Annotated in this window: 53 protein-coding genes and 1 tRNA gene; 35 read left to right on the top strand and 19 right to left on the bottom strand. The window is 39.7% G+C overall.

What is annotated here, in order from left to right; genetic code table 11:
• Positions 1 to 26: 26 nt before the first annotated feature.
• The 3 genes from FJR77_RS08825 to tacF are packed head-to-tail and all read right to left on the bottom strand — an operon-like array spanning position 27 to position 3,138.
• Positions 27 to 836: a LicD family protein gene (locus FJR77_RS08825; RefSeq protein WP_140834471.1), complete on the bottom strand. Its 810-nt coding sequence runs from the start codon at positions 834 to 836 to the stop codon at positions 27 to 29.
• A gap of 1 nt (position 837) precedes the next feature.
• A complete protein-coding gene (locus tag FJR77_RS08820) occupies positions 838 to 1,641 on the bottom strand; it encodes a LicD family protein (RefSeq protein WP_140834469.1) in 804 nt (267 codons plus the stop codon).
• A gap of 9 nt (positions 1,642 to 1,650) precedes the next feature.
• Positions 1,651 to 3,138, bottom strand: coding sequence for a type IV teichoic acid flippase TacF (gene tacF, locus FJR77_RS08815; protein WP_140834467.1), 1,488 nt, complete (start codon positions 3,136 to 3,138; stop codon positions 1,651 to 1,653).
• A 334-nt stretch (positions 3,139 to 3,472) separates the two neighbouring features.
• Between tacF and FJR77_RS08810 the strand changes: the two genes are divergently transcribed.
• The 24 genes from FJR77_RS08810 (at position 3,473) to FJR77_RS08695 (ending at position 30,418) form a co-directional block, all read left to right on the top strand.
• The gene (locus tag FJR77_RS08810) at positions 3,473 to 4,180 is read left to right on the top strand and encodes an IspD/TarI family cytidylyltransferase (RefSeq protein WP_000638487.1); all 708 of its coding nucleotides are present in this window, start codon (positions 3,473 to 3,475) and stop codon (positions 4,178 to 4,180) included.
• A 4-nt stretch (positions 4,181 to 4,184) separates the two neighbouring features.
• Complete coding sequence (locus tag FJR77_RS08805) at positions 4,185 to 5,207, top strand: ribitol-5-phosphate dehydrogenase (RefSeq protein ID WP_000609881.1); 1,023 nt, start codon at positions 4,185 to 4,187, stop codon at positions 5,205 to 5,207.
• A gap of 16 nt (positions 5,208 to 5,223) precedes the next feature.
• Positions 5,224 to 6,093, top strand: a complete 870-nt coding sequence (locus tag FJR77_RS08800; protein ID WP_140834465.1) for a phosphotransferase family protein — start codon at positions 5,224 to 5,226, stop codon at positions 6,091 to 6,093.
• A complete protein-coding gene (locus FJR77_RS08795; protein ID WP_140834463.1) occupies positions 6,083 to 6,961 on the top strand; it encodes a DMT family transporter in 879 nt (292 codons plus the stop codon). The genes FJR77_RS08800 and FJR77_RS08795 overlap by 11 nt, the downstream gene beginning before the upstream one ends.
• 11 nt (positions 6,962 to 6,972) lie before the next feature.
• Positions 6,973 to 7,662: a sugar phosphate nucleotidyltransferase gene (locus tag FJR77_RS08790; protein WP_000643974.1), complete on the top strand. Its 690-nt coding sequence runs from the start codon at positions 6,973 to 6,975 to the stop codon at positions 7,660 to 7,662.
• Positions 7,663 to 7,749: 87 nt separating this feature from the next.
• A complete protein-coding gene (gene dprA, locus FJR77_RS08785) occupies positions 7,750 to 8,598 on the top strand; it encodes a DNA-processing protein DprA (protein WP_140834460.1) in 849 nt (282 codons plus the stop codon).
• A gap of 232 nt (positions 8,599 to 8,830) precedes the next feature.
• A complete protein-coding gene (gene topA, locus FJR77_RS08780) occupies positions 8,831 to 10,918 on the top strand; it encodes a type I DNA topoisomerase (RefSeq protein ID WP_140860118.1) in 2,088 nt (695 codons plus the stop codon).
• Positions 10,919 to 11,174: 256 nt separating this feature from the next.
• Positions 11,175 to 11,534 carry a YbaN family protein gene (locus FJR77_RS08775; protein ID WP_001237214.1) on the top strand — a complete coding sequence of 120 codons (360 nt, stop codon included), beginning with the start codon at positions 11,175 to 11,177 and terminating at the stop codon, positions 11,532 to 11,534.
• 90 nt (positions 11,535 to 11,624) lie between these two features.
• Positions 11,625 to 12,257 carry a copper homeostasis protein CutC gene (locus tag FJR77_RS08770; RefSeq protein ID WP_140834456.1) on the top strand — a complete coding sequence of 211 codons (633 nt, stop codon included), beginning with the start codon at positions 11,625 to 11,627 and terminating at the stop codon, positions 12,255 to 12,257.
• A gap of 43 nt (positions 12,258 to 12,300) precedes the next feature.
• Positions 12,301 to 12,957: an MmcQ/YjbR family DNA-binding protein gene (locus FJR77_RS08765; protein WP_140834454.1), complete on the top strand. Its 657-nt coding sequence runs from the start codon at positions 12,301 to 12,303 to the stop codon at positions 12,955 to 12,957.
• Positions 12,958 to 13,261: 304 nt separating this feature from the next.
• On the top strand, positions 13,262 to 14,824 hold the full coding sequence (locus FJR77_RS08760; protein WP_140834452.1) for a 2-isopropylmalate synthase: 1,563 nt from the start codon (positions 13,262 to 13,264) through the stop codon (positions 14,822 to 14,824).
• An 11-nt stretch (positions 14,825 to 14,835) separates the two neighbouring features.
• On the top strand, positions 14,836 to 15,873 hold the full coding sequence (leuB, locus tag FJR77_RS08755; protein ID WP_140834450.1) for a 3-isopropylmalate dehydrogenase: 1,038 nt from the start codon (positions 14,836 to 14,838) through the stop codon (positions 15,871 to 15,873).
• Positions 15,870 to 16,139 (top strand): DUF1294 domain-containing protein, encoded by a 270-nt coding sequence (locus tag FJR77_RS08750; protein WP_140834448.1) that lies wholly within the window; start codon positions 15,870 to 15,872, stop codon positions 16,137 to 16,139. The genes leuB and FJR77_RS08750 overlap by 4 nt, the downstream gene beginning before the upstream one ends.
• A 3-nt stretch (positions 16,140 to 16,142) precedes the next feature.
• A complete protein-coding gene (leuC, locus tag FJR77_RS08745; RefSeq protein ID WP_140834445.1) occupies positions 16,143 to 17,525 on the top strand; it encodes a 3-isopropylmalate dehydratase large subunit in 1,383 nt (460 codons plus the stop codon).
• Positions 17,526 to 17,534: 9 nt separating this feature from the next.
• Entirely contained in the window at positions 17,535 to 18,128 is a 594-nt protein-coding gene (gene leuD / locus FJR77_RS08740) for a 3-isopropylmalate dehydratase small subunit (RefSeq protein ID WP_049539790.1), read from the top strand.
• A gap of 27 nt (positions 18,129 to 18,155) precedes the next feature.
• Entirely contained in the window at positions 18,156 to 18,935 is a 780-nt protein-coding gene (locus tag FJR77_RS08735; protein WP_049539789.1) for an L-threonylcarbamoyladenylate synthase, read from the top strand.
• A gap of 199 nt (positions 18,936 to 19,134) precedes the next feature.
• On the top strand, positions 19,135 to 20,121 hold the full coding sequence (locus FJR77_RS08730; protein ID WP_140834443.1) for a GMP reductase: 987 nt from the start codon (positions 19,135 to 19,137) through the stop codon (positions 20,119 to 20,121).
• A 65-nt stretch (positions 20,122 to 20,186) separates the two neighbouring features.
• A tRNA-Arg gene (locus FJR77_RS08725) sits at positions 20,187 to 20,258 on the top strand.
• Positions 20,259 to 20,440: 182 nt separating this feature from the next.
• Positions 20,441 to 21,139 carry a ribonuclease III gene (gene rnc / locus FJR77_RS08720; protein WP_000661487.1) on the top strand — a complete coding sequence of 233 codons (699 nt, stop codon included), beginning with the start codon at positions 20,441 to 20,443 and terminating at the stop codon, positions 21,137 to 21,139.
• The gene (gene smc / locus FJR77_RS08715; RefSeq protein ID WP_140834441.1) at positions 21,130 to 24,669 is read left to right on the top strand and encodes a chromosome segregation protein SMC; all 3,540 of its coding nucleotides are present in this window, start codon (positions 21,130 to 21,132) and stop codon (positions 24,667 to 24,669) included. The genes rnc and smc overlap by 10 nt, the downstream gene beginning before the upstream one ends.
• Positions 24,666 to 25,460, top strand: coding sequence for a Cof-type HAD-IIB family hydrolase (locus FJR77_RS08710; protein WP_140834438.1), 795 nt, complete (start codon positions 24,666 to 24,668; stop codon positions 25,458 to 25,460). The genes smc and FJR77_RS08710 overlap by 4 nt, the downstream gene beginning before the upstream one ends.
• Positions 25,460 to 26,278 carry a Cof-type HAD-IIB family hydrolase gene (locus tag FJR77_RS08705; RefSeq protein ID WP_140834437.1) on the top strand — a complete coding sequence of 273 codons (819 nt, stop codon included), beginning with the start codon at positions 25,460 to 25,462 and terminating at the stop codon, positions 26,276 to 26,278. Before FJR77_RS08710 ends, FJR77_RS08705 begins: the two co-directional genes overlap by 1 nt.
• 3 nt (positions 26,279 to 26,281) lie before the next feature.
• Positions 26,282 to 27,565, top strand: coding sequence for a signal recognition particle-docking protein FtsY (gene ftsY, locus FJR77_RS08700; RefSeq protein WP_125451330.1), 1,284 nt, complete (start codon positions 26,282 to 26,284; stop codon positions 27,563 to 27,565).
• A 33-nt stretch (positions 27,566 to 27,598) separates the two neighbouring features.
• Positions 27,599 to 30,418: a hypothetical protein gene (locus FJR77_RS08695; protein ID WP_140834436.1), complete on the top strand. Its 2,820-nt coding sequence runs from the start codon at positions 27,599 to 27,601 to the stop codon at positions 30,416 to 30,418.
• Between the two features lie 70 nt (positions 30,419 to 30,488).
• Here FJR77_RS08695 and zwf read toward each other — a convergent pair whose 3' ends face one another.
• The 3 genes from zwf to FJR77_RS08680 all read right to left on the bottom strand — a co-directional run bounded on the left by zwf (position 30,489) and on the right by FJR77_RS08680 (position 35,032).
• Positions 30,489 to 31,976 carry a glucose-6-phosphate dehydrogenase gene (gene zwf / locus FJR77_RS08690; protein WP_140834434.1) on the bottom strand — a complete coding sequence of 496 codons (1,488 nt, stop codon included), beginning with the start codon at positions 31,974 to 31,976 and terminating at the stop codon, positions 30,489 to 30,491.
• Between the two features lie 150 nt (positions 31,977 to 32,126).
• Positions 32,127 to 32,867 carry an amino acid ABC transporter ATP-binding protein gene (locus FJR77_RS08685; protein ID WP_001096322.1) on the bottom strand — a complete coding sequence of 247 codons (741 nt, stop codon included), beginning with the start codon at positions 32,865 to 32,867 and terminating at the stop codon, positions 32,127 to 32,129.
• A complete protein-coding gene (locus tag FJR77_RS08680; RefSeq protein WP_033680371.1) occupies positions 32,867 to 35,032 on the bottom strand; it encodes an ABC transporter substrate-binding protein/permease in 2,166 nt (721 codons plus the stop codon). Before FJR77_RS08680 ends, FJR77_RS08685 begins: the two co-directional genes overlap by 1 nt.
• A gap of 163 nt (positions 35,033 to 35,195) precedes the next feature.
• Between FJR77_RS08680 and FJR77_RS08675 the strand changes: the two genes are divergently transcribed.
• From FJR77_RS08675 to FJR77_RS08660, 4 genes are all read left to right on the top strand, one after another.
• Positions 35,196 to 36,149 carry a CPBP family intramembrane glutamic endopeptidase gene (locus tag FJR77_RS08675; RefSeq protein WP_140834433.1) on the top strand — a complete coding sequence of 318 codons (954 nt, stop codon included), beginning with the start codon at positions 35,196 to 35,198 and terminating at the stop codon, positions 36,147 to 36,149.
• 76 nt (positions 36,150 to 36,225) lie between these two features.
• Positions 36,226 to 38,214 carry an excinuclease ABC subunit UvrB gene (gene uvrB, locus FJR77_RS08670; RefSeq protein ID WP_140834431.1) on the top strand — a complete coding sequence of 663 codons (1,989 nt, stop codon included), beginning with the start codon at positions 36,226 to 36,228 and terminating at the stop codon, positions 38,212 to 38,214.
• Between the two features lie 18 nt (positions 38,215 to 38,232).
• On the top strand, positions 38,233 to 40,206 hold the full coding sequence (locus FJR77_RS08665; protein ID WP_235888728.1) for a DUF2971 domain-containing protein: 1,974 nt from the start codon (positions 38,233 to 38,235) through the stop codon (positions 40,204 to 40,206).
• A gap of 212 nt (positions 40,207 to 40,418) precedes the next feature.
• The gene (locus tag FJR77_RS08660) at positions 40,419 to 40,886 is read left to right on the top strand and encodes an 8-oxo-dGTP diphosphatase (protein ID WP_140834429.1); all 468 of its coding nucleotides are present in this window, start codon (positions 40,419 to 40,421) and stop codon (positions 40,884 to 40,886) included.
• Here FJR77_RS08660 and FJR77_RS08655 read toward each other — a convergent pair.
• The 5 genes from FJR77_RS08655 to coaB all read right to left on the bottom strand — a co-directional run bounded on the left by FJR77_RS08655 (position 40,883) and on the right by coaB (position 44,019).
• The gene (locus FJR77_RS08655) at positions 40,883 to 41,398 is read right to left on the bottom strand and encodes a transcription repressor NadR (protein ID WP_000159189.1); all 516 of its coding nucleotides are present in this window, start codon (positions 41,396 to 41,398) and stop codon (positions 40,883 to 40,885) included. The genes FJR77_RS08660 and FJR77_RS08655 overlap by 4 nt on opposite strands.
• A gap of 11 nt (positions 41,399 to 41,409) precedes the next feature.
• Complete coding sequence (locus FJR77_RS08650) at positions 41,410 to 41,937, bottom strand: ECF transporter S component (RefSeq protein ID WP_140834427.1); 528 nt, start codon at positions 41,935 to 41,937, stop codon at positions 41,410 to 41,412.
• A gap of 282 nt (positions 41,938 to 42,219) precedes the next feature.
• The gene (locus FJR77_RS08645; RefSeq protein ID WP_050103755.1) at positions 42,220 to 42,783 is read right to left on the bottom strand and encodes an ECF transporter S component; all 564 of its coding nucleotides are present in this window, start codon (positions 42,781 to 42,783) and stop codon (positions 42,220 to 42,222) included.
• Positions 42,767 to 43,318, bottom strand: coding sequence for a phosphopantothenoylcysteine decarboxylase (coaC, locus tag FJR77_RS08640; protein ID WP_140834425.1), 552 nt, complete (start codon positions 43,316 to 43,318; stop codon positions 42,767 to 42,769). The genes FJR77_RS08645 and coaC overlap by 17 nt, the downstream gene beginning before the upstream one ends.
• An 11-nt stretch (positions 43,319 to 43,329) precedes the next feature.
• Positions 43,330 to 44,019, bottom strand: coding sequence for a phosphopantothenate--cysteine ligase (coaB, locus tag FJR77_RS08635; protein WP_140834423.1), 690 nt, complete (start codon positions 44,017 to 44,019; stop codon positions 43,330 to 43,332).
• Positions 44,020 to 44,248: 229 nt separating this feature from the next.
• On the opposite strand from coaB, the gene FJR77_RS08630 reads away from it, so the two are divergent.
• The 3 genes from FJR77_RS08630 (at position 44,249) to radC (ending at position 49,202) form a co-directional block, all read left to right on the top strand.
• Positions 44,249 to 45,919, top strand: coding sequence for a formate--tetrahydrofolate ligase (locus tag FJR77_RS08630; RefSeq protein ID WP_140834421.1), 1,671 nt, complete (start codon positions 44,249 to 44,251; stop codon positions 45,917 to 45,919).
• 268 nt (positions 45,920 to 46,187) lie between these two features.
• Positions 46,188 to 48,479, top strand: a complete 2,292-nt coding sequence (gene pcrA, locus FJR77_RS08620; RefSeq protein WP_140834419.1) for a DNA helicase PcrA — start codon at positions 46,188 to 46,190, stop codon at positions 48,477 to 48,479.
• Between the two features lie 42 nt (positions 48,480 to 48,521).
• The gene (gene radC, locus FJR77_RS08615; protein ID WP_000286933.1) at positions 48,522 to 49,202 is read left to right on the top strand and encodes a RadC family protein; all 681 of its coding nucleotides are present in this window, start codon (positions 48,522 to 48,524) and stop codon (positions 49,200 to 49,202) included.
• On the opposite strand, the gene FJR77_RS08610 is transcribed toward radC, so the two are convergent.
• From FJR77_RS08610 to FJR77_RS08580, 7 genes are all read right to left on the bottom strand, one after another.
• On the bottom strand, positions 49,199 to 49,888 hold the full coding sequence (locus FJR77_RS08610) for a gamma-glutamyl-gamma-aminobutyrate hydrolase family protein (RefSeq protein ID WP_140834417.1): 690 nt from the start codon (positions 49,886 to 49,888) through the stop codon (positions 49,199 to 49,201). The two genes, radC and FJR77_RS08610, sit on opposite strands and share 4 nt — an antisense overlap.
• Positions 49,889 to 49,905: 17 nt before the next feature.
• Positions 49,906 to 50,547, bottom strand: coding sequence for a redox-sensing transcriptional repressor Rex (locus FJR77_RS08605; RefSeq protein ID WP_020901411.1), 642 nt, complete (start codon positions 50,545 to 50,547; stop codon positions 49,906 to 49,908).
• A gap of 82 nt (positions 50,548 to 50,629) precedes the next feature.
• Positions 50,630 to 50,845, bottom strand: a complete 216-nt coding sequence (locus FJR77_RS08600; RefSeq protein ID WP_061759713.1) for a DUF4649 family protein — start codon at positions 50,843 to 50,845, stop codon at positions 50,630 to 50,632.
• Between the two features lie 7 nt (positions 50,846 to 50,852).
• Positions 50,853 to 51,200 (bottom strand): DUF1831 domain-containing protein, encoded by a 348-nt coding sequence (locus FJR77_RS08595; protein WP_000863540.1) that lies wholly within the window; start codon positions 51,198 to 51,200, stop codon positions 50,853 to 50,855.
• Between the two features lie 4 nt (positions 51,201 to 51,204).
• Entirely contained in the window at positions 51,205 to 52,320 is a 1,116-nt protein-coding gene (locus tag FJR77_RS08590) for a cysteine desulfurase family protein (RefSeq protein ID WP_140834415.1), read from the bottom strand.
• 9 nt (positions 52,321 to 52,329) lie between these two features.
• Positions 52,330 to 53,289, bottom strand: coding sequence for a ribose-phosphate diphosphokinase (locus FJR77_RS08585; protein WP_001283819.1), 960 nt, complete (start codon positions 53,287 to 53,289; stop codon positions 52,330 to 52,332).
• A 112-nt stretch (positions 53,290 to 53,401) separates the two neighbouring features.
• Positions 53,402 to 53,971, bottom strand: coding sequence for a CYTH domain-containing protein (locus FJR77_RS08580; protein WP_140834414.1), 570 nt, complete (start codon positions 53,969 to 53,971; stop codon positions 53,402 to 53,404).
• A 127-nt stretch (positions 53,972 to 54,098) separates the two neighbouring features.
• Here FJR77_RS08580 and FJR77_RS08575 point away from each other — a divergent pair, with 127 nt between their 5' ends.
• From FJR77_RS08575 to pta, 4 genes are read left to right on the top strand one after another with little or no spacing between them, the layout of a single operon-like run.
• A complete protein-coding gene (locus FJR77_RS08575) occupies positions 54,099 to 54,770 on the top strand; it encodes a GTP pyrophosphokinase (protein ID WP_000171685.1) in 672 nt (223 codons plus the stop codon).
• A complete protein-coding gene (locus FJR77_RS08570) occupies positions 54,754 to 55,572 on the top strand; it encodes an NAD kinase (RefSeq protein ID WP_140834412.1) in 819 nt (272 codons plus the stop codon). The genes FJR77_RS08575 and FJR77_RS08570 overlap by 17 nt, the downstream gene beginning before the upstream one ends.
• Positions 55,569 to 56,465, top strand: coding sequence for an RluA family pseudouridine synthase (locus tag FJR77_RS08565; RefSeq protein WP_001209996.1), 897 nt, complete (start codon positions 55,569 to 55,571; stop codon positions 56,463 to 56,465). Before FJR77_RS08570 ends, FJR77_RS08565 begins: the two co-directional genes overlap by 4 nt.
• Before the next feature lie 43 nt (positions 56,466 to 56,508).
• A complete protein-coding gene (gene pta / locus FJR77_RS08560) occupies positions 56,509 to 57,483 on the top strand; it encodes a phosphate acetyltransferase (protein WP_140834410.1) in 975 nt (324 codons plus the stop codon).
• Positions 57,484 to 57,576: 93 nt separating this feature from the next.
• Here pta and FJR77_RS08555 read toward each other — a convergent pair.
• Positions 57,577 to 57,671, bottom strand: a 95-nt coding sequence (locus FJR77_RS08555) for an IS3 family transposase (RefSeq protein ID WP_140834408.1), incomplete at its 5' end; no start/stop codon positions are given.

Here is a 57,671-nt window from a genome sequence, read left to right as displayed (position 1 = left end):
TTAGTAGTTTGTATAGTCGCCCTTAATCAATTTTTGCGATAAGCTTTAATACTATGACTGTACCATTCTTGCAGTTCCTTTGATGGTGGTGTCATATAATCACCATACATCTGTGTTAAAAATTGATCATATTTTTTAGGGACTGGTAACATACGGCCTTCAAACTCAGTTAAAATCAGTTCTTTAAAGGTATCAACTGGGAATATTTCTTTCATTCCTTCCTTACCAATCCCGATTCCTCCTTCATATTGAGGAGTGTTGGTTGCAGCATTTTTGACTAGTTGATCAATTTTCTTGTAAAAGTAGCGGGGATCGACAAATCGGAGAGCGTACCAACTACATAATCTAAGAAAATCTTTTAATTTGCTATCGCCGTGAACTGCTCGTGATTTTTTGATATAAGCTAGTTGACGAAGGGCTACATACTTATAACTCTTGTCGACAATGCTCAAGTCTGTAAAGCGATCAATTGGGAAGACATCGATAAAGAGACTGGTGTCATGACGCTTGTACTTAACATGGTCTTCGATAACAGTAGAAGTATCCAAAATCGATGCGAAATTATGGAAGTACCAAGAAGAAGTGTCGTAGGAAAGAACCTTGTAGCGAGGGTGATTTTCTTTCTCTATAATATCCAGTAAACGTTCATAATCTTCACGATAGAGAGAAATATCAATATCATCATCCCAGGGAATCATACCTTTGTGGCGGATAGCTCCAAGCATGGTTCCATAACTGAGAAAATAAGGAATATTATGTTTCTTACAAGTCTCATCAATATAATCTAGCAGGGCTAGTTGAATTTCTTTAATTTCTTCTTTTTTTAAATATTGCATCCTAATCCTCCAATTTGTAGGCATGAAATTCATGACTGTAGAAGCGTTTTTCTTCAGGTGGCAAGGTCATATAATCCCCATAAAATTGAGTCAAAATAGTATCAAATTTTTCAGGTGCTGGAAGGATTAAATTTTCAAAGGCTAAATCGATTGTTTTATCAAAAGTACCACTTGGAAAGACTTCCTTTTCCTTAAATTTAGAAGGGATAAAGGCCATATACTGCCCATTCTCACGACTATATTTTTGAATTTCTTTCTCTATTTTATGTGCGAAGTAACGAGGAGAAACAGGTCGAAGTAGCAACCAAAAGGCTGTTCGTATCCAATCTTTTAAAAGGCTATCTTTATAGACAATATTTTTGTGTTTACTGAAAGACAGAAGTTTAAAACTTTCCAGTTTGTAACAAGTATCAATGACCTTAGGATCATCAAATCGGTCCATAGGGAAAATGTCAATAAAGACACCAGACTCATAGGTTTTCGTATTTCGAGTATCGATTATTTTAGTCGTACTGTCGGTGATTTTGATAAAGTTGTTAAAGTAGTTTTTATCTGTTTCCAAGGATAGGAGCTTATATTTGCTTTTTTCCTTTTGAAAAATGTTTATAAATCGTTGGTAGTCTTCTCGAGGCATGGATAAATCAATATCGTCGTCCCAAGGGATAAAGCCCTCATGTCGAACTGCCCCAATCAGAGTCCCGTAGTTAATAATATAGTTGATATTGTGCTTTTTACAGAGAGTATCAATATAATCCAAAATTTCTAATTCAATTTGTTTGGCATCTTCAATAGTTAGTTGTTTCATTCTATACTCCTATGATCTTTTGAATTTATTTTTTAAGGCTAGGACATGGTTTAAAAATTCATAGAAAATGCTATCTTTTGTGAAGACAAGTAGACTAATATAAGAGATGGCTGATAGCAAGACAATCAAACCAGTATTAATCAAAAATGGCAAATTAATGACCATATCTACAGGATACAATAAATTAATCAGGAAATAAATTCCTACAAAGGAAAGTGAAAAGAGCGAGTATCGAACAGTATAGCTAAAGATATGTCCCAAGTGAATAAGTTGTTTTCTATGGATGAAAATGATATAGAAAACAAGTAGAGAGGCCTCTGATAGCATAGTTGTCAGTAAGTAGTACTCAGGAGCCACGATTTGGTTAAAAAAGAGAAGACTATTTAAGGCCAAATTGAGTAATCCTGCAAAGACTGTATAGACTGTGATTCGTTTTTCATAGCCATTTGTAAAGAGAATTTGGGAACCAAGAATGGTATCCAGTGCCAGGATAATCGTACGAAAAGCGAAGAGAGAGGTTAAGATACCGCCTCCGATATATTTTTCACTACCGTAAAGTAGGATGGCATTTGGTCCTAAAACCATGAGTCCAAAACTCAGTGGGATGATAAAGAAGTTAAAGATTCGACTGCCTCTGTTAACAAGTGCGACATAGGCTTCCTTGTCGCCTTTTCCTAGATAATAACTGAGACGAGGCACACTCACTCCGATAGCTCCTGTTACAACACCAGCAATAACGGTCACAATTCGTTGAGCCATGGTATAGTAACTAACGTTGACATCAATTCCTGTTTTAACGAGGAAGAGGCGATCTAAAAAAGTGAAGAGCATATTGGCATTGGCAAAGACTAACATGGCTGTCAGCGGGAGAAAGAGTGGTTTAAAATCACTTAGGTTGATTTTAACAAGTTTGATGTCTCTTTTAATCCAAAAATAACTAATCAGATAGTTAATCAGTGTCGATAAACTCATCACAAGTGTGTAGATAACAATATCGTGTTCATTTTTGACAAACAGGAAAATAGAGACCAGCATCAGGATACGGATGAAGGCAGTTTTGTAAAAGAGAAAACTATAATTTTCCAGAGCTTCATTGACCCATTCGATTGAAAAAATCTGGGCAATGAGTTGAATCCCCATAACAAGGTATACTTTTTTGATGATTGGATTATCAGTAAAGAAGAGAGGATAGGCAAGGATATAGACAGCGGTGGTCAAAATCGTACAAGCTATGCACAAATAAAAAAGACTGGAGAAGGTTCTATTAAGATCTTTTTTGTTATCCTTGACATTACTGATGGCCCGTAAACCGTAGTTATAGACTCCATAAGTCGCAAAGGGTAAGAAAAATGACAAAATAGTGTCAACTGAGTTGAAGTAACCATAGTCAGTTCGGTCCAAGACACGCGCTACATAGGTTCCAGTTAGGATGGGAAAAATAATATTTAAGACACGAATTCCCATGTAAGATAGAGCATTTAATTTTATACTTTTCATTCAATTTACCTCGTTTTTCATTATATCATAAAGTTAGCTAATAAGAAATGAAGGGTAGTAAGCCAAGTAATTGCTTTGAAGTTTCAAAGCTTAATTTTAAGATTTTTTTAAGGAAATTATATTATTCTGGAGAACTCTAAAATTTCACAGCCATTTATTGGTAATGACTATAGAATTCCTAGTCATTACTAGAAATGGACTAGTTTCTTTGAATAATAGAACTCCTTAATCCTTCTATTCTAGAACGGGAGGACCGATATTTCTTTTATGATAGGACTAGATTGTGGTATAATAGAGAGAATAAGTTTTTTTAGTAAGACAAAGGAGAAAATAGATGATTTATGCAGGAATTCTTGCTGGTGGAACTGGCACACGTATGGGAATCAGTAACTTGCCAAAACAATTTTTAGAGCTAGGTGATCGACCTATTTTGATTCATACAATTGAAAAATTTGTCTTGGAACCAAGTATTGAAAAAATTGTAGTTGGTGTTCATGGAGACTGGGTTTCTCATGCAGAGGATCTTGTAGATAAATATCTACCTCTTCATAAGGATCGTATCATCATTACAAAAGGTGGTGCTGACCGTAATACGAGTATTGAGAAAATCATTGAAGCTATCGATGCTTATCGTCCGCTTACTCCAGAGGATATCGTTGTTACTCACGATTCTGTTCGTCCATTTATTACGCTTCGCATGATTCAAGACAATATCAAACTTGCCCAAAATCATGACGCAGTGGACACTGTGGTAGAAGCTGTTGATACTATCGTTGAAAGCACTAACGGTCAATTCATTACAGATATTCCAAATCGTGCTCACCTCTATCAAGGACAAACACCTCAAACATTCCGTTGCAAGGACTTCATGGATCTTTATGGCTCTCTTTCTGCTGAAGAGAAAGAAATCTTGACAGATGCATGTAAAATCTTTGTGATTAAAGGAAAAGATGTGGCCTTGGCCAAAGGTGAATATTCAAATCTAAAAATTACAACCGTAACAGATTTGAAGATTGCAAAAAGTATGATTGAGAAAGACTAGTAAAATGATTAATCAAATTTATCAACTAACTAAGCCTAAGTTTATCAACGTCAAATATCAGGAAGAGGCTATTGACCAAGAGAATCATATCCTTATCCGTCCCAACTACATGGCTGTCTGTCATGCGGATCAGCGTTACTATCAAGGAAAACGTGATCCCAAGATTTTGAATAAAAAGCTTCCAATGGCAATGATTCACGAGTCATGTGGAACCGTTATTTCTGATCCGACAGGAACCTATGAGGTTGGGCAAAAAGTCGTCATGATTCCCAATCAGCCTCCTATGCAGAGCGATGAAGAATTCTATGAGAACTACATGACAGGGACCCATTTCTTGTCTAGTGGATTTGATGGCTTTATGAGAGAGTTTGTTTCTCTCCCTAAAGACCGTGTGGTGGCTTATGATACTATTGAAGACACGGTTGCAGCCATTACTGAGTTTGTTAGTGTTGGCATGCATGCCATGAATCGCTTATTGAACCTTGCTCATAGCAAGCGTGACCGAATCGCCGTTATCGGAGATGGAAGTTTAGCTTTTGTAGTTGCCAATATTATCAATTATACTTTGCCAGAAGCAGAGATTGTGGTTATTGGTCGTCACTGGGAAAAATTGGAACTCTTCTCTTTTGCTAAAGAATGTTATATTACTGATAATATTCCTGAAGACTTGGCCTTTGACCATGCTTTTGAGTGTTGTGGTGGTGATGGTACTGGACCAGCCATTAATGACTTGATTCGCTACATTCGTCCTCAGGGAACGATTCTCATGATGGGTGTTAGCGAGTATAAAGCCAATCTCAATACACGTGATGCCCTAGAAAAAGGCTTGCTCTTGGTTGGGTCCTCTCGTTCTGGTCGCATTGATTTTGAAAATGCCATCCAAATGATGGAAGTCAAGAAATTTGCCAATCGTCTTAAAAATATCCTTTATCTAGAAGAACCTGTAAGAGAAATTAAAGATATTCACCGTGTCTTTGCGACCGATTTAAACACAGCCTTTAAAACAGTGTTTAAGTGGGAAGTATAAGTGCTGGAGGTTAATTGTGGAGAAAATCATTAAAGAAAAAATTTCTTCCTTGCTTACTCAAGAAGAGGAAGTCCTCAGTGTTGAACAACTGGGTGGAATGACCAATCAAAACTATTTGGTCAAAACAACAAATAAGCAATACATTGTTAAGTTCTTTGGTAAAGGGACAGAAAAGCTGATCAATCGTCAAGATGAAAAGTACAATCTTGAACTACTTAAAGATTTAGACCTAGATGTCAAAAATTATCTTTTTGATATTGAGGCTGGTATCAAAGTAAATGAGTATATTGAGTCGGCTATCACGCTTGATTCAAGGTCAATCAAGACTAAGTTTGATAAAATTGCTCCAATTTTACAAACGATTCATGCCTCTGGCAAAGAATTAAGAGGAGAATTTGCTCCTTTTGAAGAAATCAAAAAATACGAATCCTTGATTGAAGAAAAAATCCCTTATGCTAACTATGAAGCAGTTCGAAAAGAAGTCTTCTCCTTAGAGAAAAGACTGGCTGACTTAGGTGTTGATAGAAAATCTTGCCATATCGATTTGGTGCCTGAAAACTTTATCGAATCACCTCAAGGACGTCTATATCTGATTGACTGGGAATATTCATCAATGAATGATCCAATGTGGGATTTGGCAGCCCTATTTTTAGAATCTGAATTCACTTCCCAAGAGGAAGAAGCCTTCTTGTCTCGCTATGAGAGTGAGCAAACACCTGTCTCTCGTGAAAAGATTGCCATTTATAAAATTTTACAAGACGCTATTTGGAGTTTATGGACAGTTTACAAAGAAGAGCAAGGTGCAGATTTTGGTGATTATGGTGTGAGCCGTTACCAAAGAGCTATTAAAGGTTTGTCATATTATGGAGGTTCAGATGAAAAATAAAAATGGAGTTTCTTTTGGTCTACTCTCAGGTGTTTTCTGGGGATTAGGTCTAACTATTAGTGCTTATATCTTTTCGATTTTTACAGATTTGTCGCCCTTTGTGGTGGCCGCTGCTCACGATTTCTTGAGTATCTTTATCTTACTAGCTTTTCTTTTGGTAAAAGAAGGAAAAGTTCGTCTCTCAATTTTCTTAAATATTCGCAATGTTAGTGTTATCATTGGAGCCTTGCTAGCAGGCCCTATCGGTATGCAGGCCAATCTTTATGCAGTTAAGTATATTGGAAGTTCCTTAGCTTCATCTGTATCGGCTATCTACCCTGCAGTTTCAGTTTTATTGGCTTTCTTCTTTTTGAAGCACAAGATTTCAAAAAATACTGTATTTGGGATTGTCTTGATTATTGCAGGGATTATTGCTCAGACCTATAAGGTTGAACAGGTCAATTCCTTCTACATTGGGATTCTTTCTGCTTTGGTTTGTGCTATTGCATGGGGAAGTGAGAGTGTTCTTAGCTCCTTTGCCATGGAAAGTGAATTGAGTGAAATCGAAGCCCTCTTAATTCGTCAAGTGACTTCATTCTTGTCTTATCTTGTGATTGTGCTCTTCTCTCATCAGTCATTTGCAGAAGTAGCCAATGGGCAATTACTAGGTCTTATGATTGTCTTTGCAGCCTTTGATATGATTTCCTATTTGGCTTATTATATCGCTATTAATCGCTTGCAACCAGCCAAGGCTACAGGTTTGAACGTGAGTTATGTAGTTTGGACGGTCTTGTTTGCAGCTCTCTTCTTGGGAACAGCACTAGATATGCTGACAATTATTACGTCACTTGTCGTCATTGCTGGAGTTTATATTATTATTAAAGAATAAAGGAGATTCGTGTGAAAGCCATTATCTTAGCAGCGGGCTTGGGAACTCGCTTGCGTCCTATGACTGAAAATACCCCTAAAGCCTTGGTTCAGGTTAATCAAAAACCCTTGATTGAATACCAAATTGAGTTTTTAAAAGAAAAAGGAATCAATGACATCATCATCATTGTTGGTTACCTTAAAGAACAATTCGATTATTTGAAAGAAAAATATGGTGTTCGCCTCGTCTTCAATGATAAATACGCTGACTACAATAACTTTTACTCTCTCTATCTTGTAAAAGAAGAATTAGCTAACAGCTATGTTATTGATGCCGATAATTATCTCTTTAAAAATATGTTCCGCAATGATTTGACTCGTTCGACTTATTTTAGTGTCTATCGTGAAGATTGTACCAACGAATGGTTCTTGGTCTATGGAGATGACTATAAGGTTCAAGACATTACTGTTGATAGCAAGGCAGGCCGCATTCTTAGTGGTGTATCCTTCTGGGATGCTCCAACTGCAGAAAAAATTGTCAGCTTTATTGACAAGGCTTATGCAAGTGGAGAATTTGTTGATCTCTACTGGGACAATATGGTTAAGGATAATATCAAAGAACTGGATGTCTATGTTGAAGAATTAGAAGGCAATAGCATCTATGAAATCGATAGTGTCCAAGACTACCATAAATTAGAAGAAATTCTTAAAAACGAAAATTAAAGATTCCAACATCTGGCTGAAATAGTCGGATGTTTTTTTGATTTTTTACGAATAAATAGATGACTAGAAAAAGAAATGGAGTTATTTATGAAAATCACAAACTATGAAATCTATAAGTTGAAAAAATCAGGTTTGAGCAATCAACAGATTTTGAAGGTCCTAGAATACGGTGAAAATGTCGATCAAGAACTGTTGTTGGGTGATATTGCAGATATATCAGATTGCCGAAATCCAGCTGTTTTTATGGAACGTTATTTTCAGATAGACGATGCGCATTTGGAGAAGGAGTTTCAAAAATTTCCATCTTTCTCTATTTTAGATGACTGTTATCCTTGGGATTTGAGTGAAATATATGATGCACCTGTGCTTTTATTTTACAAGGGGAATCTCGACCTCTTGAAATTTCCAAAGGTGGCGGTCGTGGGCAGTCGTGCTTGTAGCAAACAGGGAGCTAAGTCAGTTGAAAAAGTCATTCAAGGATTGGAAAATGAACTGGTTATTGTCAGTGGATTAGCTAAGGGAATTGACACAGCAGCTCATATGGCAGCTCTTCAGAATGGCGGCAAAACCATTGCTGTGATTGGAACAGGGCTGGATGTGTTTTATCCTAAAGCCAATAAACGCTTGCAAGACTACATCGGCGATGACCATCTGGTTCTTAGTGAATATGGCCCTGGCGAACAACCTCTGAAATTTCATTTTCCTGCCCGTAATCGCATCATAGCTGGACTTTGCCGTGGCGTGATTGTAGCAGAGGCCAAGATGCGCTCAGGTAGTCTCATCACCTGTGAGAGGGCAATGGAAGAAGGACGCGATGTCTTTGCTATTCCTGGTAGCATTTTAGATGGACTATCAGACGGTTGCCATCATTTGATCCAAGAAGGAGCAAAATTGGTTACAAGTGGGAAGGATGTTCTTGCGGAATTTGAATTTTAATACTCTTCGAAAATCTCTTCAAACCACGTCAGCTTCCATCTGCAACCTCAAAACAGTGTTTTGAGCAACCTGCGGCTAGCTTCCTAGTTTGCTCTTTGATTTTCATTGAGTATAAGAAGAAAGTCTGCTTACTAGACAAACTTTTCTTCTATATATTGGAGCTAAGTCTTGACAGTTATGGCAAAATGGTTTACACTTTATAAAGTTTATTACTTTGAAAAGGTGTGATACTGTGGCTACGGCAACAAAAAAGAAAAAATCAACAGTTAAAAAAAATCTAGTAATCGTGGAGTCGCCTGCTAAGGCCAAAACGATTGAAAAATATCTCGGCAGAAACTACAAGGTTTTAGCCAGTGTTGGGCATATTCGAGATTTGAAGAAATCCAGTATGTCAGTCGATATTGAAAATAATTATGAACCGCAATATATCAATATCCGAGGAAAAGGTCCTCTTATCAATGACTTGAAAAAAGAAGCCAAAAAAGCTAATAAAGTCTTTCTGGCAAGTGACCCGGACCGTGAAGGAGAAGCGATTTCTTGGCATTTGGCCCATATTCTCAACTTGGATGAAAATGATGCCAACCGTGTGGTCTTCAATGAAATCACCAAAGATGCGGTCAAAAATGCTTTTAAAGAACCTCGTAAGATTGATATGGACTTGGTCGATGCCCAACAGGCTCGTCGTGTCCTAGACCGCTTGGTAGGATATTCGATTTCGCCTATTTTGTGGAAGAAGGTCAAGAAGGGTTTATCAGCAGGGCGCGTACAGTCTATTGCGCTCAAGTTAATCATTGATCGTGAGAATGAAATCAATGCCTTCCAGCCAGAAGAATACTGGACAATTGATGCTGTTTTTAAAAAGGGAACCAAGCAATTTCAGGCTTCCTTCTATGGAGTAGATGGTAAAAAGATGAAACTGACTAGCAATGATGAGGTCAAGGAAGTCTTGTCTCGTCTGACTAGCAAAGATTTTTCAGTGGATCAGGTGGATAAGAAAGAGCGCAAACGCAATGCTCCATTACCCTATACTACTTCATCTATGCAGATGGATGCGGCTAATAAAATCAATTTCCGTACTCGAAAGACCATGATGGTTGCCCAACAGCTCTATGAGGGGATTAATATCGGTTCTGGTGTCCAAGGTTTGATTACCTATATGCGTACCGATTCAACTCGTATCAGCCCTGTAGCGCAGAACGAAGCAGCAAGTTTCATTACGGATCGTTTTGGTAGCAAGTATTCTAAGCATGGTAGCAAGGTCAAAAATGCTTCAGGAGCTCAGGATGTCCACGAGGCTATTCGTCCGTCTAGTGTCTTTAATACACCGGAAAGCATCGCTAAGTATTTAGACAAGGATCAGCTCAAGCTTTATACTCTTATTTGGAATCGTTTTGTAGCGAGTCAGATGACAGCTGCTGTCTTTGATACCATGGCTGTTAAATTGTCTCAAAATGGAGTTCAATTTGCTGCCAATGGTAGTCAGGTTAAGTTTGATGGTTATCTTGCCATTTATAATGATTCTGACAAGAATAAGATGTTACCAGATATGGTTGTTGGCGATGTGGTCAAGCAGGTCAATAGCAAACCAGAGCAACATTTCACTCAACCGCCTGCTCGTTATTCTGAAGCGACACTGATTAAGACCTTGGAGGAAAATGGGGTTGGACGTCCGTCAACCTACGCACCAACCATTGAAACTATTCAGAAACGTTACTATGTTCGCCTTGCAGCCAAACGTTTTGAACCAACAGAGTTGGGAGAAATTGTTAACAAGCTCATCGTTGAATATTTCCCAGATATCGTAAACGTGACCTTTACAGCTGAAATGGAAGGCAAACTGGATGACGTCGAAGTCGGAAAAGAGCAGTGGCAACGTGTCATTGATGCCTTTTACAAACCTTTCTCTAAAGAGGTTGCCAAGGCTGAAGAAGAAATGGAGAAAATCCAGATTAAGGATGAACCAGCTGGATTTGATTGTGAAGTGTGTGGCAGTCCAATGGTTATTAAACTTGGTCGTTTTGGTAAGTTCTACGCTTGCAGCAATTTCCCAGATTGCCGTCATACCCAAGCAATCGTGAAAGAAATCGGTGTTGAGTGTCCAAGTTGTCATCAGGGACAAATCATTGAGCGTAAAACCAAGCGTAACCGCCTCTTCTATGGTTGCAATCGCTATCCAGAATGTGAATTTACCTCTTGGGACAAGCCTGTTGGTCGTGACTGTCCAAAATGTGGCAACTTCCTCATGGAGAAAAAAGTCCGTGGTGGTGGCAAGCAGGTTGTTTGCAGCAAGGGTGATTACGAAGAAGAAAAGATTAAATAAGAGGAGAGTCCTGAAAGTGAATTTCAGGCTCTTTTGGTTAGAACTTGACAAAATTCATCATTTTATGCGAAACTAGAAGAAGATTATTTTATACTCAATGAAAATCAAAGAGCAAACTAGGAAACTAGCCGCAGGTTGCTCAAAGCACTGCTTTGAGGTTGCAGATAAGACTGACGAAGTCAGGAACCATACCTACGGTAAGGCGACGTTGACGCGGTTTGAAGAGATTTTCGAAGAGTATTAACTAGGAGAAGTTATGCGTCTTATCTATTTGATAATTGGTTTTTTATCACTGGCCTTGGCTATTGTTGGGGTTGTTTTACCCTTGTTACCTACAACACCTTTTCTTTTACTGTCTATTGCTTGTTTCTCCAGAAGTTCCAAGCGTTTCGAAGACTGGCTTTATCATACCAAGCTCTATCAAGCATATGTAGCTGATTTTCGCGAGACTAAGTCTATTGCGCGTGAACGAAAGAAAAAAATCATCGTATCTATCTACATCTTGATGGGAATTTCTATTTATTTTGCCCCTCTCTTACCAGTCAAAATCGGTCTGGGAGCTTTGACCATCTTTATCACCTATTATCTCTTCAAGGTCATTCCAGACAAAGAATAAAAAATAGTAACTATTTTCCTTGATATAAATGAAAGCATATTCACAACAATATGATATAATAAATTTAAAGTAATACTCAAGGAGAATCAAATGATTTACGAATTTTGTGCTGAAAATGTGACCTTGCTTGAAAAAGCGATGCAGGCTGGAGCTCGTCGAATCGAACTTTGTGACAATCTAGCAGTTGGTGGGACAACTCCCAGCTATGGAGTGACCAAGGCAGCGGTTGAATTGGCAGCTAACTACGATACGACCATCATGACCATGATTCGTCCACGTGGTGGCGACTTTGTCTATAATGACCTAGAAATTGCTATTATGCTAGAAGACATTCGGTTGACTGCTCAGGCTGGAAGTCAAGGGGTTGTATTTGGGGCTTTAACTGCTGATAAAAAGTTGGATAAGCCTAATCTGGAGAAGTTAATTGCTGCATCAAATGGAATGGAAATTGTCTTCCACATGGCCTTTGATGAATTGAGTGATGAAGAACAACTGGAAGCTATTGATTGGCTTAGCCAAGCTGGAGTCACTCGTATCCTAACTCGTGCTGGTGTGTCTGGAGATTCGCTAGAGAAACGCTTTGCTCACTATCACAAAATTTTGGAGCATGCTAAAGGTAAAATTGAAATTCTACCTGGTGGGGGGATTGACCTTGACAACCGTCAAACCTTTATCGATCAGCTAGGTGTGACACAATTGCACGGAACTAAGGTTGTCTTTTAAAAAATAGAAAGGAACTGCTAGCTTTGGGTAGCAGTTTTCACTTATGTTTGAAATTTTTAAATCCTATCAGTTTAATCAAGAAAAGGCTCGTGCCTATGGTTTTGTAGAAAGTAGTGGAGTTTGGACTTATAGCTGCATGATTTTGCAGGGTGATTTTGTCATGACTGTGTCCATAACTGCTGATAATGTGAATTTTCAGGTCTTTGATCAGGAAATGGGCGACCTCTATCCTCAAGTTCATATGGAAAGTATGACAGGAAGTTTTGTTGCAAGTGTCCGTAAGGCTTGTCTGGAGATTCTTTACCAGATTCGGAAGGCTTGTTTTGATGTGCAGGACTATATCTGTCCTCAGACTAAACGAATTATGACTCAGGTTCAGGAAAAATATGGTAATCAGTTGGAATATCTGTGGGAGAAATCTCCTGATACAGCAGTCTTAAGACATGAAGGCAATAAAAAGTGGTATACCGTCTTGATGAAAATCTCTTGGGATAAGCTGGAAAAGGGAAGAGAAGGTCAAGTGGAAGCAGTCAATCTCAAACATGACCAAGTAGCTGATTTGCTTTCACACAAGGGCATTTATCCAGCCTTTCATATGAATAAACGTTACTGGATTAGTGTGTCCCTTGATGATACTTTATCAGATGAAGAAGTACTAGAATTGATGGAAAAAAGTTGGAACTTAACCTCTAAAAAATGAAACATTTCAATAATTTTCAATTAGCAAAATATTCTCTACTGAAGAAATTTTCAGAAAATATTGGATTTTTTTCTTGACAACTACTTTTGCCTATGCTAAAATACTAAACAAGATATCAAACGAAGGAGAAAGTCAAACATGAAAACAGCTAAGTTTAATCAATTTGCTTTGTTGTTGAGATACTCGGGCTAGTGCAAAATGCATTAGTCCTGTTTGGCTTACCAAGCGGGAGTAAATCAACATCTCGCTTGGAACTCCGAGCGAGATGTTTTTTTAAAACCAAATTTAGAAAAGGGGAAATCTTATGAGAACAGTTGAATTTCTAGATACTAGCCTTCGAGATGGTGAGCAGACACCAGGTGTTAATTTTTCTATTAAGGAAAAGATTGCCATTGCAAGACAACTGGAAAAATGGGGAATTTCGGCAATTGAAGCTGGTTTTCCGGCGGCGAGTCCTGATTCATTCACAGCAGTGCAGGAAATCGCCAAGGTCTTGAAGAAAACAGCGGTGACTGGATTAGCTCGCTCTGTTAAATCAGATATTGACGCTTGTTATGAAGCACTTAAGGATGCTAAGTATCCACAAATCCATGTTTTTATCGCTACTAGTCCTATCCATCGGGAATTTAAGTTGAATAAAAACAAAGAGGAAATTTTGGAAGCTATTAAGGAGCATGTTTCCTATGCCCGTTCTAAGTTTGAGGTTGTCGAATTCTCTCCTGAAGATGCGACTAGAACGGAGTTGGATTTTCTCTTGCAAGTTGTTCAAACAGCGGTTGATGCAGGTGCATCTTATATCAATATCCCTGATACGGTAGGATTTACCACACCAGAGGAATACGGAGCTATCTTCAAATACTTGATTGAGAATGTAAAAACAGACCGTAAGATTATCTATTCGCCTCACTGTCACGATGACCTTGGAATGGCAGTAGCTAATAGCCTTGCTGCTGTCAAGAATGGAGCGGGGCGTGTTGAAGGAACCATTAACGGTATTGGAGAACGAGCTGGCAATGCTGCTTTGGAAGAAATTGCAGTAGCCCTCAATATTCGCCAAGATTACTACCAAGCAGAAACCAGTATTGTCTTAAACGAAACCATCAATACGTCAGAAATGGTTTCTCGCTTCTCAGGAATTCCAGTTCCTAAAAACAAGGCGGTAGTCGGTGGAAATGCCTTTTCTCACGAATCTGGTATTCACCAAGACGGAGTCCTTAAAAATCCTCTCACTTATGAGATCATCACCCCTGAATTGGTTGGTGTTAAGAGTAACAGTCTTCCTCTTGGAAAATTATCTGGTCGCCATGCCTTTGTTGAGAAACTAAGAGAACTAGCCCTAGATTTTACGGAAGAGGACATCAAGCCACTCTTTGCTAAGTTCAAGGCGCTGGCCGACAAGAAACAAGAAATCACAGATGCAGATATTCGTGCTCTGGTAGCTGGAACCATGGTTGAAAATCCAGAAGGCTTCCACTTTGATGATTTACAACTGCAAACCCATGCAGATAATGACATCGAAGCGCTTGTTAGCCTAGCCAATATGGATGGTGAGAAAGTCGAATTTAATGCGACAGGGCAAGGTTCCGTTGAGGCAATCTTTAACGCTATCGACAAGTTCTTCAATCAATCTGTTCGCTTGGTGTCCTATACCATTGATGCGGTGACAGATGGAATCGATGCCCAAGCTCGGGTCTTGGTCACTGTTGAAAATAGAGATACAGAAACTATTTTTAATGCAGCAGGTCTTGATTTCGATGTGTTGAAGGCTTCTGCTATTGCCTATATCAATGCTAATACTTTTGTTCAAAAAGAGAATGCTGGTGAGATGGGACGCAGTGTTTCCTATCGCGACATGCCTAGTGTGTAAAGGAGAATGCTATGACAAAGAAAATAGTAGCTCTAGCAGGGGATGGGATCGGTCCAGAAATCATGGAGGCTGGGTTAGAGGTTCTGGAAGCCCTAGCTGAAAAAACAGGCTTTGACTATGAGATTGATAGACGACCTTTTGGAGGTGCAGGTATTGATGCTGCAGGGCATCCCTTACCTGATGAAACCCTCAAGGCAAGTAGAGAAGCAGATGCCATTCTTCTAGCGGCTATCGGTAGTCCTCAGTATGATAGTGCAGCGGTTCGGCCTGAACAAGGCTTGCTGGCTCTGCGTAAGGAACTCAATCTCTATGCTAATATTCGCCCTGTTAAGATTTTTGAGAGTCTCAAGCATTTGTCACCTCTTAAACCAGAACGAATTGCTGGTGTAGACTTTGTCGTGGTGCGTGAGTTGACAGGCGGGATTTACTTTGGAGATCATATTCTTGAAGAGCGAAAAGCGCGTGATATCAACGACTATAGCTATGAGGAAGTGGAGCGGATTGTTCGTAAATCCTTTGAGATTGCAAGAAATCGCAGAAAAATCGTTACTAGTATCGATAAGCAAAATGTGTTGGCAACATCAAAACTCTGGCGGAGAGTAGCTGAGAAGGTCTCACAGGATTTCCCAGATGTAACCTTGGAGCACCAGCTAGTCGACTCAGCTTCCATGCTTATGATTACCAATCCTGCCAAGTTTGATGTCATCGTGACAGAAAATCTTTTCGGAGATATTCTCTCTGATGAATCAAGCGTTTTATCTGGCACACTTGGAGTTATGCCATCAGCCAGTCATTCTGAAAATGGATCAAGTCTCTATGAGCCCATTCACGGTTCAGCTCCTGATATTGCAGGTCAAGGAATTGCAAATCCTATTTCCATGATTTTATCAGTGGCCATGATGTTGAGAGATAGTTTCGGACGTTATGAGGATGCAGAGCGTATCGAGCATGCTGTCGAGGCAAGTTTGGCGGCTGGTATATTAACGAGAGATATAGGAGGACAGGCTTCGACCAAGGAAATGACAGAAGCCATTATTGCAAGGTTATGAAGTTAGACGAAAAAATTACTCTAGTTCTCTTGATTTGGAATGTCATGGTTTTCTTGATTTATGGCATTGACAAATCCAAGGCAAGGAGAAGAACTTGGCGCATCCCAGAGAAAATCTTACTCATTTTAGCCTTTACTTGTGGTGGTTTTGGAGCTTGGTTTGCAGGAATCACCTTTCATCACAAGACTAGAAAATGGTACTTTAAAACAGTTTGGTTTCTTGGGATGGTGACCACACTAGTAGTCTTATATGTTATTTGGAGGTAATGGATGGCAGGAAAATCGATTTTTGATAAATTATGGGACCGTCATGTCATCACAGGAGAAGAGGGGCAACCCCAGCTCATGTATGTGGATCAGCACTATATTCATGAAGTGACCAGCCCTCAAGCCTTTCAAGGTTTGCGAGACGCAGGACGAAGATTGAGACGACCAGACTTGACATTTGGAACTTTTGACCACAATGTCCCGACGGTCAATATCTACGATATTCGAGATGTCATTTCTAAGGCACAAATTGATAAGCTAGCTGAAAATGTTGAGGAGTTTGGGATTGAACATGCGGCCCACGGTTCCGAAAAGCAAGGAATCGTTCACATGGTTGGTCCAGAAACAGGACGGACTCAACCAGGAAAATTCATTGTTTGTGGAGACAGCCATACAGCAACCCACGGAGCTTTCGGAGCAATCGCCTTTGGGATTGGGACTAGTGAGGTTGAGCATGTCTTCGCTACCCAGACCCTCTGGCAGGTCAAACCCAAGAAAATGCTGGTTGAATTCACTGGAGTTCCTCAAAAAGGAGTTTATTCCAAGGATTACATTTTAGCCTTGATTGCCAAGTACGGTGTTGCTTGTGGTGTTGGCTATGTAGTGGAATATCGGGGACAAGCGATTGATGCACTGAGCATGGAAGAGCGAATGACCATCTGCAACATGTCCATCGAGTTTGGTTCTAAGATGGGAATCATGAATCCGGACCAAACCACCTATGATTATCTAAAAGGACGGGAATGTGTTCCAAAGGACTTCGAAGAGGCTGTGGCGGATTGGAAAACAATTGTCAGTGATGAGGATGCCGTTTATGATAAGGTTATCCAGATGGATGTCTCAGGATTGGCTCCCATGGTGACCTGGGGAACCAATCCAGCTATGGGCGTTGACTTTGACAGTAGCTTCCCAGAAATTAAGGATATGAATGATGAGCGAGCCTACAATTACATGGACTTGGAGCCTGGTCAAAAGCCAGCTGATATTGAACTAGGCTATATCTTTATCGGTTCTTGTACCAATGCTCGTCTCAGCGACTTGCAACTGGCTGCGCGATTTGTTAAAGGGAAGAAAATAGCACCCAACTTAACGGCTATCGTGGTTCCGGGCTCTCGTCCTGTCAAACGAGCTGCTGAGAAGTTGGGCTTGGATAAAGTTTTCTTAGATGCTGGCTTTGAATGGAGAGACCCGGGTTGTTCCATGTGCCTAGGGATGAATCCTGACAAGGTACCAGATGGTGTCCACTGCGCTTCAACCAGCAACCGTAACTTTGAAGACAGACAAGGCTTTGGTGCTAAGACTCATCTTTGCAGTCCAGCCATGGCAGCTGCGGCAGCTATCGCAGGGCGATTCGTAGATGTTCGGCAAATGCCAGAAGCCCAGTAAGGAGAGGATATGGAGAAATTTACAGTTTATACGGGAACGACCGTTCCTCTTATGAATGATAATATCGACACCGACCAAATCCTACCCAAGCAGTTTCTCAAGTTAATTGATAAAAAAGGATTTGGTAAGTACCTTATGTATGCTTGGCGTTATCTAGATGATCTCTATACTGAGGATCCAGACTTTGTCTTTAACCGACCTGAATATCGCAAAGCCAGTATTCTCATTTCAGGGGATAACTTCGGCGCAGGGTCTTCGAGGGAACATGCAGCTTGGGCCTTAGCAGACTATGGTTTTAAGGTCGTGATTGCAGGATCTTTCGGTGACATTCATTACAATAATGAACTTAATAATGGCATGTTGCCCATTGTTCAGCCCAGAGAGGTTCGAGAGAAACTAGCCAACTTGAAACCAACTGATCAGGTAACTGTGGACTTGGAACAACAAAAAATCATCTCACCAGTTGGAGAATTCACTTTCGAAATCGATAGCGAATGGAAACACAAGCTCTTAAATGGTTTGGATGATATCGGTATTACTTTGCAGTATGAAGATTTGATTGCTACCTATGAAAAACACCGACCAGCCTACTGGCAGGATTAGAAGAAAATTAGAAAAGGAAATAGAATTATGACAAAACACATTCAATGGAACGGAACACTTTCACAAGAAGGCTATGACATTTTAAAAGGTGAGGGCGGTTGTATCGTTTGCCCTACCAAAGTTGGTTACATCATCATGACTAGTGACAAGGCAGGACTTGAGCGTAAGTTCGCAGCCAAAGAACGCAATCGTAACAAACCAGGTGTTGTTCTCTGCGGTAGCATGGATGAGCTTCGTGCTTTAGCACAACTCAACCCAGAAATTGAAGCCTTCTACCAAAAACATTGGAACGAAGATATTCTTCTTGGTTGTATCCTTCCTTGGAAACCAGAAGCCTTTGAAAAACTAAAAGCTTATGGGGATGGCCGTGAAGAACTCATGACTGACGTGCGTGGTACTAGCTGTTTTGTTATCAAATTTGGGAAAGCGGGTGAACAATTGGCTGCCAAACTTTGGGAAGAAGGCAAGATGGTTTATGCCTCATCTGCAAACCCATCTGGAAAAGGAAATCGTGGTAAGGTAGAAGGTATCGGAGAACGTATCGAAGGAGCAGTAGATCTTGTCATTGAAGCAGATGATTATGTGGCATCTATCCAACCTGACAAAACGATTGAAACACGCTATGAGCAAGGTGTGATGGTGTCTATGGTCGATAAAGACGGCAAACTCATCCCAGAACAAGGGGGAGCACGTTCAACTTCACCAGCTCCAGTTGTAATCCGCAAAGGGCTTGACATTGATAAGATTATGATGCACCTGTCAGACACCTTTAACTCATGGGACTATCGTCAGGGCGAGTATTATTAGGATAGAGAAGAAGTGTGGAGAAAATAATCTCTCCACTTTTTTGTCTTTGATATAAGTAAAAACCGAACAATATAATTTAAATTATAAAATTATTTGACAAAAACTGTACTTTGTTTTATAATAAATTAAGGAAACGTCGGAAAAGGCGTAGTGATGCGAGAGCATAGGTAGGTCATTACAAAAGAAACGAGACATCGATATGTTAAATGAATTTCCAATTTTTGATTACGAAGATATTCAATTGATTCCAAATAAATGTGTGATTAAAAGCCGTGCAGAAGCGGACACAAGTGTCACTCTAGGAAAGCACACCTTTAAACTACCTGTTGTGCCAGCTAATATGCAGACAATTTTGGATGAAAGTGTAGCAGAGCAATTGGCTAAAGGTGGGTACTTCTACATTATGCACCGTTTTGATGAGGCAGGACGTATTCCATTTATTAAGCGCATGCATGAGCAAGGGCTCATTGCTTCTATCTCTGTCGGTGTTAAGGATTATGAGTATGATTTTGTCAGCCAGCTCAAGGCTGATGCTCCTGAGTACATCACGATTGATATTGCCCATGGTCATGCGGATAGCGTGATTTCTATGATTCAACACATCAAGAAAGAATTACCAGATACTTTTGTTATTGCAGGAAATGTGGGAACACCAGAAGCTGTGCGTGAATTGGAGAATGCTGGTGCGGATGCGACTAAGGTTGGAATCGGTCCTGGTAAGGTTTGTATCACCAAGGTCAAGACTGGTTTTGGTACAGGTGGTTGGCAGTTGGCTGCTCTCCGTTGGTGTGCCAAGGCTGCACGTAAACCAATCATTGCAGATGGAGGAATTCGTACTCACGGCGATATTGCCAAGTCTATCCGTTTCGGTGCCAGCATGGTTATGATTGGTTCCCTCTTTGCAGGACACATCGAAAGTCCAGGGAAAACAATTGAAGTTGATGGTGAACAATTCAAAGAATACTACGGTTCAGCTTCCCAATACCAAAAAGGAGCTTATAAGAACGTGGAAGGAAAACGCATCTTGCTTCCTGCCAAAGGTCATCTGCAAGACACTTTAACTGAGATGGAACAAGACCTTCAAAGTGCCATTTCATACGCAGGTGGACGTCAGGTTGCTGACCTTAAACACGTTGATTATGTGATCGTGAAAAACTCAATCTGGAATGGGGATGCTTCCCACTAAGACGGGCTATCCGTCTAGAAAAAACTTGTTATTAGAGCAAATTTCTGTTATAATAAAACAGGTTTCCACCCTTAGTGTAATGGATATCACGTAAGATTCCGGTTCTTGAGATGGGGGTTCGATTCCCTCAGGGTGGATGTAAACATCCTAAAAAGCCTTTAATAGGGCTTTTTTCTTTATCCTGCCTCAAATTTTTCCCTAAAACTGAAAATCATATTCTATAGAATGCCCAAATCTCCTCCAGTCCCGTTTTAAAGTGACTCAGGGGGCTTTTTTTGATATAATAAAAAGGACTGTTATCAGTTAGAAAGAGGTTGGTATGAAAGAATTACAAACTGTACTTAAAAACCATTTTGCAATCGAATTTGCAGACAAAAACTTACTGGAGACTGCCTTTACTCATACGAGTTATGCCAATGAGCACCGCCTCTTAAAAATTTCACACAATGAACGCTTGGAATTTTTAGGAGACGCTGTTCTACAGTTATTGATTTCAGAATATCTGTATAAAAAATATCCTAAAAAGCCTGAGGGTGATTTGTCCAAACTCCGTGCCATGATTGTTCGCGAGGAGAGTTTGGCTGGTTTTGCGCGTGATTGCCAGTTTGACCAGTTTATCAAGCTGGGTAAGGGAGAAGAAAAATCTGGTGGTCGAAATCGTGACACCATTCTTGGCGATGCCTTTGAAGCCTTTCTTGGTGCCCTCCTTTTGGACAAGGATGTGGCCAAGGTCAAGGAATTTATCTATCAAGTCATGATTCCTAAGGTTGAAGCAGGCGAGTTTGAGATGATTACAGACTACAAAACCCATCTCCAAGAGTTACTTCAGGTCAATGGAGATGTGGCTATTCGTTATCAGGTGATTTCTGAAACGGGTCCTGCCCACGATAAGGTTTTTGATGTAGAAGTTCTTGTTGAAGGTAAGAGCATTGGTCAAGGTCAAGGCCGTTCTAAGAAATTAGCAGAGCAGGAAGCTGCCAAAAATGCCGTTGAGAAAGGGCTGGATTCATGTATTTAAAGGAAATCGAAATTCAGGGATTCAAGTCTTTTGCTGACAAGACCAAGGTCGTATTTGACCAAGGTGTTACGGCAGTTGTTGGACCCAATGGATCTGGAAAGTCGAATATTACAGAAAGTCTGCGTTGGGCTTTGGGAGAGTCTAGTGTCAAGAGTCTCCGTGGGGGCAAGATGCCCGATGTCATTTTTGCTGGAACTGAAAGTCGCAAACCGCTCAATTATGCTTCTGTAGTTGTGACTTTGGATAATAATGATGGATTTATCAAGGATTTAGGTCAAGAAATCAGGGTAGAACGCCATATCTATCGTAGTGGTGATAGCGAATACAAGATTGACGGCAAGAAAGTTCGTCTTCGTGATATTCATGATCTTTTCTTGGATACAGGTTTGGGACGAGATTCCTTCTCTATCATTTCCCAAGGGAAGGTTGAGGAGATTTTCAACTCCAAGCCTGAAGAACGCAGAGCTATTTTTGAAGAAGCTGCAGGAGTTTTGAAATATAAGACTCGTCGAAAAGAGACAGAGAGTAAACTGCAGCAAACTCAGGATAATCTAGATCGTCTAGAAGACATTATCTACGAGTTGGATAATCAAATCAAGCCTCTTGAGAAGCAAGCTGAAAATGCTCGTAAGTTTCTAGACTTAGAAGGTCAACGCAAGGCTATTTACTTGGATGTTTTAGTTGCTCAAATCAAGGAAAATAAGGCTGAACTAGAGTCGACAGAAGAAGAGTTGGCACAGGTTCAGGAACTCTTGACGAGTTACTACCAAAAGCGTGAAAAATTAGAAGAAGAAAACCAAACTCTTAAAAAGCAACGCCAAGATTTACAAGCTGAAATGGCCAAAGACCAAGGCAGTTTGATGGATTTGACCAGTCTGATTAGTGATTTAGAAAGAAAATTAGCCCTATCGAAACTGGAGTCCGAGCAAGTGGCCCTGAATCAACAGGAGGCACAAGCCCGTTTGGCTGCTTTGGAGGATAAGAGAAAGGCTCTAAATCAGGAAAAGGCTGAAAAAGAAGCGAACTTGGGACAATTAGAACACAATCTAATTCAAAATAATCAAAAACTCAATCGTTTAGAAGCTGAATTACTAGCTTTTTCAGATGATCCTGATCAGATGATTGAGCTCTTACGTGAACGCTTTGTAGCTCTTTTACAAGAAGAAGCGGATGTCTCAAACCAACTGACTCGTATTGAGAATGAGTTGGAAAATAGTCGTCAGCTTTCTCAAAAACAAGCAGATCAATTAGAAAAGCTGAAAGAACAGTTAGCTACAGCTAAAGAGAAGGCTAGTCATCAAAAAGAAGAGCTTGAAACTGCCAAGGAGCAAGTTCAGAAATTACTGGCCGACTACCAAGTCTGTGCCAAGGAGCAAGAGGAGCAGGAAACTTCCTATCAAACTCAACAAAGTCAACTCTTTGACCGTCTGGATAGTCTCAAAAACAAACAGGCTAGAGCCCAAAGTTTGGAAAATATCCTGAGAAATCATAGTAACTTTTATGCAGGTGTTAAGAGTGTCCTCCAAGAAAAAGACCGCCTTGGTGGGATTATTGGGGCAGTCAGTGAGCACCTGACCTTTGATGTGCATTATCAAACTGCGCTGGAAATCGCGCTCGGAGCTAGCAGCCAGCATATCATCGTGGAAGATGAAAACGCGGCAACCAAGGCGATTGATTTCCTCAAACGAAACAGAGCTGGTCGTGCAACCTTCCTTCCTTTGACCACTATCAAGGCGCGTACGATTTCTAGTCAGAACCAAGATGCTATTGCTACAAGCTCAGGTTTCCTTGGCATGGCAGATGAGTTGGTGACATTCGATACTAGACTGGAAGCTATTTTCAAGAACTTGCTAGCAACAACAGCTATTTTTGATACTGTAGAACATGCGCGTGCAGCTGCTCGACAAGTTCGTTATCAGGTTCGCATGGTGACATTGGATGGGACAGAACTTCGTACAGGTGGTTCCTATGCGGGTGGAGCTAATCGCCAGAATAATAGCATTTTCATCAAACCAGAACTGGAGCAATTACAAAAAGAAATTGCTGAAGAAGAAGCAAGCTTGCGTACAGATGAAGCGAGTTTGAAGAATTTGCAAGATGAGATGGTTTCATTGACAGAAAAGTTAGAGGCCATCAAATCTCAGGGAGAGCAGGCTCGTATTCAGGAGCAAGGCTTGTCCCTCGCTTATCAGCAGACTAGTCAGCAAGTTGAGGAACTGGAAACTCTTTGGAAACTCCAAGAAGAGGAATTAAATCGTCTTTCTGAGGGAGATTGGCAAGCGGATAAGGAAAAATGCCAAGAGCGCCTTACTACAATCGCCAGTGAAAAGAAAAATCTGGAAGCTGAGATTGAAGGGATTAAGTCTAACAAAAACGCCATCCAAGAACGCTATCAAAACTTGCAGGAAGAGCTAGCGCAAGCTCGCCTGCTTAAGACAGAACTGCAAGGGCAAAAACGTTATGAAGTGGCTGATATTGAGCGTTTAGGCAAGGAATTGGACAATTTAGATATCGAACAAGAGGAAATCCAGCGCCTTCTTCAAGAAAAGGTTGACAATCTTGAGAAGGTTGATACAGAGCTTCTAGCCCAGCAGGCCGAAGAAGCCAAAACTCAGAAAACAAATCTCCAACAAGGTTTGATTCGCAAGCAGTTTGAGTTGGATGATATCGAGGGTCAACTGGATGATATTGCCAGTCATTTGGAACAGGCTCGCCAGCAGAATGAAGAGTGGATTCGCAAGCAAACACGTGCTGAAGCCAAGAAAGAAAAGATCAGCGAGCGTTTGCGCCATCTACAAAGTCAATTAACAGACCAATATCAGATTAGCTATACTGAAGCTCTAGAAAAGGCGCATGAGTTGGAAAATCTCAATCTGGCGGAGCAAGAGGTTAAGGATTTAGAGAAGGCTATTCGCTCACTGGGTCCTGTCAATTTGGAAGCTATTGAACAGTACGAAGAAGTTCACAGCCGCTTGGATTTCCTAAATAGCCAGCGAGATGATATTTTGTCAGCGAAAAACCTGCTCCTAGAAACCATCACAGAGATGAATGATGAGGTCAAGGAACGCTTTAAATCAACCTTTGAAGCTATTCGTGAGTCCTTTAAAGTGACCTTCAAGCAGATGTTTGGCGGAGGTCAGGCTGACTTGATTTTGACTGAAGGAGACTTGCTGACAGCTGGGGTTGAAATTTCTGTCCAACCTCCAGGCAAGAAAATCCAGTCTCTCAACCTCATGAGTGGTGGGGAGAAAGCTTTGTCAGCTCTAGCCTTGCTTTTCTCTATCATTCGAGTTAAGACTATCCCGTTTGTTATCTTGGATGAAGTAGAGGCTGCGCTGGACGAAGCCAATGTTAAACGTTTTGGAGATTATCTCAACCGCTTTGACAAGGACAGTCAGTTCATCGTCGTAACTCACCGTAAGGGGACCATGGCAGCGGCTGATTCCATTTATGGAGTGACCATGCAAGAATCAGGTGTTTCAAAGATTGTTTCAGTTAAGTTAAAAGATTTAGAAAGTATTGAAGGATGACAATTAAACTAGTAGCAACGGATATGGACGGAACCTTCCTAGATGTTAATGGACGCTTTGATATGGACCGCCTCAAGTCTCTTTTAGTTTCCTACAAGGAAAAAGGGATTTATTTTGCGGTGGCTTCGGGGCGGGGATTTCTGTCTTTAGAAAAATTATTTGCTGATGTTCGTGATGACATTATTTTCATCGCTGAAAATGGTAGTTTGGTCGAATATCGAGGTCAAGACTTGTATGAAGCGACTATGTCTCGTGAGTTTTATCTATCAACTTTTGAAAAGCTGAAAATGTCACCTTATGTAGATATCAATAAATTGCTCTTGACTGGGAAGAAGGGCTCTTATGTGCTAGATACGGTTGATGCGACCTATTTGAAAGAGAGCCAGCATTATAATGAAAATATCCAAAAAGTAGCGAGCCTGGAAGATATCACAGATGATATTTTCAAATTTACAACCAACTTCACAGAAGAAACGCTAGAAGCTGGAGAAGCTTGGGTAAATGAAAATGTTCCTGGTGTTAAGGCCATGACAACTGGCTTTGAATCTATTGATATTGTTCTGGACTATGTCGATAAGGGAGTAGCCATTGTTGAATTAGCTAAAAAACTTGGTATCACAATGGATCAGGTTATGGCTTTTGGAGACAATCTAAATGACTTGCACATGATGCAGGTTGTCGGTCATCCTGTAGCTCCTGAAAATGCGCGACCAGAAATTTTAGAATTAGCAGAGACTGTGATTGGTCACCATAAGGACCAGTCGGTTATAGCTTATATGGAGGGCTTATAATGGCAGATATAAAATTGATTGCATTGGACTTGGACGGGACCTTGTTGACTACTGATAAAAGGCTGACGGATCGTACCAAGGCAACCCTGAAAGCTGCGCGTGATCGTGGTATCAAGGTCGTATTGACAACTGGTCGTCCCTTAAAAGCTATGGATTTCTTTCTCCATGAGCTAGGGACTGACGGCCACGAAGATGAGTATACCATTACTTTTAATGGTGGGTTGGTTCAGAAAAATACAGGTGAAATCCTTGATAAGACAGTCTTTTCATATGATGATGTGGCACGCTTGTATGAGGAAACAGAGAAATTATCACTGCCTCTTGATGCCATCTCAGAAGGAACTGTTTATCAAATCCAATCGGACCAAGAAAGTCTTTATGCCAAATTCAATCCAGCTTTGACTTTTGTTCCAGTTGACTTTGAAGACTTATCTAGTCAAATGACCTACAATAAGTGCGTGACTGCCTTTGCTCAAGAACCCTTGGATGCAGCCATTCAGAAGATTTCGCCAGAATTATTTGAACAATATGAAATCTTTAAATCACGTGAAATGTTGCTAGAGTGGTCACCAAAGAATGTACACAAAGCAACAGGTTTGGCCAAACTAATCAGCCATCTGGGAATCGATCAAAGTCAAGTGATGGCCTGTGGTGATGAAGCCAATGACCTTTCTATGATTGAATGGGCAGGGCTCGGTGTTGCCATGCAAAACGCTGTTCCTGAAGTCAAGGCAGTCGCAAATGTGGTGACTCCAATGACCAATGATGAGGAAGCTGTCGCCTGGGCTATAGAAGAATACGTGCTAAAGGAGAACTAAGATATGGGATTGTTTGACCGTCTATTCGGAAAAAAAGAAGAACCTAAAATCGAAGAAGTTGTAAAAGAAGCTCTGGAAAATCTTGATTTGTCTGAAGATACTGAGACTGCCCTTACAGAAGCTGAGGAAGTTTCTCAAGAAGAAGCAGAGGTTGCTGAAGAAGCTGTGCTTGAAGAAGAGGAAATCCAAGACACAGTTGAAGAAAATTATAATTCAGAGCCAGTTGCAGAAGTTCAACAAGAAGAAGTAGAAGAATTACCAAACTCAGAAGAAGTTCCAGAGGAAGAAAATCCTGAGTTCATAGAAGCTGCAGAAGAAAATAGTTCTGAAGTTCTTGAACCAGAAATTCCTCAAGCAGAAGAAACTGTTCAGGAAAAATATGACCGCAGTCTTAAGAAAACTCGTACAGGCTTCGGTGCCCGCTTGAACGCCTTCTTTGCTAATTTCCGCTCTGTTGACGAAGAATTTTTCGAGGAACTAGAAGAACTGCTCATCATGAGTGACGTTGGTGTCCAAGTAGCTTCCAACTTAACAGAGGAGCTACGCTACGAAGCCAAGCTTGAAAACGCCAAGAAACCTGACGCCCTTCGCCGTGTCATCATTGAGAAATTGGTTGAGCTTTATGAAAAGGATGGCAACTACGATGAAAGTATTCACTTCCAAGATGGCTTGACAGTCATGCTCTTTGTCGGGGTTAATGGTGTTGGGAAGACAACTTCTATCGGGAAACTAGCTCACCGCTACAAACAAGCAGGTAAGAAGGTCATGCTGGTTGCGGCAGATACCTTCCGTGCAGGAGCAGTAGCCCAGCTAGCTGAATGGGGCCGACGAGTAGATGTTCCAGTAGTGACTGGACCTGAAAAAGCTGATCCAGCTAGTGTAGTCTTTGATGGCATGGAACGTGCAGTGGCTGAAGGTATCGATATTCTCATGATTGACACCGCAGGTCGTCTGCAAAATAAGGATAACCTCATGGCTGAGTTGGAAAAGATTGGTCGCATCATCAAACGTGTTGTGCCAGAAGCACCGCATGAAACCTTCTTAGCACTTGATGCATCAACAGGTCAAAATGCTCTTGTACAGGCCAAAGAATTTTCAAAAATCACTCCTTTAACAGGAATTGTCTTGACTAAGATTGATGGAACTGCCCGAGGTGGTGTGGTTCTAGCTATCCGTGAAGAACTCAATATTCCTGTAAAATTGATTGGTTTTGGTGAAAAAATCGATGATATTGGAGAGTTTAACTCAGAAAACTTTATGAAGGGTCTCTTGGAAGGCTTAATTTAATATTTTGATTTTTAAAAATGTGGAGATATATTTATGAAATATATTAGTTGGAATAAAATTACCAAAGTTAGCTTGACAGGTTTATTAATATGTGGGGCAACTTTATGTGAAAATGCTCAAGCTGAAGAGAATTATACCTATTCGGGTGTAACGGAAAATTTAATTAATACTACTGTCGATGTTGACCCACCTGAATTTGTATCTCTAACTTCAGATAAGACAGAAGTGAGATCAGGTGAGCGTGTTAATTACACTCTAAAAGCACATGATAAGGGCAAATTAACTACCGCTACAATTGTTTTAAAAAATGATGAAAACGGGAAAATAAAAGCACTATATGCAGATTCTCCAACTTCAGATGGTACTTTCTCTTTTACCTTAGAAGTTGATGAAAAATTATCTAGTGGTATATGGAGGATAAATGGGATCACTTTACGAGATGATTCTGATAATTATGTAGATATAGATGGTGAAGATGCATTGGCACTATATAGTACACCTCTAAAAGTAGAAAATAATGTTACTGTCGATGTTACCCCGCCTGAATTTGTATCTCTAGCTTCAGATAAGACAGAAGTGAGGTCAGGTGAGCGTGTTAATTACACCCTAAAAGCAAAAGATAACGGCAAATTAACTACCGCTACAATTGTTTTAAAAAATGATGAAAACGGGAAAATAAAAGCACTATATGCAGATTCTCCAACTTCAGATGGTACTTTCTCTTTTACCTTAGAAGTTGATGAAAAATTATCTAGTGGTATATGGAGGATAAATGGGATCACTTTACGAGATGATTCTGATAATTATGTAGATATAGATGGTGAAGACGCATTGGCACTATATAGTAAACCATTGAAAGTAGGTGAATCAAGTTTAAATAATGTTGCAAATAATCTTCAACCAGACACAGAAGCACCTAAATTAATTTCAATTAAGTTAAATCAGGCAAGCGCTACGGAACATGATGTTGTAACCTATACAGTAGATGCAAGCGATAATAGACAATTAGATTCAGCTTACTTGACAATTCGTTCAGTGTCTTCTCCTTCTAAGTATGAAATATTAACAGGAAAATTAAATAAAGAAGGTCAGTTTATTTTTAGGTATCAAGTAGATGAAAATACTTTTCCAGGTGACTGGCAGATCAGTAGCTTATCTATTTATGACAAGGCAAAAAATATTTCAGAGTATGATTCTGAGAATATTCCTAAAGAATCTTCTCCGATTTTAACTATTTCAAGTAATCTTCAACCAGACACAGAAGCGCCTAAATTAATTTCAATTAAGTTAAATCAGGCAAGCGCTACGGAACATGATGTTGTAACCTATACAGTAGATGCAAGCGATAATAGACAATTAGATTCAGCTTACTTGACAATTCGTTCAGTGTCTTCTCCTTCTAAGTATGAAATATTAACAGGCAAATTAAATAAAGAAGGTCAGTTTATTTTTAGATATCAAGTAGATGAAAATAGTTTCCCAGGTGACTGGGAGATAAGTAGATTAGCTATTTATGACAAGGCAAAAAATATTTCAGAGTATAATTCTGAGAATTTACCTAAAGAATCTTCTCCGATTTTAACTATTTCAACTAATCTTCAACCAGACACAGAAGCACCTAAATTAATTTCAATTAAGTTAAATCAGATAAGCGCTACGGAACATGATGTTGTAACCTATACAGTAGATGCAAGCGATAATAGACAATTAGATTCAGCTTACTTGACAATTCGTTCAGTGTCTTCTCCTTCTAAGTATGAAATATTAACAGGCAAATTAAATAAAGAAGGTCAGTTTATTTTTAGATATCAAGTAGATGAAAATAGTTTCCCAGGTGACTGGGAGATAAGTAGATTAGCTATTTATGACAAGGCAAAAAATATTTCAGAGTATAATTCTGAGAATTTACCTAAAGAATCTTCTCCGATTCTAAGAGTAGCTAATAGAAGGGAAATTTCATCCCTAGATTCGATTAATAGTGAAAAAGAGTCAAAAAATGATGCTAATATATTACCAACAGACTCATTATCAAATAACCAGCCAATAGATGAAAGTGTAATTTCTGCTCAATCTACGGATAAGACTAGCAATGAAAATATAAATACTGCTCAATCTACGGATAAGACTGACAGTGAAAATTCAACTTCTGCTCAATCTACGGATAAGACTGACAATGAAAATATAAATACTGCTCAATCTACAGATAAGACTGACAGTGAAAATTCAACTTCTGCTCAATCTACGGATAAGACTGACAATGAAAATATAAATACTGCTCAATCTACGGATAAGACTGACAGTGAAAATTCAACTTCTGTTCAATCTACGGATAAGACTGACAGTGAAAATTCAACTTCTGTTCAATCTACGAATAAGACTAGCAATGAAAATTCAACTTCTGTTCAATCTACGGATAAGACTAGCAATGAAAATATAAATACTGTTCAATCTACGGACAAGACTGACAGTGAAAATTTAACTTCTGTTCAATCTACGGATAAGACTGACAGTGAAAATTCAACTTCTGTTCAATCTACGGATAAGACTAGCAATGAAAATATAAATACTGTTCAATCTACGGATAAGAATAATAGTGAAAGTATAAACATGGATTTATATGTTCAGGATGCATTACAAAATAATGGATTTAGTCCATATGGTGAAGGTAATTTGTTTGAAAATGCTAATTCTGATATGATTGAAAAAAATAATGAATTAAAGATTCATCAATATCCAAAAAGAATTGAAAGAAATTTGCCTAAAACAGGTAATAAATTATTTTCAGTTTTATCTATACTTGGTGCTATAAATTTGCTGTTAATTTTATTAAGAATATTAATGAAAACTTTATGAAGGGTCTCTTGGAAGGCTTAATCTAATCAGAAGCAAAAATCCTGCAAGGTACAAACTTGCAGGATTTTTTTTATTCTAAACGACCATCTTGACGATAGGCGATATCTGGTTGCCAAGTCCATTTGGCACCGAATTTTTCAAGTAAGTCAAAGCTAGCTTGAGGTCCCATGCTTCCAGCTTTATAGTCATGAAGTGGGGCACCATTTTCGGCCCAGAGATCTTCGATACGGTCAATTAATTTCCATGACGCACCAACTTCATCCCAGTGGCTAAAGTTAGTTGAGTTGTTATTTAGGACATCATAAATCAATTTCTCGTATGGTTCTGGAGAAGCACCAGTTGCGGTCGCATCTGTACGGTAATCGAGTGAGTTAGGAGCCAAGTTGAATTCTTCTCCTACTTGCTTCCCATTTAGGCTAAGAGAGAATCCTTCTGTTGGTTGGATATAGATGGTTAAAATGTTTGGAGCAAGTGGCTCACCAAAGATAGAGTCCATTTGTTTAAAGACGATGTTGACATGAGTTCCTTTTTCAGTCAGACGTTTACCAGTACGGAAGAAGAAAGGAACACCACGGAAGCGATCGCTGTCTACAAAGAAGGCACCAGATGCAAAGGTTTCAGTTGTTGATTCTGGATTAACATTTGGCTCGCTACGATAAGAAATGTATTTCATGCCATCAATCTTACCTGAACGGTATTGACCACGGATAAAGTGTTCTTTAAGTTCTTCATCAGTTGGGTGATAGAGGTTTTTAAAGACCTTAATCTTTTCGGCACGAATCTCGTCCTTTGTGAAGCTGGCTGGCTTGTCCATGGCAAGGAGGGAAAGCAATTGTAGAGTATGGTTCTGTACCATGTCACGGAGGGCGCCAGATTCATCATAGTAGCCACCACGTTCTTCTACACCCAAGCGCTCCGCAAAGGTAATTTGAACATTGTCGATAAAGTCTTTGTTCCAAACGTTTTCAAAAATCAAGTTGGCAAAGCGAACTGCAAAGATGCTTTGGATCATTTCCTTACCAAGATAATGGTCGATACGGAAAATTTGTTCTTCGTCAAATGTTGCTAGGAGCTCGTCATTCAACTTGCTTGCGCTTGCGTAATCTGTACCAAATGGTTTTTCAACGATTAAACGTTCAAAACCTTTACCATCTACAATGTTTTCGGACTTGAGGTGTTTTGCGATAGTTCCAAAGAACTGAGGTGCCATAGACAAGAAGAAGAGCTTGTTGTCTTCAGCTTGGTACTTGTCATTGAGTTCAGCCTGCAATTGACGTAAAGCAATGTAGTGCTCTGTATCATTGACATCATGACTTTGATAGTAGAAGTGGCTAGCGAACTCTTGAGCCTGTTCGGTACTATCTGCCAAATCAAGGATAGATTCGACAACAACAGATTCAAAATATTCCTTGCTCCAAGGACGACGGGCAGTTCCAATAACTGCAAAGTGCTTGGAAAGATTGCCGGATTTATATAGTCTAAAAAGGGAAGGGTAGAGCTTGCGTTTAGCCAGGTCTCCACTCGCACCGAAAATTGTAACAATAACCTTAGATGACATCTAGCTACCTAATTTCTATTTTTATTCCTAGTCTTGCTAGGTATGAGAAAATCTCATTTCATAAACTTAATTCTAACATAATTTTCCGAAAAATCAAAAAATCCAATACGAGATAGAAAAAAACTGCAAGGAAATCCTTACAGTTTGAGTTTAGACGTTTAAGACCTTGTCCAAGAACTCTTTCAGACGTGGGTGTTGAGGGTTATCAAAGATTTGATCAGGTGTTCCGTCTTCAAGGAATTCACCATCTGCAGTAAAGATAACGCGGTTGGCAACCTGACGGGCAAATCCCATCTCATGGGTTACGATAATCATGGTCATGCCTTGTTCAGCCAATTCCTTCATAACGTTTAGTACGTCTCCGACCATCTCAGGATCAAGGGCAGAAGTTGGTTCATCAAAGAGCATGATGTCTGGATTCATTGCTAGTCCACGAGCGATGGCCACACGTTGTTTTTGTCCTCCTGATAGGCTATCTGGGTTAGCATTAGCTTTATCTGCTAGCCCAACTTTGTCAAGCAACTCCATTCCCAATTTCTCAGCTTCTTCCTTAGTCATCAACTTGTGCTCAATTGGAGCAAAAGTAATGTTGTCCAATACAGACATGTGAGGGAAGAGATTGAAGTGTTGGAATACCATTCCGATATTTTCACGGACGTGGTCAACGTTGGTTGTTTTTTCAGTTAAGTCATAACCGTTCACAGTGATGTGACCGCTCGTAACTTCTTCTAGAAGATTGAGACTACGAAGGAAAGTTGACTTACCAGAACCTGAAGGCCCGATGATACAGACAACGTCTCCTTCATAGAACTTAGTCGTAATTCCTTTTAGGACCTTATTTTTTCCATATTGCTTATGTAAGTCATTTACATCAATTTTTAATTTTGCCATTAACGAATCCTCTTTTCTAAGCGTTTCGCTAGTCTAGTCAAAAGTGTGATAATTACAAGATAGAAGATAGCAAGGATTGCATACATCTTGAAACTTTGGTAGTTACGGGCAATGATAATCTTACCAGTTTGGAAGAGTTCAACCAAACCGATAGCAGATACGATAGTTGTATCTTTAAGAGCGATAACGAATTGGTTAACAAAGTTTGGCAACATTAATTTAGTTGCTTGTGGCAAGATAATCTTACGCATGGTTTTTCCATAAGAGATACCCAAGCTTCGGCTGGCTTCCATTTGACCAACTGGAACGGCCTGAATACCACCACGAACGATTTCAGCGATATAAGCCGCTGCATTGAGTGAGAGGGCAATAGTACCGGCTACGAAGTCGTTAATTGGACTTTGTTGGCCTGTGATAGATTCGATGAAGTTTGGAATTCCCCAGAAGATGAAGGCTGCAAGAATCATCAATGGAATACCACGGATAACGTCAACGAAAATCTCAGAGATCACACGAAGAGATTTGTAGGGGCTGACACTAAACATACCGAAGATAATCCCGATAACAATGGCAATAGCAAATGAGATAAGAGCTAGAGCAAGAGTGATACCAAGCCCACTAAGGAGTTGTTTGTAGTTGTTTTGGAGCAAGCCCCAGATAGTTGTCTCATCAACAGTGCTTGTTGAAGCAGATGAAGATTCGCTAGCTAGGTATTTATCAAGAATCTTTTGGAATTCCCCGTTTGCTTTAAGATTTGCAAGTCCGTTGTTGAACATTTCAATCAATTCTGGATTTGCTCCTTTTTTAACGGCAAAGGCTGTTTCACCGATTGGAGTTCCAGCGATTGGAGTTTTCAATTTTTGACCTTGGCTGATAGAATATTTGAGAACAGGTTCATCATCCATAACGGCATCGATTGCCCCAGTGTTTAAACTGTCATACATTGAAGAACCATCAGCAAAAGTTTTGATTTTGTAACCGTATTTGCTTTGATTTTCTGTTAGGAAGGTTTGAGAAGCAGTTCCGTTTTTAACACCGACTGTCTTCCCTTTCAAGTCTTCATAAGAAGCAATAGTGCTTGATTCTTTGACACCAAGGATAGTATTAGCAGTGTAGTATGATTCTGAGAAGTCAAAAGTTGCCTTACGAGCATCTGTAACAGACATACCAGCAATGATACCATCTGCTTGACCAGCTTGGACAGCGCTGATAGCTGCATCAAAACCAGGGTTGGTGATTTCGATTTCAAAACCTTGGTCTTTAGCGATTGCCTTAATCAATTCCATATCAATACCAGTAAATTGGTTACTTGAATTTTGGAAAACAAAAGGTGCAAAAGAAGAATCGCTGGCAATGATGTATTTAGCCTTAACAGGAATGGCTTTTAATCCTGCTAGAGTAGTTGTAGTTGGCACTGCTGAAGATGATGAAGCAGTCCATTTCTTGATGATTTTATCAAGGCTACCATCTTTTTTCATTTCAGCCAAGGCTTGGTTAAATTCAGTAACCAGGTGCTCGTATTTGCTACCTTTTTTCACACCGAAAGCAAAGCTACCTACAGCTTCACCATCCATTTCAATATGGAGGTCTTGACCTTGGTTAATGGCATATTCGATAACAGGTTTATCATCCATCATGGCATCAATGGCACCAGCACTCAAGCTGTTGTTCATCAAATCACCAGTATCAAATGTTTTAATGCTAAAACCGTATTTATCTTTGATTGTTTCAAGGAAACGTTGAGCGGCAGTTCCGTTTTTAACACCAACAGTTTTACCTTTTAATTGATCATACTGACTAATCTTGTGTGACTTTGTAGTTGCAATGACAACTTTTGTATCATAGTAAGTATCAGACATGGTGAAAACTTTTTCACGTTCTGCAGTCTTTGTCATTCCTGCCATGATTGCGTCAGCTTGACCAGCTTGAACCGCATTTACCGCTGCGTCAAATCCAGGATAGGACATCTGAATGTTCCATCCTTTAATCTCAGCGACTTTGTTAATAATGTCAACATCAATTCCTTTATAAGTTTGATCTGAATCTTTAAACTCAAACGGTGCATAGGCGGTATCAGACACAATCTTAATCGTCTCAGCTTTTGCAATACCTAATGAGAAAATTGGGAATAAAATTAGCAAAAATGCTAGAAATTTTTTCTTCATTTTTAGTCTCCTTTTCCGAATATTTTCCCATTATATCAGAAAAAACAAAAAAATGCAAATCATGAGGTTTTTATGTTAGAAAATATAACATAGATTCTTTCTTGAATTGCTACTATAAAGTGCTATAATAATAGTATATAATGGAAGAAAAGAGGACAGGGATATGAAGAACAAAAGAATATTTAAAGACTTCCAGGCTTCAAAAATGAGTTTAAATATTTACACAAGCCCCTTGTTAGCCTTTGTTTTTGTCTTTATAGGAGAGTTTGTGGCTTATACTTTGTATGGTATTAGTTTGTTAGCTCTTATCGGACTTGCTAGAAATTTTGGAGAGACTGGTCAAAATCTTGCAACTTACTTGCAGACCTTGCAGCAGAGCTTGATGGATAGAACAAGTGACTTTCGTTTAATTTTATCATTGCTGTCCTTTGGTTTTATTCTCAATACTGTGTTCAGATGGACAAGAAAAGTTGAGAAAAGACCTATTCGGACCTTGGGATTTTATAGAGAGAATTTCCTCAGCAATCTTTTTAAAGGATTTGGTCTAGGCCTGGCACTCTTTCTTCTGACCTTGTTAGCTTTAGTGGCCTTGGGTCAATATCGTTTGGAGTCTATTCACTTGAATCCTTATTCCATTTTCTTTGTTGTCTTTACTATCCCATTTTGGATTTTACAGGGGACAGCAGAAGAAGTGGTGTCCCGTGCTTGGCTCCTTCCTCAATTGTCCTCAAGAACGAATCTAAAACTTGCTGTCGTCATATCTAGCCTATTCTTTACCTTCCTTCATGTGAGCAATTCTGGTCTTACACCTCTATCTCTAGTGAATCTCTTCTTATTTGGAGTTGCCATGGCTCTTTACCTTCTCAAAACCGATACAGTTTGGGGTGTTGCAGGTATTCATGGGGCTTGGAATTTTGCTCAGGGCAATCTCTTTGGGATTTTAGTTAGTGGTCAGCCATCAGGAACGTCTTTGATGACCTTTTTACCACAAGGCAATCAAGATTGGCTATCAGGTGGTTCTTTTGGGATTGAAGGTTCTATCATGACAAGTCTAGTTTTATTACTGCTGATTGTCTATCTCGCTTATCAATTAAAGAAAGAAAATGAAATGATGTGACTTCGGTCCGTCCTTTTCTTCGTGAAAATGCTACAAGTATGTTAAAATAGGAATAGCACATGGAGAGAGGATTCTTATGATCAATCGCATTACAGACAATCAATTTAAATTAGTATCAAAATACCAACCATCAGGAGATCAACCCCAAGCTATCGAGCAGTTGGTAGATAACATTGAGGGGGGAGAAAAAGCTCAGATTCTCATGGGGGCGACTGGTACAGGGAAGACCTATACCATGAGTCAGGTCATTTCCAAAGTCAATAAACCAACTCTGGTTATTGCCCACAATAAAACTCTAGCAGGACAGCTCTATGGGGAGTTTAAGGAATTTTTCCCTGAAAATGCTGTTGAATACTTTGTGTCTTACTATGATTATTACCAACCTGAGGCCTATGTCCCTTCTAGCGATACCTATATTGAGAAGGATAGTTCTGTTAACGATGAGATTGACAAACTCCGTCACTCAGCGACTTCAGCCCTTTTGGAGCGTAATGATGTTATTGTCGTGGCCTCAGTCTCTTGTATCTATGGTTTGGGTTCGCCAAAGGAATACGCCGACAGTGTCGTGAGTCTGCGTCCAGGTTTAGAGATTTCTCGTGATAAACTTTTGAATGATTTGGTCGATATTCAGTTTGAACGCAATGATATTGATTTCCAACGGGGAAGATTTCGTGTTCGTGGGGATGTGGTGGAGATTTTCCCAGCTTCCCGAGATGAACACGCTTTTCGAGTAGAATTCTTTGGAGATGAGATTGATCGTATCCGCGAAGTGGAGGCTTTGACAGGTCAAGTCCTTGGCGAAGTGGATCATTTGGCGATTTTCCCAGCGACTCACTTTGTGACCAATGACGACCACATGGAAGTTGCCATTGCCAAGATTCAAGCAGAATTAGAAGAACAACTAGCTGTCTTTGAGAAGGAAGGTAAACTGCTTGAAGCCCAACGTTTGAAACAGAGGACAGAGTATGATATCGAAATGCTGCGTGAGATGGGTTATACCAACGGGGTTGAGAACTATTCACGTCACATGGATGGACGGAGTGAGGGTGAGCCTCCTTATACCCTTCTCGACTTCTTCCCAGATGATTTCTTGATTATGATTGACGAGAGTCACATGACAATGGGGCAAATCAAGGGCATGTACAATGGAGACCGTTCGCGTAAAGAAATGCTGGTTAATTATGGTTTCCGTTTGCCGTCTGCCTTGGACAATCGACCTTTACGCCGTGAGGAGTTTGAAAGTCATGTGCACCAGATTGTCTACGTTTCAGCGACACCTGGTGACTATGAAAATGAACAGACCGAGACAGTGATCGAGCAAATCATTCGACCGACTGGGCTCTTGGATCCTGAAGTGGAAGTCCGTCCGACTATGGGACAGATTGATGATCTCTTAGGTGAAATCAATGCCCGTGTTGAAAGGAACGAACGTACCTTTATTACAACCTTGACCAAGAAAATGGCTGAAGACTTGACTGACTACTTCAAAGAAATGGGCATCAAGGTCAAGTACATGCACTCGGATATCAAGACTTTAGAGCGGACAGAGATTATTCGAGATTTACGATTGGGAGTCTTTGATGTCTTGGTCGGCATCAATCTTCTTCGTGAAGGGATTGATGTACCTGAAGTAAGTTTAGTTGCCATTCTCGATGCTGACAAGGAAGGCTTCCTTCGTAATGAGCGTGGACTCATTCAAACCATTGGTCGTGCTGCTCGTAATAGCGAAGGGCATGTGATCATGTATGCTGATACTATGACTCAATCTATGCAAAAAGCCATCGATGAAACTGCCCGCCGTCGTCAGATTCAGATGGCTTATAATAAAGAACACGGTATCGTGCCACAAACTATTAAGAAGGAAATACGTGATCTTATTTCTGTTACCAAAACTGTGGCTAAAGAAGAGGACAAGGAAGTCGATATCAATAGCCTTAACAAACAAGAACGCAAAGAATTGGTCAAGAAACTGGAAAAACAAATGCAAGAAGCCGTCGAAGTGCTTGATTTCGAGTTAGCTGCTCAGATCCGAGATATGATGTTGGAAGTCAAGGCTTTGGGGTAGGTTTTAGAAGGAGATGAAATGGAAAAGTTAAATTATTTTACAAATGAAATCAATCCATATGATTTAGTAGAGATTTTTAGAAATATGGATGAAATTGAATTAAGAATTGAGCTAACAAATCTTATAAATGATTATTTAGTTCTAACTAAAGAAGATCAATTTAAATATGTAGAGCATATTATCATAGTGATTAGGCATCATTCAGAAAATATAAAAGAATTAAAAAATGAGCTCAATGCTTTTTTAAAAGTTTATTTAGAATTCCCTGAAGAAGAGCAAATTAAGAATTTGTATGACATTTTTTTGCTAATCAGTTATGTCGAAGAATATATTTTTATTTCAGTACAAAGAAAGATTTTAGAGAGTTTTGGCGACATTATTTCCCGAAAAATAAAAGCACAAAATACTGATTCTGAATTTGATAATATCTGTTTTTGGTATTCACATTGTTTATATGACTATTTGAATAAAATAGAAGATGTAGATGCCAATATTGCTTTTTTTGAAGAAGATTCTCCTTTCTTGACGATTCTTAATTGGGTAATTGAAATACCATCTACTGAAAAAAACGTTATTGTTTCTTCAGTTTTTTCAGTTTTTTATATGGCATTAATCGAAGGAAAAGTTTCAAGAGAAACAAAGATATTTTTGATACAGAAACTAAAAAGTATAATTGATTTCATAATAAAAACATACAATTTTGAAGCTATTGATTATTGGTATTTTTCACTAGATAAGAAAATATCTATTTTTCAAATGGAGCACCTTGGAACAATTAATGACTTATACATAGAGAATCCTCGAGCTGATTATGTCGAGGAATACCTTGATTTTTTAGCACGACACTTTAATGAAGTTATTGAATCATCCGAAGAAGTTATTGAATCATGCATAAAAGTTATTAGTAGTATTGAAAAGAAAAATGACTCAGATATTATTCGAGATCAAGTAATCCAATTACTCGAAAGATTTGACAATGATACATTGGATGAAGAGGGAGATTCCAGTTTTATTCTCTCTTCAGATACTGATAAACTTTTGAATCAAGCTGATGATATCATTTATGATATTCGTTCAAAATTGAAAGTTGATGTTAAAGATTTTCAAACAATTGCTTCCTTTGGACATTATACTAAGATTGACACATTAACAAGTTTTCTTATAAGAGCTGACTGGAAAGATGACAATGAAAATGATTCTAAAGTAAAATCTCCGTTTTTACGACTGACCCATCTAAAACAGTTAAATGACCCAATGGAGGGAAGAGCGATCTACGATTATTTAGGGATGGATAATACATTTTTCCATAACTATCAAACTTCAAATGTGTTTATATCTTCCTTAACTGTAGTTTCTGATAGTTTACCTATGTGGAAGGAGTATGCTGATTCCTCTCAAGGTGCATTTCTTGAATATGATAAGACTTATCTTGAAGGCATTGTTGCACATAAATACATTGAGTTTGTTAAAATTCATTATTTAGATTTGAACTCAGATAAGAAAGAAGAATCGGATGTCGATAAATCTCTTTCTAGGTTAAAACAAATTTTTGAAAAATTACAGGATCTTAAAGCTGAAAAAGAATTAATAAGTTTTGCTGAGAAATTGAAGAAGATTTCTTACCTTTTTAAAGTTAAAGACTATGAGTATGAAATGGAGTATCGTATTTTAATTAATTTAGATGATACTGCTATTCAAAAAATTATTAATAGAGATGGTAATGATTTATCAAATGAGAATTTTTTGAAGAAAGAAGAGATTGGGTTAGAAATTTTTGATAAAGTTAACTATAATGATTATAGGAAGCATATCGTATTAAGCCCGAAAGATAATGGTAGATATGATTTATTTGTATACATCAATCTGGCTCCTTTAAAATATTCGAAGGTTATCCTCGGTCCAAAAGTTACGGATGCTGACTATATTGCTCCTTATCTCAAACTTGCTAATCCTGAAATAGAGATAGAAAGTTCAAAAATCCCTTATCGTTAAGTTGAGAACGATTTAGAGTAGAAGATGGAATGGTAGAATTTATTTCAAACGGATAGATAATTCAGAGACACCAGATTCCTTATATGAGTTTTCTTACTACTATTGTGCTAAAGGATGGCGTTCAGGTAGTAGTGTCTTTTTAAAGTTTCAGAGTTATAAGGTAATTAAGTTTAAAGTGAAAGATAATTCAAAATTAGAAAGCGAGTAAATTTATGTCCCGTTCCCAATTAACGATTTTAACAAATATTTGTCTGATTGAAGACCTCGAAACTCAGCGCGTGGTGATGCAGTATCGTGCTCCTGAAAACAATCGCTGGTCTGGTTATGCCTTTCCAGGAGGCCATGTAGAAAATGGCGAATCTTTCGTAGAGTCTGTCATTCGTGAGATCTACGAAGAAACAGGGTTGACTATTCAGAATCCTCAACTTGTCGGCATTAAAAATTGGCCACTAGATACAGGTGGGCGCTATATTGTCATTTGTTATAAGGCGACCGAGTTTACTGGAACTCTTCAATCTTCAGAAGAAGGAGAAGTTTCTTGGGTGCAAAAAGACCAGCTTCCAAACTTGGATCTGGCCTATGATATGTTACCTTTGATGGAAATGATGGAAGCTCCTGACAAATCAGAGTTTTTCTACCCTCGCCGTACAGAAGATGATTGGGAGAAGAAAATCTTCTAGTCTTTTACTAAATAACCAAGTTGATCCAAGGCCTCCTCGATATAGTGGAGGTCTTGTTGTGTTTCAGCTTCGACTAGGTGGTAATGGATGCCATCTGTTAATTCAGACAGAGGTCTAAAATCAGAATGCTCGACTTGTTCTAGAAAATGTTGCACATCTCTGCGACAAGACAGTTTCAGCAAGGTTTCAATTTCTCCATAAACGGGATGGTCAATCAAGGTATTTTGAACACGTCCACCATTATCTACGATAGCAAGGAGTTCCTGCCCGATTTCTTCAACTTCATGTTTAACTTTGAAAAGTTTGTGGACGTATGGATTGACATCAACTTGCTTATAGACGTAGCCACGATTGGTGGATAGGATAGGAGCGCCATCGGCTCTCAAAATTGCAATGTCCTGGACAATGACCTGACGTGTGACATGAAAATGTTCCGCCAAACTTTGGCCATTGAGGGCTTTAGGAGCTTCTTTCAAGAGTTGGAGCAGGGCTTGTTTGCGATCTTTTGTCATAGTTCTTCCTTTTACCGGCGTTTTCGAAGCACTTTATAGACAGCTAGTGCTAATGTATAGTCTACCATACTATGGATGATTGTACCAAATCCAACTAGCACAAAGAGAACATAAAACATATTTTCTACATTAGTACCAGAAGTTGCGTAAAAAAGGACACAGGCTAATACTTCAGCAAGGGCATGAACGACAGCCAAAACAAAGTTGAAAATCCAGGAAGTTTTTGGTTTATCTAGTGTATCGGGGAATTTTTGTAGGTAAAGAGCTCCCAAAGTACCAAAAAAGATATGGGAAAAAGCTCGAAAAACGATAACCATAGGATAGCCAGCCATCAAAAATCCAAAACTAGAGGCTAGGATGACAAAAACTGCCATCAAGGGCGACAAGAACATAGCGATAAAAATAGCGATATGGCTCCCCAAAGTGTAAGAAGCAGGTGGAATGACAATCTTAAAGGGCATAACAATTGGAATCAAAATCGCAATAGCCGTTAAAAGGGCTGTCATTGTCATAAATTGTGTCTTTTTCCGTGTATTCATAAGAATCTCCTTTTTAACTGTATATACACTAGTATAGTACTATAAACAAGACAATAAAGCAAGGATTTACTTAGGTTTATAGGTCATTTTTATAGTAGATTGAAATAAGATATGAACAAAGAGATTAGGAAAGTCAAATTAATTTCTAGAAACGTTTTAGAATCCTTGGTGTAATATTCTAGGTTAAATCCACTATAGTTAGATATTGGTAAAGATTTCACTAATAATAGTAACTATATCAAACAAAATCTCCACCTTCAGGTTTGAAAGTGGAGATTGTTTTTATTTTTTTAAAGTCTGTAGTCGTGGAACAATGGCTAGGGTTAGAACTGCGGAAATGACTAATTCGGCAATGGAGTTTGTTGAGATAACGGTTGCTAAGAGTTTTTGGATATTACCATCAAAGACATTTCCAAAAAGGTAGAAAATTCCACCAAGTACAAAGACTGTGTTGGTAAGTGAGCCTAGGGCACCAGCTAAAATCAGACCAGTCTTGTTTTTCATTAGTTTATAGACTAGATAAGGAGTTAAACCAATCAAAATACGTGGGACGATGGCAATGATAGCTGAGTAGATGTTTCCATTTGGTACAAATGGTGAGAAGAGGTAGCTTGTCGGTAGAATTGTAATAGTGTTAACGGTCAAGCTAAGAAGTCCCATCAAAAATCCAAGTGTAACCCCAACTCGTGGACCATAGATAATGCTGGCAATAATGACAGGAATATGAACAATGGTCGGTTTGATTGGAAATGGAAAAAGATTAAAGGCAAGCGAGCTCAGAAAGTGTATCACGAGCATGGTTGCAAAAAAGATAGCAATAGGTGCAATATTAGAGCGTTTTTTCATCGAGAGTTTCCTCTATTCTTTCTAAAATAATTGTGAGGTCGGCTAAGGCTCCTCTTCCGTGGTCTCCACAAGCTAGTAAAGATTCCTTAGGAGAAATTAGCTGATAGCCGTAGGTTTCTAATGTTTTCAGATTAGCCTGAGTTGCTGGATGTTCATACATCTTTGTATTCATAGCAGGTGCGATGAGTTTAGGAATATTTTTTGGCAAGGCTAGAGCTATGCTGGTTACCATGTTGTCAGCATAGCCGTGGGCTAGCTTTGCAATTGTGTTAGCTGTTCCAGGGGCTACGATAAATAAGTCTGCCTTTTTTCCAAGTTCGATATGATTAATCTGATTAGGATAGGGTTCCTTCATGACATCAAGGTGGACAGGATTCTGTGATAAGACCTGTAGTGTCAAAGGTTGGATAAACTCTGTAGCGGCCTGAGTCATTAAAACCGTGACTTGATGACCTTGTTTTTTTAGAGAACTGACTAAATCTGCCGACTTGTAAGAGGCGATTGACCCTGTTACAGCCAAGAGAATATGTGCCATATCTTTCCTTTCTAAGAATGGTAGGCTTGAATTTTTTCAAGGAGGAGTTCTGCAATTTCTTCTTTAGTCTTGACTGTTTGAAGCTGATCTTTCTCAACAAAGATTGCACGATGCTTGTCTGTTGAAATTTGAGTTTGGTCATTTGCAATGATTAAGTCTGCTTGATTCTTGATAAGACTTTTTCGGGCAATCTCGATGAGATAATCCTCAGAGACATCAACAAGCAGTTTGAAACCAATCAGATGAATAGTAGGATTCCATTCCTTGACTAGAGAGATGATTTTGGGTGTTTTTTTAAGGAACAAAACCTGAACCTCATCAGTTGAAGAAATCTTAGTCTGATGATTTTGCTTGCTTAAAAACTCTTCTATATTGGAGCTAGCTTGGACTTCCTCAAGCCCTGTCATATAGACAGGAGTGTAGTCAGAAACAGCCATTGAGTGGATTAAGACCTGATAATCCTGAACACGTTCTTGCATTTCCAGAAGAAGGTCCTTGGTATTGTTAATTTCTATAATATTTAGGTTGGGATGAGCTTTTGGCTTCAGAGCTCGTTTTGTTGTAATCAAACAAACTTCATACCCTGCAGCAAGCAAGGTTTCTGTGATGATTTTGCCCAAGCGACCGGTAGAATGGTTAGTGATAGAGCGGACGCTATCAATAGCTTCACTGGTACCGCCCGATGTAACTAAAATTTTCATAGCACTATTGTACACAAAAATAAACGGTAAGTAAAATGAAAGCGATAAATTTTTGGTAAAAACGGAGATTTACTATAGTTTCAAACTATAAAGCCATATAAAATTTAAGAAAGGGCTCTAAAAACCTTAAAAATAGGGATATTTACGAACGTTTAGAGAGTTTTTGGATGTTAAAAATCTTGTTTTGTGTTATAATGAATTATCATATAAGAGGTTAGAGGAGTTTTGAATGAAAACAGATATTGAAATCGCACAGAGTATTGAGTTGAAACCAATCGTTGATGTTGTAGAGAAACTTGGTATTTCTTACGACGATTTGGAGTTGTATGGAAAGTACAAGGCTAAGCTTAGCTTTGATAAAATTCGTGCAGTTGAGAGCAATCCAGTTGGGAAATTGATTTTGGTTACTGCCATCAATCCAACACCTGCAGGCGAAGGAAAATCAACTATTACCATTGGTCTTGCGGATGCCTTGAACAAGATTGGCAAGAAAACCATGATTGCTATCCGCGAACCATCTCTTGGTCCAGTAATGGGGATTAAGGGGGGTGCTGCAGGAGGTGGCTACGCTCAAGTTTTACCAATGGAGGACATCAATCTCCACTTTACTGGGGATATGCATGCCATTACAACTGCCAACAACGCCCTTTCTGCCTTGATTGACAACCACTTGCACCAAGGCAATGAGCTGGGAATTGACCAACGTCGTATCCTCTGGAAACGTGTAGTGGACTTGAACGACCGTGCTCTTCGCCATGTGACTGTTGGACTTGGTGGCCCTCTAAACGGTATTCCTCGTGAGGATGGCTTTGACATTACCGTCGCTTCTGAAATCATGGCGATTCTTTGCTTGGCAACAGACATCGAGGACTTGAAACACCGTTTGGCCAATATCGTTATCGGTTATCGTTATGAACGTACACCAGTTTCTGTAGGTGATTTGCAGGTTGAAGGTGCCTTGGCTTTGATTTTGAAGGATGCGATTAAGCCAAACTTGGTTCAGACAATTTATGGAACGCCTGCTTTTGTACACGGTGGTCCATTTGCCAATATTGCTCACGGATGTAATTCAGTCTTGGCAACAAGCACAGCCCTTCACTTGGCTGATTACACAGTTACTGAAGCTGGTTTCGGTGCAGACCTTGGTGCCGAGAAATTCCTTGATATTAAGACACCAAACTTGCCAACATCTCCAGATGCAGTAGTTATTGTTGCAACCCTTCGTGCCCTTAAGATGAATGGTGGCGTGGCTAAAGACGCTTTGACAGAGGAAAATGTAGAAGCAGTTAGAGCAGGTTTTGCCAACTTGAAACGCCATGTTGAAAATATCCGTAAATTTGGAGTACCTGCAGTTGTAGCAATCAATGAATTTGTTTCTGATACAGAAGCTGAAATTGCAGCCTTGAAAGAACTTTGTGCCTCAATCGATGTACCAGTTGAGTTGGCAAGTGTCTGGGCTGATGGTGCAGAAGGTGGAGTAGCTCTTGCTGAAACGGTTGTCAAGACTATCTCTGAAAATCCAGCTAACTACAAACGTTTGTACGATAATGACCTTTCTGTCCAAGAAAAGATTGAAAAGATTGTTACTGAAATCTACCGTGGTAGCAAAGTAAACTTTGAGAAGAAAGCTCAAACACAAATCGCTCAAATCGTTCAAAACGGTTGGGACAAATTGCCAATCTGTATGGCTAAGACTCAGTACAGTTTCTCAGACAATCCAAATGCACTTGGAGCACCTGAAAACTTTGAAATTACCATTCGTGAATTAGTACCAAAATTAGGGGCAGGCTTTATCGTTGCTCTAACTGGCGATGTTATGACCATGCCAGGCCTTCCAAAACGACCAGCTGCTCTCAACATGGATGTTGAAAGCGATGGAACAGTATTAGGTTTGTTCTAGTATATTGAAATTGACTTTATACTCTTCGAAAATCTCTTCAAACCACGTCAGCTTCACCTTGCCGTACTCAAGTACAGCCTGCGGCTAGCTTCCTAGTTTGCACTTCGATTTTCATTGAGTAATAAATGAGTTTGGAAATTGTAATCCAAGCTCATTTTTTTATCTAGATATAAGGAGTTGCCTTCTAGACGCAACCAGTCTAGGTAAAGATATTTTCCCTGATTTCTGATATAATAGAAATATTGACTTCAAGAGTAAGGAAGAGAAGATGAACGCATTATTAAATGGAATGAATGACCGTCAGGCTGAGGCGGTGCAAACGACAGAAGGTCCCTTGTTAATCATGGCAGGGGCTGGCTCTGGGAAGACTCGAGTTTTGACCCACCGCATTGCTTATTTGATTGATGAAAAGCTAGTCAATCCTTGGAATATCTTGGCCATTACCTTTACCAACAAGGCTGCGCGTGAGATGAAAGAGCGTGCTTATAACCTTAATCCAGCTACTCAGGACTGTCTGATTGCGACCTTCCACTCCATGTGTGTTCGTATTTTGCGTCGTGATGCGGACCATATTGGCTACAACCGCAATTTCACTATTGTAGATCCTGGGGAGCAGCGAACGCTCATGAAACGCATTCTCAAGCAGTTGAACTTGGATCCTAAAAAATGGAATGAACGAAGCATCTTAGGGACCATTTCCAATGCCAAGAATGACCTGATTGATGATGTAGCTTATGCTGCCCAAGCTGGCGATATGTATACGCAAATCGTGTCCCAGTGTTACACTGCTTACCAAAAAGAACTGCGTCAGTCGGAGTCAGTTGACTTTGATGATTTGATTATGCTGACCTTGCGTCTCTTTGATCAAAATCCTGATGTTTTGACCTACTATCAGCAGAAGTTCCAGTACATCCACGTTGATGAGTACCAAGATACCAACCATGCCCAGTACCAATTGGTCAAACTCTTGGCTTCGCGATTTAAAAATATCTGTGTGGTTGGGGATGCGGACCAGTCTATCTACGGTTGGCGTGGTGCTGATATGCAGAATATTTTGGATTTCGAGAAAGATTATCCCCAAGCCAAGGTTGTTTTGTTGGAGGAGAATTACCGCTCAACTAAAACCATTCTTCAAGCGGCCAACGAGGTCATTAAAAACAATAAAAACCGCCGTCCTAAGAATCTCTGGACCCAGAATGCTGAAGGGGAGCAAATCGTTTACTATCGTGCCAATGATGAGCTAGATGAGGCTGTATTTGTAGCCAGAACAATTGATGAACTAGGTCGTAGTCAAAACTTCCTTCACAAGGATTTTGCAGTTCTCTATCGTACAAATGCGCAGTCTCGTACTATTGAGGAAGCCTTGCTCAAGTCAAATATTCCTTATACCATGGTTGGAGGAACAAAGTTCTACAGCCGTAAGGAAATCCGTGATATTATCGCTTACCTCAACCTCATTGCCAATTTGAGTGACAATATCAGTTTTGAGCGTATTATCAACGAACCGAAACGTGGAATTGGGCCAGGCACTGTTGAGAAAATCCGTGATTTTGCAAATATGCAAAATGTGTCTATGATAGATGCTTCAGCAAACATCATGTTGTCTGGCATCAAAGGAAAAGCAGCCCAGTCTATCTGGGATTTTGCCAATATGATTCTGGATTTGCGGGAGCAACTGGACCAGTTAAGCATTACTGAGTTGGTTGAAGCAGTTCTAGAAAAAACAGGTTACATTGATATTCTTAATGCTCAAGCAACTCTGGAAAGTAAGGCTCGGGTTGAAAATATCGAAGAGTTCCTTTCTGTGACGAAAAACTTTGATGACACCTCTAATGTGTCAGAAGAGGAAACTGGTCTGGATAAACTGAGTCGTTTCTTAAATGATTTGGCCTTAATTGCAGACACAGATTCAGGTAGTCAGGAGACATCAGAAGTGACCCTGATGACCCTGCATGCTGCCAAAGGTCTCGAGTTTCCAGTTGTCTTTTTGATTGGGATGGAAGAAAATGTCTTCCCGCTTAGTCGTGCAGCTGAGGATCCAGATGAATTAGAAGAAGAACGCCGTCTGGCCTATGTAGGAATTACGCGTGCAGAGAAAGTCCTCTATCTGACCAATGCCAACTCGCGCCTGCTTTTTGGTCGTACCAACTACAACCGTCCGACTCGTTTTATTAACGAAATCAGTTCAGACTTGCTTGAATATCAAGGTCTGGCTCGTCCTGCAAATACAAGTTTTAAAGCGTCTTATAGCAGTGGTGCTCTTGCCTTCGGTCAAGGTATGAGTCTTGCCCAAGCTCTTCAAGACCGTAAACGTAGTGCTGCCCCAAGAACTATCCAATCAAGCGGTCTCCCATTTGGTCAATTTACAGCTGGCGCAAAATCAGCGTCTAGTGAGACAAATTGGTCCATTGGTGATATTGCCCTCCACAATAAATGGGGAGAGGGAACTGTTCTGGAAGTTTCAGGTAGCGGTGCTACGCAGGAGTTGAAAATCAATTTCCCAGAGGTTGGCCTGAAAAAACTTTTAGCCAGTGTAGCCCCAATTGAGAAAAAAATCTAATTTTTCATCCTTCTCACGAATAATAAAGTGAGGAGGATTTTTATGTACAGTATTTCATTCCAAGAAGATTCACTATTGCCAAGAGAAAGACTGGCCCAAGAAGGAGTAGAAGCGCTCAGTAATCAAGAGTTACTAGCTATTTTACTCAGAACAGGAACACGTCAGGCTAGTGTTTTTGAAATTGCCCAGAAAGTCTTGAGCAATCTTTCAAGCTTAACGGATTTAAAAAAAATGACCCTGCAGGAATTGCAGAGTCTGTCTGGCATCGGGCGAGTTAAGGCTATAGAATTGCAAGCTATGATTGAACTGGGGCATCGTATCCACAAACACGAGACCCTTGAAATGGAAAGTATTCTCAGCAGTCAAAAGTTAGCCAAGAAGATGCAACAGGAGTTGGGACATAAAAAACAAGAGCACCTGGTGGCGCTCTATCTCAATACTCAAAATCAAATCATCCATCAACAGACAATTTTTATCGGTTCTGCAACTCGTAGTATAGCTGAACCGCGAGAGATTCTTCACTATGCAATCAAGCATATGGCGACTTCTCTCATCTTGGTCCACAATCATCCTTCAGGAGCGGTAGCACCTAGTCGAAATGATGATCATGTCACTAAACTTGTCAAAGAAGCCTGCGACCTGATGGGGATTGTTCTCTTGGACCATTTGATTGTCTCTCATTCTAATTACTTCAGTTATCGTGAAAAGACAGATTTAATCTAAAGTTCATTGACGACATAGTCAAAGAGGTTTTTATCCTTGGGACGATTTTCAAATAGAAATTCTGGGTGCCATTGGACACCGAGAAAGGCAACATCATCCGTACTTATGACAGCTTCAATGATACCATCTTTAGGATCATGAGCCGCAATCTTTAAATTTGGTGCTAAATCTTTGATACTCTGGTGGTGGAAGGAGTTGATATGAGAGATTTCTCCATAGATTTCTCGAAGAACAGTGTTTGGTTCTGTCACCAAGCGTTGGGTTGTGTACTCAGCAGAAGAATCCTGCCAGTGGTCTTCGATATCTTGATACAGAGTCCCACCCATAGCAACGTTAAAGAGTTGAGTCCCACGACAGATGGAGAAAATTGGCTTTTTCTGTTTGATAGCTTCCTTAATGAGGGACAGTTCGAAGATATCTCTTTGAAGGTGGTAGTCATCGCTATCAATAGTTTTTGGTTCACCATAGAATTTTGGATCAACATTTTGCCCACCTGTTAAGATGAGCTTGTCAATCATACTGATATAGTGGCAGGCCATTTCTTGATCACCAATCGGTAGGATGATGGGAATCCCTCCAGCGTCTTTAACGCTTTCAACAAAGCCTTTTGCTACGTAGCTCATCATGATGTCATCATCTGGATGAGTTTTTTCGTTTCCTGTAATCCCAATAACTGGTTTTTTCATAAAATGATTTTCGCTTTCTAATCCTCTTTTCGCATGAAGTAGAGGAGGGTTTGGAGTTCACTTGTCAAATCAACATATTGAACGACCACGTCTTTTGGTAAATGAAGATGAACTGGTGAAAAACTGAGAATTCCTTTCACGCCAGCATCAACCAAGAGATTAGCGACCTCTTGTGACTTAACGCTGGGAACGGTCAGGATAGCAGTCTTAACATCAGCATCCTTGATTTTTTCTTTGATTTGAGAAATCCCGTAAATAGGAATTCCATCAGGAGTTTGCGTACCGACTTCAGGATGGTCATCTAGGTCAAAGGCCATGATGATTTTCATCTTGTTACGCTCGTGGAAACGGTAGTGTAGCAGGGCATGCCCCATATTTCCAATACCAACCAGCATGACATTGGTAATAGAGTTATCATTGAGCAAATCGGCAAAAAATGTCATCAGTTTTTTGACATCATAGCCAAAACCACGACGACCAAGTTCACCAAAATAGGAAAAATCCCGACGTACGGTCGCAGAATCAATACCGATGGCCTCTGCAATTTGTTTAGAGTTGGCACGTTCAATCTTTTCTGCATGAAATCTCTTAAAAATTCGATAGTAGAGAGAGAGTCTTTTTGCTGTAGCTTTTGGAATAGCGGACTGTTTATCTTTCACAAAATCACAACCTTTCTATTCTTCTATTTTATAGAAACATTGTGAAAAAATCAACAAAAATAAGAAAAAACTAAGAAAAATCTTAGTTTTGATGTAAAAAATCTGCATGTGATAGAAAACGGTAGAGGTCTCCGACTAGTCCTTGGTAAACTTCCTGTCCCTCAAAAGTCAAAGAAGTCACATAAAGTGTATCTGGTAGGGTCACACATCCTGACAAAGCCAGCATGAGAGCCTCATAATCTTCATACTTGAGAGTACGCTCTACATGATAGCTGTCTTTATAGGTCAGTTTAAACATATAGGACCTATCTTTCAGATTTTGTAAAGACACCACGTTCTACCAAACTATCCATGAGGAAATAGAATTTTTCCTGATGAATGTGGTGGTCTTCTGATTTGAAAATATCAACCAGACGGAGACCAAACTTGTCAGTGATATTGATTTTAGCCCCTGTTAGCTCTTTATTGATAATGATTTTGAGTTGGAAGCCTTCACCGCTGTTTGGAACTTTTTCAAGTAAGCGAGTCAGTTCATAGTTACCAACCTTTGTCTCAAAAAAAGTATTGTCCTTGAGGGTAAACTTTTTAACAGAAGGGCTAAGAGTGTAGTCGTAACGACAATTTTTTAACTGAATGGTTTTTTCAAATGCCATATGGCTAACCTCCGATAATTTCTTTTAAGGTTTTTGCGAGGGTTTGTAGGTCTTCAACAGTATTTTGTGGCGACAAACTGATACGAACGGATTCCTTCAAGCGTTCTGAATTTGCTCCGTACATAGCTTCAAGAACATGGCTCGATTGAACAATGCCTGCGGTACAGGCTGAGCCAGTAGAGATTGAAATTCCAGCTAAATCTAGACGAAGGAGTAAGAGATCATTTTTCTGACCAGGAAATCCAATATTGAGAACATAAGGAAGATGGTGTTGTCCTTTATTCAGGTAATACTGAACTCCCTCAAGCTCCGCAAGAAAGGCAGTTTCTAGATTTTGTACATGTTGGAAATGTTCTTCTTGCTTTTCTAAATCTTCTTTTAGGGCTGCAACCATTCCTACTATGGCAGCTAGATTTTCAGTACCTGCACGTTTTTTCTGTTCTTGGTCTCCACCATGGAGATAGGAATCAAAGTCCATGCTAGATGCGTAGAGAAAGCCGATTCCCTTAGGGCCATGAAATTTATGGGCAGAAGCAGTGAGAAAATCAATGCCCAATTCTTCTGGATGAATAGGGATTTTTCCAATAGCCTGAACTGCATCAACATGATAGGCAACAGGGTGTTGCTTGAGTATTTGGCCAATTTTAGCAATGGGAAGTAGGTTTCCTGTCTCATTATTGGCAAACATGGTAGAAACCAAAATCGTATCATCGCGTAAGGCCTCTTGAATTTGCTGGGCGGTGATTTCTTGATTTTCTGGCTGGATAATGGTTGCTTCAAAACCAAAGTGATGAACCAAGTAATCAATGGTTTCAAGGACAGCATGGTGCTCGATGGCAGTTGTGATAATATGTTTTCCTCGTTCTTGGTGACGAAGGCAGTAGCCAATGATAGCAGTATTGTTGCCCTCAGTCCCACCAGAAGTGAAAAAGATATGTTGAGGTTTTGTCCCCAATAACTGGGATAGTTCCTGTCGGGCTTCTCGCAAAAGCTTGCCAGCTTGACGACCATGCCCATGGATACTAGATGGATTGCCATGGGTTTCTTGTAAAACCTTGGTCATAGCTGAAATAGCAACTGCTGACATAGGAGTCGTTGCAGCATTGTCCAAATAAATCAAAGAATCACCTTATTTCTTTTTGTTGTAAGCAAAGAGTGGGCTGACTGGTTTTCTTTCGTGGATACGTACGATAGCGTCACCAATTAACTCACTAGCAGTGATGTAGCATACGTTTTTAGGAGTTTTTTCTTTTGTTGCTACTGAATCAGTCACAAGAATTTCTTTAATACTAGTATTGTCAAGAAGTTCAGCAGCTCCTTCGACGAAGAGACCGTGGCTAGAAACAGCATAAATTTCTGTAGCCCCTTCACGTTCAACGATTTTAGCAGCTTCAGAGAAGGTACGTCCTGTATTTAAAATATCATCAATCAAGATAGCTTTCTTACCTTCAACATCACCAATGATATAGCCTTCGTTGCGAGTTGCATCGTCTTGAGGGTAGTCGATAATGGCGATAGGAGCATCAAGATACTCAGCCAAGCTACGAGCGCGTTTGACACCTGAATTTTTAGGGCTGACGACAACAACATCTGACCCAAGTAGTCCCTTATCGCAGTAATGTTTTGCAAATAGGGGAACTGTGAAGAGGTTATCGACAGGGATATCAAAGAAGCCTTGAACCTGAACAGCATGCAAATCAAGAGTAAGGATACGATCAACACCAGCTTTAACCAGCATATTGGCAACTAGTTTAGCTGTAAGTGGCTCACGTGGTGAAGCAATGCGGTCTTGACGTGCATAGCCAAAATATGGAAGGACAACGTTTATACTGTGGGCACTTGCGCGAACACAAGCATCGACCATGATTAGTAATTCCATTAGGTGGTTGTTAACAGGGAAACTTGTTGATTGGATGATGTAAACATCATAACCACGGACACTTTCTTCGATATTCACTTGGATTTCTCCGTCTGAAAATTGACGTGATGACAGTTTTCCAAGTGGGACACCAACAGCTTGAGCAATTTTTTGTGCAATCTCTTGGTTAGAGTTGAGTGCGAAAAGTTTCATATTTTTTCTATCTGACATTATAGACCGTCCTCTGTAAACTTCATAAATCCTAGTTATATATGTTTTGCATATATGAACTGGGATTCGTGTATTTTTATCTCTTCTATTTTACCAAAAAATGGAGATTATTTCAGCTATTTTTCATGCTTTTGACAAATCGAACTAATTTTGAGGGAGCTTTTTGGTAGGAAATCTGATTTTTCTCTAAAAATTGTTGGAAATCCTGTTTGCCTTGCTCATGATCTTCCACTTCAAGCTCTAATTCGTAATCTGTCATATTAAAGTACTGACTCTCATCCAGTGCCATGAGGCCAATAGCTGTTTTCATTTCATAGCGAAGCGTTGTTAGACAACCAAGGACATGCCATTTCTTGTTTTGTATACCGTGTTTAGCCAATTCATCAAGAACCAGCCCCTGAGGAAGTTCTTCCTTACTCAGATAATCTTCAGCATCTTTTAGCTGCAATTTTTGATTGTATTCCATGTTTCCAACACTTTGCGGGACTTTGAGTGTCAATTCCGCCCAGTCTTCAAAGGTTCGAATACGCATAGCGACTTTCTTTTCTCGTAGTTCAAAATCAGGCGTGTCAATGTAGTAATTTTTTTGAAGAATAGGAGTGATACCAGTGAACTGGTTTTTTAGACGATTATATTCATCTTTTTTCAATAGTGTTTTCAATTCAATTTCTAAATGTTTCATTTTTCTTACCTTTTCTTTATCGTTGAAAGCGGATTTATGTTATAATAGCTTTGTATTTATTGTATATAAATCTGGAGAAAAAATCAAAGATATTTTTGAAGGATAATATGAGAACAAGGGAGAATATATGACCTTAGAATGGGAAGAATTTCTAGATCCTTACATTCAAGCTGTTGGTGAGTTAAAAATTAAACTACGTGGTATTCGTAAGCAATATCGCAAGCAAAATAAGCATTCTCCGATTGAGTTTGTGACTGGTCGAGTCAAGCCAATTGAGAGTATAAAAGAAAAAATGGCCCGTCGAGGCATTACTTATGCGACCTTGGAACACGATTTACAGGATATAGCTGGTTTGCGTGTGATGGTCCAGTTTGTAGATGATGTCCAAGAAGTTGTGGCTATTTTGCGCAAGCGTCAGGATATGCGGATCATACAGGAGCGAGATTACATTACTCATCGAAAGGCTTCAGGCTACCGTTCCTATCACGTGGTAGTAGAATATACGGTTGATACTATCAATGGAGCCAAGACTATTTTGGCAGAAATTCAAATTCGTACCTTGGCTATGAATTTCTGGGCAACAATAGAACATTCTCTCAACTACAAGTACCAAGGGGATTTCCCAGAGGAGATTAAGAAGCGACTGGAAATTACATCTAAGATTGCCCATCAGCTAGATGAAGAAATGGGTAAAATTCGTGATGACATTCAAGAAGCTCAGGCACTTTTTGATCCTTTGAGCAGAAAATTAAATGATGGTGTAGGAAACAGTGACGATACAGATGAAGAATACAGGTAAACGAATTGACCTGATAGCTAATAGAAAACCACAGAGTCAAAGGGTTTTGTATGAATTGCGAGATCGTTTGAAGAGAAATCAGTTTATACTCAATGATACCAATCCAGATATCGTTATTTCCATTGGTGGGGATGGCATGCTCTTGTCGGCCTTTCATAAGTACGAAAATCAGCTTGACAAGGTACGCTTTATCGGTGTTCATACGGGACATTTGGGCTTCTATACGGACTATCGTGATTTTGAGTTGGACAAGCTAGTAACTAATTTGCAGCTAGATACAGGAGCAAGAGTCTCTTACCCTGTTCTAAATGTGAAGATCTTTCTTGAAAATGGTGAAGTAAAGATTTTTAGAGCACTAAATGAAGCCAGCATCCGCAGGTCGGATCGAACCATGGTGGCAGATATTGTGATTAATGGAGTTCCCTTTGAACGTTTTCGTGGAGATGGGGTGACAGTGTCAACTCCGACTGGTAGTACGGCCTATAACAAGTCGCTCGGTGGAGCTGTTTTACACTCTACCATTGAAGCTTTGCAATTAACGGAAATTGCCAGCCTTAATAATCGTGTCTATCGAACGCTGGGCTCTTCCATTATTGTTCCTAAGAAGGATAAGATTGAACTTATTCCAACGAGAAACGATTATCATACTATTTCGGTTGACAATAGCGTTTATTCCTTCCGAAATATTGAGCGTATTGAGTATCAAATCGACCATCATAAGATTCACTTTGTCGCATCACCTAGCCACACCAGTTTCTGGAATCGTGTTAAGGATGCTTTTATTGGCGAGGTGGATGAATGAGGTTTGAATTTATCGCAGATGAGCATGTCAAGGTTAAGACCTTTTTGAAAAAGCACGAGGTTTCTAAGGGGCTGCTGGCCAAGATTAAGTTTCGAGGCGGAGCTATTCTGGTCAATGACCAACCGCAAAATGCAACTTATCTATTGGATGTTGGAGACCGAGTTATCATCGATATTCCTGCTGAGGAGGGATTTGAAACTCTAGAAGCTATCGAGCGCCCACTGGATATTCTCTATGAGGATGACCATTTTCTAGTCTTAAATAAACCCTATGGAGTGGCTTCTATTCCTAGTGTCAATCACTCCAATACCATTGCCAATTTTATCAAGGGTTACTACGTCAAGCAAAATTATGAAAATCAACAGGTTCACATTGTGACCAGACTTGATAGAGATACTTCTGGCTTGATGCTCTTTGCAAAACACGGCTATGCCCATGCACGATTAGACAAGCAGTTGCAGAAAAAGTCTATCGAGAAACGCTATTTTGCTTTGGTTAAAGGTGAGGGATACTTGGAGCCAGAGGGGGAAATTATTGCTCCTATTGCGCGTGATGAAGACTCTATTATCACCAGACGGGTGGCTAAAGGTGGAAAGTATGCCCATACATCCTACAAGATTGTAGCTTCTTATGGAAATATTCACCTGGTAGATATTCGTTTGCACACTGGACGAACCCACCAAATTCGAGTCCATTTTTCTCATATTGGTTTTCCTTTGTTGGGAGATGATTTGTACGGAGGTAGTCTGGACGACGGCATTCAACGTCAGGCCTTGCATTGCCATTACCTATCCTTCTATCATCCATTTTTAGAACAGGACTTGCAGTTAGAAAGTCCCTTGCCGGATGATTTCAGTAACCTTATTACTCAGTTATCAACTAATACTCTATAAAAACTGTTTCAGAGTATAATTATTATCTTAAAGGAGAAAACTCATGGAAGTTTTTGAAAGTCTCAAAGCCAACCTAGTTGGTAAAAATGCTCGTATCGTTCTCCCTGAAGGGGAAGAGCCTCGTATTCTCCAAGCAACTAAACGTTTGGTAAAAGAAACAGAAGTGATTCCTGTTTTGCTTGGAAATCCTGAAAAAATTAAAATTTATCTTGAAATTGAAGGGATCATGGATGGTTATGAAGTCATTGACCCTCAACATTATCCTCAATTTGAAGAAATGGTTGCTGCCTTGGTAGAGCGTCGTAAAGGCAAAATGTCTGAAGAAGATGCACGCAAGATTTTGGTTGAAGATGTCAATTACTTTGGTGTTATGTTGGTTTACTTGGGCTTGGTTGATGGAATGGTATCTGGAGCTATTCACTCAACAGCTTCAACCGTACGTCCAGCCCTACAAATCATCAAAACTCGTCCAAATGTGACTCGTACTTCAGGTGCCTTCCTCATGGTTCGTGGTACGGAACGTTACCTATTTGGAGACTGTGCTATCAATATCAATCCTGATGCAGAAGCCTTGGCTGAAATTGCCATCAACTCAGCAATTACAGCTAAGATGTTTGGCATCGAGCCTAAAATTGCTATGCTAAGCTATTCTACTAAAGGTTCAGGATTTGGTGAGAGCGTCGATAAGGTTGTAGAAGCAACTAAAATTGCTCACGACTTGCGTCCTGACCTTGAAATCGATGGTGAGTTGCAATTTGATGCAGCCTTTGTTCCAGAAACTGCAGCTCTGAAAGCTCCTGGAAGTACGGTAGCTGGTCAAGCAAATGTTTTCATCTTCCCAGGTATCGAAGCAGGAAATATTGGCTACAAGATGGCTGAACGTCTTGGTGGCTTTGCGGCTGTAGGACCTGTTTTGCAAGGTTTGAACAAGCCAGTTAACGACCTCTCTCGTGGATGTAATGCTGATGATGTCTACAAGTTGACCCTTATCACAGCAGCTCAAGCAGTTCATCAATAAAGAGAAGTTGTACTAAATAATTCGTATTTATAATCAAAAAACGCATAGTATCAAGTGCTGAATGTACTGACCCCAAAAAGTTAGACAATCAATTTATCCGAAGGATTTAGTTCTGTATTGCACAGGACTGAGTCCTTTTAGTTTTACCTTAATTCGTTTATTGTTGTAGTAATCAATATAGTCTACAA

This window comes from Streptococcus shenyangsis, from assembly GCF_006385785.1.
Taxonomy (GTDB): domain Bacteria; phylum Bacillota; class Bacilli; order Lactobacillales; family Streptococcaceae; genus Streptococcus; species Streptococcus shenyangsis.
Note: the sequence above shows the minus strand (reverse complement) of the source record. Positions and strands in the feature narration are given on the sequence as shown.

Excerpts from the sequence above, each read along its gene's own strand:
- FJR77_RS08825 (WP_140834471.1), bottom strand. The coding sequence starts at position 836 with ATGCAATATTTAAAAAAAGAAGAAATTAAAGAAATTCAACTAGCCCTG.
- FJR77_RS08820 (WP_140834469.1), bottom strand. The coding sequence starts at position 1,641 with ATGAAACAACTAACTATTGAAGATGCCAAACAAATTGAATTAGAAATT.
- tacF (WP_140834467.1), bottom strand. The coding sequence starts at position 3,138 with ATGAAAAGTATAAAATTAAATGCTCTATCTTACATGGGAATTCGTGTC.
- FJR77_RS08810 (WP_000638487.1), top strand. The coding sequence starts at position 3,473 with ATGATTTATGCAGGAATTCTTGCTGGTGGAACTGGCACACGTATGGGA.
- FJR77_RS08805 (WP_000609881.1), top strand. The coding sequence starts at position 4,185 with ATGATTAATCAAATTTATCAACTAACTAAGCCTAAGTTTATCAACGTC.
- FJR77_RS08795 (WP_140834463.1), top strand. The coding sequence starts at position 6,083 with ATGAAAAATAAAAATGGAGTTTCTTTTGGTCTACTCTCAGGTGTTTTC.
- dprA (WP_140834460.1), top strand. The coding sequence starts at position 7,750 with ATGAAAATCACAAACTATGAAATCTATAAGTTGAAAAAATCAGGTTTG.
- FJR77_RS08775 (WP_001237214.1), top strand. The coding sequence starts at position 11,175 with ATGCGTCTTATCTATTTGATAATTGGTTTTTTATCACTGGCCTTGGCT.
- FJR77_RS08770 (WP_140834456.1), top strand. The coding sequence starts at position 11,625 with ATGATTTACGAATTTTGTGCTGAAAATGTGACCTTGCTTGAAAAAGCG.
- FJR77_RS08765 (WP_140834454.1), top strand. The coding sequence starts at position 12,301 with ATGTTTGAAATTTTTAAATCCTATCAGTTTAATCAAGAAAAGGCTCGT.
- FJR77_RS08760 (WP_140834452.1), top strand. The coding sequence starts at position 13,262 with ATGAGAACAGTTGAATTTCTAGATACTAGCCTTCGAGATGGTGAGCAG.
- leuB (WP_140834450.1), top strand. The coding sequence starts at position 14,836 with ATGACAAAGAAAATAGTAGCTCTAGCAGGGGATGGGATCGGTCCAGAA.
- FJR77_RS08750 (WP_140834448.1), top strand. The coding sequence starts at position 15,870 with ATGAAGTTAGACGAAAAAATTACTCTAGTTCTCTTGATTTGGAATGTC.
- leuC (WP_140834445.1), top strand. The coding sequence starts at position 16,143 with ATGGCAGGAAAATCGATTTTTGATAAATTATGGGACCGTCATGTCATC.
- leuD (WP_049539790.1), top strand. The coding sequence starts at position 17,535 with ATGGAGAAATTTACAGTTTATACGGGAACGACCGTTCCTCTTATGAAT.
- FJR77_RS08735 (WP_049539789.1), top strand. The coding sequence starts at position 18,156 with ATGACAAAACACATTCAATGGAACGGAACACTTTCACAAGAAGGCTAT.
- FJR77_RS08730 (WP_140834443.1), top strand. The coding sequence starts at position 19,135 with ATGTTAAATGAATTTCCAATTTTTGATTACGAAGATATTCAATTGATT.
- rnc (WP_000661487.1), top strand. The coding sequence starts at position 20,441 with ATGAAAGAATTACAAACTGTACTTAAAAACCATTTTGCAATCGAATTT.
- smc (WP_140834441.1), top strand. The coding sequence starts at position 21,130 with ATGTATTTAAAGGAAATCGAAATTCAGGGATTCAAGTCTTTTGCTGAC.
- FJR77_RS08710 (WP_140834438.1), top strand. The coding sequence starts at position 24,666 with ATGACAATTAAACTAGTAGCAACGGATATGGACGGAACCTTCCTAGAT.
- FJR77_RS08705 (WP_140834437.1), top strand. The coding sequence starts at position 25,460 with ATGGCAGATATAAAATTGATTGCATTGGACTTGGACGGGACCTTGTTG.
- ftsY (WP_125451330.1), top strand. The coding sequence starts at position 26,282 with ATGGGATTGTTTGACCGTCTATTCGGAAAAAAAGAAGAACCTAAAATC.
- FJR77_RS08695 (WP_140834436.1), top strand. The coding sequence starts at position 27,599 with ATGAAATATATTAGTTGGAATAAAATTACCAAAGTTAGCTTGACAGGT.
- zwf (WP_140834434.1), bottom strand. The coding sequence starts at position 31,976 with ATGTCATCTAAGGTTATTGTTACAATTTTCGGTGCGAGTGGAGACCTG.
- FJR77_RS08685 (WP_001096322.1), bottom strand. The coding sequence starts at position 32,867 with ATGGCAAAATTAAAAATTGATGTAAATGACTTACATAAGCAATATGGA.
- FJR77_RS08680 (WP_033680371.1), bottom strand. The coding sequence starts at position 35,032 with ATGAAGAAAAAATTTCTAGCATTTTTGCTAATTTTATTCCCAATTTTC.
- FJR77_RS08675 (WP_140834433.1), top strand. The coding sequence starts at position 35,196 with ATGAAGAACAAAAGAATATTTAAAGACTTCCAGGCTTCAAAAATGAGT.
- uvrB (WP_140834431.1), top strand. The coding sequence starts at position 36,226 with ATGATCAATCGCATTACAGACAATCAATTTAAATTAGTATCAAAATAC.
- FJR77_RS08665 (WP_235888728.1), top strand. The coding sequence starts at position 38,233 with ATGGAAAAGTTAAATTATTTTACAAATGAAATCAATCCATATGATTTA.
- FJR77_RS08660 (WP_140834429.1), top strand. The coding sequence starts at position 40,419 with ATGTCCCGTTCCCAATTAACGATTTTAACAAATATTTGTCTGATTGAA.
- FJR77_RS08655 (WP_000159189.1), bottom strand. The coding sequence starts at position 41,398 with ATGACAAAAGATCGCAAACAAGCCCTGCTCCAACTCTTGAAAGAAGCT.
- FJR77_RS08650 (WP_140834427.1), bottom strand. The coding sequence starts at position 41,937 with ATGAATACACGGAAAAAGACACAATTTATGACAATGACAGCCCTTTTA.
- FJR77_RS08645 (WP_050103755.1), bottom strand. The coding sequence starts at position 42,783 with ATGAAAAAACGCTCTAATATTGCACCTATTGCTATCTTTTTTGCAACC.
- coaC (WP_140834425.1), bottom strand. The coding sequence starts at position 43,318 with ATGGCACATATTCTCTTGGCTGTAACAGGGTCAATCGCCTCTTACAAG.
- coaB (WP_140834423.1), bottom strand. The coding sequence starts at position 44,019 with ATGAAAATTTTAGTTACATCGGGCGGTACCAGTGAAGCTATTGATAGC.
- FJR77_RS08630 (WP_140834421.1), top strand. The coding sequence starts at position 44,249 with ATGAAAACAGATATTGAAATCGCACAGAGTATTGAGTTGAAACCAATC.
- pcrA (WP_140834419.1), top strand. The coding sequence starts at position 46,188 with ATGAACGCATTATTAAATGGAATGAATGACCGTCAGGCTGAGGCGGTG.
- radC (WP_000286933.1), top strand. The coding sequence starts at position 48,522 with ATGTACAGTATTTCATTCCAAGAAGATTCACTATTGCCAAGAGAAAGA.
- FJR77_RS08610 (WP_140834417.1), bottom strand. The coding sequence starts at position 49,888 with ATGAAAAAACCAGTTATTGGGATTACAGGAAACGAAAAAACTCATCCA.
- FJR77_RS08600 (WP_061759713.1), bottom strand. The coding sequence starts at position 50,845 with ATGTTTAAACTGACCTATAAAGACAGCTATCATGTAGAGCGTACTCTC.
- FJR77_RS08595 (WP_000863540.1), bottom strand. The coding sequence starts at position 51,200 with ATGGCATTTGAAAAAACCATTCAGTTAAAAAATTGTCGTTACGACTAC.
- FJR77_RS08585 (WP_001283819.1), bottom strand. The coding sequence starts at position 53,289 with ATGTCAGATAGAAAAAATATGAAACTTTTCGCACTCAACTCTAACCAA.
- FJR77_RS08580 (WP_140834414.1), bottom strand. The coding sequence starts at position 53,971 with ATGAAACATTTAGAAATTGAATTGAAAACACTATTGAAAAAAGATGAA.
- FJR77_RS08575 (WP_000171685.1), top strand. The coding sequence starts at position 54,099 with ATGACCTTAGAATGGGAAGAATTTCTAGATCCTTACATTCAAGCTGTT.
- FJR77_RS08570 (WP_140834412.1), top strand. The coding sequence starts at position 54,754 with ATGAAGAATACAGGTAAACGAATTGACCTGATAGCTAATAGAAAACCA.
- FJR77_RS08565 (WP_001209996.1), top strand. The coding sequence starts at position 55,569 with ATGAGGTTTGAATTTATCGCAGATGAGCATGTCAAGGTTAAGACCTTT.
- pta (WP_140834410.1), top strand. The coding sequence starts at position 56,509 with ATGGAAGTTTTTGAAAGTCTCAAAGCCAACCTAGTTGGTAAAAATGCT.